64 protein-coding genes, 1 tRNA gene and 4 pseudogenes (1 of these 69 only partly in view) are annotated in these 55,686 nt (G+C 37.7%); 43 read left to right on the top strand and 26 right to left on the bottom strand.

The features are described 5' to 3' along the window. Positions 1 to 554, top strand: the 3' end of a protein-coding gene (locus H6F45_RS06980; RefSeq protein WP_190346833.1) for a glycosyltransferase. 691 nt of this gene lie to the left of the window's left edge; only the last 554 of its 1,245 coding nucleotides appear in the window; its start codon lies off the left edge, out of view; the stop codon is at positions 552 to 554. A 42-nt stretch (positions 555 to 596) separates the two neighbouring features. Here the strand turns inward: H6F45_RS06980 and H6F45_RS06975 are convergent, their stop codons facing one another. After that, positions 597 to 1,118 (bottom strand): hypothetical protein, encoded by a 522-nt coding sequence (locus H6F45_RS06975; protein WP_190346832.1) that lies wholly within the window; start codon positions 1,116 to 1,118, stop codon positions 597 to 599. 101 nt (positions 1,119 to 1,219) lie between these two features. Between H6F45_RS06975 and petN the strand changes: the two genes are divergently transcribed. Together petN and H6F45_RS06965 are read left to right on the top strand one after the other, a co-directional pair. Beyond that, the gene (gene petN / locus H6F45_RS06970) at positions 1,220 to 1,306 is read left to right on the top strand and encodes a cytochrome b6-f complex subunit PetN (RefSeq protein ID WP_013189847.1); all 87 of its coding nucleotides are present in this window, start codon (positions 1,220 to 1,222) and stop codon (positions 1,304 to 1,306) included. Positions 1,307 to 1,313: 7 nt separating this feature from the next. After that, the gene (locus H6F45_RS06965; RefSeq protein WP_096570625.1) at positions 1,314 to 1,475 is read left to right on the top strand and encodes a hypothetical protein; all 162 of its coding nucleotides are present in this window, start codon (positions 1,314 to 1,316) and stop codon (positions 1,473 to 1,475) included. A gap of 194 nt (positions 1,476 to 1,669) precedes the next feature. Here the strand turns inward: H6F45_RS06965 and H6F45_RS06960 are convergent, their stop codons facing one another. The 3 genes from H6F45_RS06960 to H6F45_RS26945 form a co-directional block, all read right to left on the bottom strand. Further along, entirely contained in the window at positions 1,670 to 2,038 is a 369-nt protein-coding gene (locus H6F45_RS06960; RefSeq protein WP_187039041.1) for a type II toxin-antitoxin system PemK/MazF family toxin, read from the bottom strand. Beyond that, the gene (locus tag H6F45_RS06955; protein WP_096570629.1) at positions 2,035 to 2,310 is read right to left on the bottom strand and encodes a ribbon-helix-helix domain-containing protein; all 276 of its coding nucleotides are present in this window, start codon (positions 2,308 to 2,310) and stop codon (positions 2,035 to 2,037) included. Before H6F45_RS06955 ends, H6F45_RS06960 begins: the two co-directional genes overlap by 4 nt. A gap of 344 nt (positions 2,311 to 2,654) precedes the next feature. Beyond that, positions 2,655 to 2,789, bottom strand: a complete 135-nt coding sequence (locus tag H6F45_RS26945) for a hypothetical protein (RefSeq protein ID WP_255427049.1) — start codon at positions 2,787 to 2,789, stop codon at positions 2,655 to 2,657. A gap of 522 nt (positions 2,790 to 3,311) precedes the next feature. On the opposite strand from H6F45_RS26945, the gene H6F45_RS06950 reads away from it, so the two are divergent. From H6F45_RS06950 to H6F45_RS06940, 3 genes are all read left to right on the top strand, one after another. Further along, complete coding sequence (locus tag H6F45_RS06950; RefSeq protein ID WP_096570631.1) at positions 3,312 to 6,521, top strand: glycoside hydrolase family 15 protein; 3,210 nt, start codon at positions 3,312 to 3,314, stop codon at positions 6,519 to 6,521. Positions 6,522 to 6,590: 69 nt separating this feature from the next. Further along, positions 6,591 to 7,658, top strand: coding sequence for a CDF family Co(II)/Ni(II) efflux transporter DmeF (dmeF, locus tag H6F45_RS06945; protein ID WP_199291089.1), 1,068 nt, complete (start codon positions 6,591 to 6,593; stop codon positions 7,656 to 7,658). A 61-nt stretch (positions 7,659 to 7,719) separates the two neighbouring features. Further along, positions 7,720 to 8,331, top strand: a complete 612-nt coding sequence (locus tag H6F45_RS06940; protein WP_190346866.1) for a Uma2 family endonuclease — start codon at positions 7,720 to 7,722, stop codon at positions 8,329 to 8,331. Positions 8,332 to 8,429: 98 nt separating this feature from the next. Here the strand turns inward: H6F45_RS06940 and H6F45_RS06935 are convergent, their stop codons facing one another. Beyond that, complete coding sequence (locus H6F45_RS06935; protein WP_096570635.1) at positions 8,430 to 9,368, bottom strand: serine hydrolase; 939 nt, start codon at positions 9,366 to 9,368, stop codon at positions 8,430 to 8,432. Positions 9,369 to 9,512: 144 nt separating this feature from the next. On the opposite strand from H6F45_RS06935, the gene H6F45_RS06930 reads away from it, so the two are divergent. The 7 genes from H6F45_RS06930 to H6F45_RS06900 all read left to right on the top strand — a co-directional run bounded on the left by H6F45_RS06930 (position 9,513) and on the right by H6F45_RS06900 (position 14,618). Next, a complete protein-coding gene (locus tag H6F45_RS06930) occupies positions 9,513 to 10,319 on the top strand; it encodes an Rpn family recombination-promoting nuclease/putative transposase (RefSeq protein ID WP_242027349.1) in 807 nt (268 codons plus the stop codon). A 123-nt stretch (positions 10,320 to 10,442) separates the two neighbouring features. Beyond that, complete coding sequence (locus tag H6F45_RS06925; RefSeq protein ID WP_199291088.1) at positions 10,443 to 10,805, top strand: hypothetical protein; 363 nt, start codon at positions 10,443 to 10,445, stop codon at positions 10,803 to 10,805. 99 nt (positions 10,806 to 10,904) lie between these two features. Beyond that, complete coding sequence (locus H6F45_RS06920) at positions 10,905 to 11,108, top strand: type II toxin-antitoxin system HicB family antitoxin (RefSeq protein WP_190346831.1); 204 nt, start codon at positions 10,905 to 10,907, stop codon at positions 11,106 to 11,108. Further along, positions 11,105 to 11,230 carry a type II toxin-antitoxin system HicA family toxin gene (locus H6F45_RS06915; RefSeq protein ID WP_190346830.1) on the top strand — a complete coding sequence of 42 codons (126 nt, stop codon included), beginning with the start codon at positions 11,105 to 11,107 and terminating at the stop codon, positions 11,228 to 11,230. Before H6F45_RS06920 ends, H6F45_RS06915 begins: the two co-directional genes overlap by 4 nt. 284 nt (positions 11,231 to 11,514) lie before the next feature. Then, a complete protein-coding gene (locus tag H6F45_RS06910; RefSeq protein WP_096570642.1) occupies positions 11,515 to 12,228 on the top strand; it encodes a C40 family peptidase in 714 nt (237 codons plus the stop codon). A gap of 99 nt (positions 12,229 to 12,327) precedes the next feature. Further along, positions 12,328 to 13,338 carry a glycosyltransferase family 2 protein gene (locus H6F45_RS06905; protein WP_096572779.1) on the top strand — a complete coding sequence of 337 codons (1,011 nt, stop codon included), beginning with the start codon at positions 12,328 to 12,330 and terminating at the stop codon, positions 13,336 to 13,338. 47 nt (positions 13,339 to 13,385) lie between these two features. Further along, positions 13,386 to 14,618 carry an MFS transporter gene (locus H6F45_RS06900; protein WP_137667636.1) on the top strand — a complete coding sequence of 411 codons (1,233 nt, stop codon included), beginning with the start codon at positions 13,386 to 13,388 and terminating at the stop codon, positions 14,616 to 14,618. 274 nt (positions 14,619 to 14,892) lie between these two features. On the opposite strand, the gene H6F45_RS06895 is transcribed toward H6F45_RS06900, so the two are convergent. After that, positions 14,893 to 14,966 (bottom strand) — tRNA-Arg (locus H6F45_RS06895). A 37-nt stretch (positions 14,967 to 15,003) separates the two neighbouring features. On the opposite strand from H6F45_RS06895, the gene moaC reads away from it, so the two are divergent. The 5 genes from moaC to H6F45_RS06870 all read left to right on the top strand — a co-directional run bounded on the left by moaC (position 15,004) and on the right by H6F45_RS06870 (position 16,969). Further along, the gene (gene moaC / locus H6F45_RS06890) at positions 15,004 to 15,525 is read left to right on the top strand and encodes a cyclic pyranopterin monophosphate synthase MoaC (RefSeq protein WP_096570646.1); all 522 of its coding nucleotides are present in this window, start codon (positions 15,004 to 15,006) and stop codon (positions 15,523 to 15,525) included. Between the two features lie 181 nt (positions 15,526 to 15,706). Next, complete coding sequence (locus H6F45_RS06885; RefSeq protein ID WP_096570648.1) at positions 15,707 to 15,964, top strand: hypothetical protein; 258 nt, start codon at positions 15,707 to 15,709, stop codon at positions 15,962 to 15,964. 129 nt (positions 15,965 to 16,093) lie between these two features. Beyond that, the gene (locus H6F45_RS06880; protein WP_096570650.1) at positions 16,094 to 16,402 is read left to right on the top strand and encodes a DUF3181 family protein; all 309 of its coding nucleotides are present in this window, start codon (positions 16,094 to 16,096) and stop codon (positions 16,400 to 16,402) included. After that, a complete protein-coding gene (locus H6F45_RS06875) occupies positions 16,368 to 16,784 on the top strand; it encodes a hypothetical protein (RefSeq protein ID WP_190346829.1) in 417 nt (138 codons plus the stop codon). Before H6F45_RS06880 ends, H6F45_RS06875 begins: the two co-directional genes overlap by 35 nt. Beyond that, the gene (locus H6F45_RS06870) at positions 16,751 to 16,969 is read left to right on the top strand and encodes an acetyltransferase (RefSeq protein ID WP_096570654.1); all 219 of its coding nucleotides are present in this window, start codon (positions 16,751 to 16,753) and stop codon (positions 16,967 to 16,969) included. The genes H6F45_RS06875 and H6F45_RS06870 overlap by 34 nt, the downstream gene beginning before the upstream one ends. Positions 16,970 to 17,050: 81 nt before the next feature. On the opposite strand, the gene H6F45_RS06865 is transcribed toward H6F45_RS06870, so the two are convergent. From H6F45_RS06865 to H6F45_RS26420, 3 genes are all read right to left on the bottom strand, one after another. Next, positions 17,051 to 17,512: an ABA4-like family protein gene (locus H6F45_RS06865; RefSeq protein ID WP_190346828.1), complete on the bottom strand. Its 462-nt coding sequence runs from the start codon at positions 17,510 to 17,512 to the stop codon at positions 17,051 to 17,053. A gap of 153 nt (positions 17,513 to 17,665) precedes the next feature. After that, entirely contained in the window at positions 17,666 to 18,718 is a 1,053-nt protein-coding gene (gene cobW / locus H6F45_RS06860) for a cobalamin biosynthesis protein CobW (protein ID WP_190346827.1), read from the bottom strand. A 192-nt stretch (positions 18,719 to 18,910) separates the two neighbouring features. Continuing rightward, a complete protein-coding gene (locus H6F45_RS26420) occupies positions 18,911 to 19,987 on the bottom strand; it encodes a pentapeptide repeat-containing protein (protein ID WP_242052563.1) in 1,077 nt (358 codons plus the stop codon). Positions 19,988 to 20,143: 156 nt separating this feature from the next. Between H6F45_RS26420 and H6F45_RS06845 the strand changes: the two genes are divergently transcribed. The 4 genes and pseudogenes from H6F45_RS06845 (at position 20,144) to H6F45_RS26415 (ending at position 22,057) form a co-directional block, all read left to right on the top strand. Continuing rightward, on the top strand, positions 20,144 to 20,599 hold the full coding sequence (locus H6F45_RS06845; protein WP_190346826.1) for a hypothetical protein: 456 nt from the start codon (positions 20,144 to 20,146) through the stop codon (positions 20,597 to 20,599). Further along, complete coding sequence (locus tag H6F45_RS06840; RefSeq protein WP_137667640.1) at positions 20,599 to 21,360, top strand: DUF1828 domain-containing protein; 762 nt, start codon at positions 20,599 to 20,601, stop codon at positions 21,358 to 21,360. Before H6F45_RS06845 ends, H6F45_RS06840 begins: the two co-directional genes overlap by 1 nt. Before the next feature lie 23 nt (positions 21,361 to 21,383). After that, complete coding sequence (locus H6F45_RS06835) at positions 21,384 to 21,704, top strand: type II toxin-antitoxin system HicB family antitoxin (RefSeq protein WP_137667641.1); 321 nt, start codon at positions 21,384 to 21,386, stop codon at positions 21,702 to 21,704. Further along, positions 21,701 to 22,057 (top strand): annotated as a pseudogene (locus tag H6F45_RS26415) (XisI protein). The gene H6F45_RS06835 and the pseudogene H6F45_RS26415 overlap by 4 nt, the downstream one beginning before the upstream one ends. On the opposite strand, the gene H6F45_RS06825 reads toward H6F45_RS26415, so the two are convergent. From H6F45_RS06825 to H6F45_RS06815, 3 genes are all read right to left on the bottom strand, one after another. Next, a complete protein-coding gene (locus H6F45_RS06825; RefSeq protein WP_137667642.1) occupies positions 22,054 to 22,317 on the bottom strand; it encodes a UPF0175 family protein in 264 nt (87 codons plus the stop codon). The pseudogene H6F45_RS26415 and the gene H6F45_RS06825 overlap by 4 nt on opposite strands. Positions 22,318 to 22,335: 18 nt before the next feature. After that, positions 22,336 to 22,596 carry a hypothetical protein gene (locus H6F45_RS06820; RefSeq protein ID WP_137667643.1) on the bottom strand — a complete coding sequence of 87 codons (261 nt, stop codon included), beginning with the start codon at positions 22,594 to 22,596 and terminating at the stop codon, positions 22,336 to 22,338. Between the two features lie 284 nt (positions 22,597 to 22,880). After that, positions 22,881 to 23,597 (bottom strand): heme oxygenase (biliverdin-producing), encoded by a 717-nt coding sequence (locus H6F45_RS06815; protein ID WP_096570668.1) that lies wholly within the window; start codon positions 23,595 to 23,597, stop codon positions 22,881 to 22,883. Positions 23,598 to 23,994: 397 nt separating this feature from the next. Between H6F45_RS06815 and glmM the strand changes: the two genes are divergently transcribed. The 4 genes and pseudogenes from glmM (at position 23,995) to H6F45_RS06800 (ending at position 27,273) form a co-directional block, all read left to right on the top strand. After that, positions 23,995 to 25,461 carry a phosphoglucosamine mutase gene (gene glmM, locus H6F45_RS06810; protein WP_137667644.1) on the top strand — a complete coding sequence of 489 codons (1,467 nt, stop codon included), beginning with the start codon at positions 23,995 to 23,997 and terminating at the stop codon, positions 25,459 to 25,461. A 160-nt stretch (positions 25,462 to 25,621) separates the two neighbouring features. Then, a pseudogene (locus H6F45_RS26410) lies at positions 25,622 to 25,801 on the top strand (glycosyl transferase group 1); the annotation flags it as partial. Positions 25,802 to 25,942: 141 nt separating this feature from the next. Next, a complete protein-coding gene (locus H6F45_RS06805) occupies positions 25,943 to 26,581 on the top strand; it encodes a peroxiredoxin (protein WP_096570672.1) in 639 nt (212 codons plus the stop codon). Between the two features lie 107 nt (positions 26,582 to 26,688). Next, complete coding sequence (locus tag H6F45_RS06800; RefSeq protein ID WP_190346825.1) at positions 26,689 to 27,273, top strand: Uma2 family endonuclease; 585 nt, start codon at positions 26,689 to 26,691, stop codon at positions 27,271 to 27,273. 48 nt (positions 27,274 to 27,321) lie between these two features. Here the strand turns inward: H6F45_RS06800 and H6F45_RS06795 are convergent, their stop codons facing one another. The 5 genes from H6F45_RS06795 to H6F45_RS06775 form a co-directional block, all read right to left on the bottom strand. Then, complete coding sequence (locus tag H6F45_RS06795) at positions 27,322 to 27,627, bottom strand: hypothetical protein (protein WP_190346824.1); 306 nt, start codon at positions 27,625 to 27,627, stop codon at positions 27,322 to 27,324. A 237-nt stretch (positions 27,628 to 27,864) separates the two neighbouring features. Next, positions 27,865 to 28,020 carry a hypothetical protein gene (locus H6F45_RS06790; protein WP_162501880.1) on the bottom strand — a complete coding sequence of 52 codons (156 nt, stop codon included), beginning with the start codon at positions 28,018 to 28,020 and terminating at the stop codon, positions 27,865 to 27,867. Then, positions 28,020 to 28,493, bottom strand: a complete 474-nt coding sequence (locus H6F45_RS06785) for a PIN domain-containing protein (RefSeq protein WP_190346823.1) — start codon at positions 28,491 to 28,493, stop codon at positions 28,020 to 28,022. The genes H6F45_RS06790 and H6F45_RS06785 overlap by 1 nt, the downstream gene beginning before the upstream one ends. Positions 28,494 to 28,745: 252 nt before the next feature. Beyond that, positions 28,746 to 29,552: a hypothetical protein gene (locus tag H6F45_RS06780; protein ID WP_190346822.1), complete on the bottom strand. Its 807-nt coding sequence runs from the start codon at positions 29,550 to 29,552 to the stop codon at positions 28,746 to 28,748. After that, positions 29,549 to 31,540: a Calx-beta domain-containing protein gene (locus H6F45_RS06775; RefSeq protein ID WP_190346821.1), complete on the bottom strand. Its 1,992-nt coding sequence runs from the start codon at positions 31,538 to 31,540 to the stop codon at positions 29,549 to 29,551. Before H6F45_RS06775 ends, H6F45_RS06780 begins: the two co-directional genes overlap by 4 nt. Positions 31,541 to 31,894: 354 nt before the next feature. Between H6F45_RS06775 and H6F45_RS06770 the strand changes: the two genes are divergently transcribed. The 4 genes from H6F45_RS06770 (at position 31,895) to H6F45_RS06755 (ending at position 34,992) form a co-directional block, all read left to right on the top strand. Continuing rightward, a complete protein-coding gene (locus H6F45_RS06770; protein ID WP_096570676.1) occupies positions 31,895 to 32,869 on the top strand; it encodes a cysteine synthase A in 975 nt (324 codons plus the stop codon). Between the two features lie 151 nt (positions 32,870 to 33,020). Continuing rightward, entirely contained in the window at positions 33,021 to 33,794 is a 774-nt protein-coding gene (locus tag H6F45_RS06765) for a peroxiredoxin-like family protein (RefSeq protein WP_190346820.1), read from the top strand. A gap of 153 nt (positions 33,795 to 33,947) precedes the next feature. Continuing rightward, positions 33,948 to 34,262, top strand: coding sequence for a (2Fe-2S) ferredoxin domain-containing protein (locus tag H6F45_RS06760; protein ID WP_137669177.1), 315 nt, complete (start codon positions 33,948 to 33,950; stop codon positions 34,260 to 34,262). Between the two features lie 55 nt (positions 34,263 to 34,317). Next, a complete protein-coding gene (locus H6F45_RS06755; protein ID WP_190346819.1) occupies positions 34,318 to 34,992 on the top strand; it encodes a DUF5331 domain-containing protein in 675 nt (224 codons plus the stop codon). Positions 34,993 to 35,324: 332 nt separating this feature from the next. Here H6F45_RS06755 and H6F45_RS06750 read toward each other — a convergent pair whose 3' ends face one another. Both H6F45_RS06750 and H6F45_RS06745 read right to left on the bottom strand, forming a co-directional pair. Then, positions 35,325 to 36,308 carry a folate-binding protein YgfZ gene (locus H6F45_RS06750; protein ID WP_096570684.1) on the bottom strand — a complete coding sequence of 328 codons (984 nt, stop codon included), beginning with the start codon at positions 36,306 to 36,308 and terminating at the stop codon, positions 35,325 to 35,327. A gap of 138 nt (positions 36,309 to 36,446) precedes the next feature. Beyond that, positions 36,447 to 36,602, bottom strand: a complete 156-nt coding sequence (locus tag H6F45_RS06745) for a hypothetical protein (RefSeq protein ID WP_190346818.1) — start codon at positions 36,600 to 36,602, stop codon at positions 36,447 to 36,449. A gap of 188 nt (positions 36,603 to 36,790) precedes the next feature. On the opposite strand from H6F45_RS06745, the gene H6F45_RS06740 reads away from it, so the two are divergent. Continuing rightward, complete coding sequence (locus H6F45_RS06740) at positions 36,791 to 37,663, top strand: S-methyl-5'-thioadenosine phosphorylase (RefSeq protein WP_137668959.1); 873 nt, start codon at positions 36,791 to 36,793, stop codon at positions 37,661 to 37,663. A 46-nt stretch (positions 37,664 to 37,709) separates the two neighbouring features. Beyond that, a complete protein-coding gene (locus H6F45_RS06735; protein ID WP_190346817.1) occupies positions 37,710 to 37,856 on the top strand; it encodes a hypothetical protein in 147 nt (48 codons plus the stop codon). Here H6F45_RS06735 and H6F45_RS06730 read toward each other — a convergent pair. Continuing rightward, positions 37,806 to 39,941, bottom strand: a complete 2,136-nt coding sequence (locus H6F45_RS06730; RefSeq protein ID WP_190346816.1) for a caspase family protein — start codon at positions 39,939 to 39,941, stop codon at positions 37,806 to 37,808. The two genes, H6F45_RS06735 and H6F45_RS06730, sit on opposite strands and share 51 nt — an antisense overlap. A 100-nt stretch (positions 39,942 to 40,041) precedes the next feature. Next, positions 40,042 to 41,226 (bottom strand): sulfate adenylyltransferase, encoded by a 1,185-nt coding sequence (sat, locus tag H6F45_RS06725; RefSeq protein ID WP_137668957.1) that lies wholly within the window; start codon positions 41,224 to 41,226, stop codon positions 40,042 to 40,044. 331 nt (positions 41,227 to 41,557) lie between these two features. Here sat and H6F45_RS06720 point away from each other — a divergent pair, with 331 nt between their 5' ends. From H6F45_RS06720 to H6F45_RS06710, 3 genes are all read left to right on the top strand, one after another. Beyond that, a complete protein-coding gene (locus H6F45_RS06720; RefSeq protein WP_190346864.1) occupies positions 41,558 to 41,782 on the top strand; it encodes a CopG family transcriptional regulator in 225 nt (74 codons plus the stop codon). A gap of 187 nt (positions 41,783 to 41,969) precedes the next feature. Continuing rightward, positions 41,970 to 42,413 (top strand): type II toxin-antitoxin system antitoxin SocA domain-containing protein, encoded by a 444-nt coding sequence (locus tag H6F45_RS06715; RefSeq protein ID WP_096570692.1) that lies wholly within the window; start codon positions 41,970 to 41,972, stop codon positions 42,411 to 42,413. After that, the gene (locus tag H6F45_RS06710) at positions 42,406 to 42,825 is read left to right on the top strand and encodes a hypothetical protein (RefSeq protein WP_199291085.1); all 420 of its coding nucleotides are present in this window, start codon (positions 42,406 to 42,408) and stop codon (positions 42,823 to 42,825) included. Before H6F45_RS06715 ends, H6F45_RS06710 begins: the two co-directional genes overlap by 8 nt. A gap of 36 nt (positions 42,826 to 42,861) precedes the next feature. Here H6F45_RS06710 and H6F45_RS06705 read toward each other — a convergent pair. Continuing rightward, positions 42,862 to 43,101: pseudogene (locus H6F45_RS06705) on the bottom strand (Uma2 family endonuclease); the annotation flags it as partial. A gap of 12 nt (positions 43,102 to 43,113) precedes the next feature. After that, complete coding sequence (gene mnmA, locus H6F45_RS06700) at positions 43,114 to 44,169, bottom strand: tRNA 2-thiouridine(34) synthase MnmA (protein WP_190346815.1); 1,056 nt, start codon at positions 44,167 to 44,169, stop codon at positions 43,114 to 43,116. Between the two features lie 222 nt (positions 44,170 to 44,391). On the opposite strand from mnmA, the gene H6F45_RS06695 reads away from it, so the two are divergent. The 4 genes from H6F45_RS06695 (at position 44,392) to H6F45_RS06680 (ending at position 47,933) form a co-directional block, all read left to right on the top strand. Further along, the gene (locus tag H6F45_RS06695) at positions 44,392 to 45,120 is read left to right on the top strand and encodes a hypothetical protein (protein ID WP_096570696.1); all 729 of its coding nucleotides are present in this window, start codon (positions 44,392 to 44,394) and stop codon (positions 45,118 to 45,120) included. 117 nt (positions 45,121 to 45,237) lie between these two features. Further along, positions 45,238 to 46,845 (top strand): NAD(P)H-hydrate dehydratase, encoded by a 1,608-nt coding sequence (locus H6F45_RS06690; protein ID WP_190346814.1) that lies wholly within the window; start codon positions 45,238 to 45,240, stop codon positions 46,843 to 46,845. A 79-nt stretch (positions 46,846 to 46,924) separates the two neighbouring features. Continuing rightward, a complete protein-coding gene (locus H6F45_RS06685) occupies positions 46,925 to 47,383 on the top strand; it encodes a DUF29 domain-containing protein (RefSeq protein WP_137668485.1) in 459 nt (152 codons plus the stop codon). Between the two features lie 76 nt (positions 47,384 to 47,459). Next, the gene (locus H6F45_RS06680) at positions 47,460 to 47,933 is read left to right on the top strand and encodes a DUF29 domain-containing protein (RefSeq protein ID WP_190346813.1); all 474 of its coding nucleotides are present in this window, start codon (positions 47,460 to 47,462) and stop codon (positions 47,931 to 47,933) included. Positions 47,934 to 47,998: 65 nt separating this feature from the next. On the opposite strand, the gene H6F45_RS06675 is transcribed toward H6F45_RS06680, so the two are convergent. Further along, a complete protein-coding gene (locus H6F45_RS06675; protein WP_190346812.1) occupies positions 47,999 to 49,096 on the bottom strand; it encodes a glycosyltransferase family 1 protein in 1,098 nt (365 codons plus the stop codon). 242 nt (positions 49,097 to 49,338) lie between these two features. Further along, the gene (gene mutL / locus H6F45_RS06670) at positions 49,339 to 50,991 is read right to left on the bottom strand and encodes a DNA mismatch repair endonuclease MutL (protein WP_190346811.1); all 1,653 of its coding nucleotides are present in this window, start codon (positions 50,989 to 50,991) and stop codon (positions 49,339 to 49,341) included. Between the two features lie 211 nt (positions 50,992 to 51,202). Between mutL and H6F45_RS06665 the strand changes: the two genes are divergently transcribed. After that, positions 51,203 to 51,529 (top strand): rhodanese-like domain-containing protein, encoded by a 327-nt coding sequence (locus H6F45_RS06665; RefSeq protein WP_096570707.1) that lies wholly within the window; start codon positions 51,203 to 51,205, stop codon positions 51,527 to 51,529. A 220-nt stretch (positions 51,530 to 51,749) separates the two neighbouring features. Here the strand turns inward: H6F45_RS06665 and H6F45_RS06660 are convergent, their stop codons facing one another. Next, the gene (locus H6F45_RS06660; RefSeq protein ID WP_190346810.1) at positions 51,750 to 52,784 is read right to left on the bottom strand and encodes an adenosine deaminase; all 1,035 of its coding nucleotides are present in this window, start codon (positions 52,782 to 52,784) and stop codon (positions 51,750 to 51,752) included. A gap of 176 nt (positions 52,785 to 52,960) precedes the next feature. Between H6F45_RS06660 and H6F45_RS06655 the strand changes: the two genes are divergently transcribed. The 3 genes and pseudogenes from H6F45_RS06655 to H6F45_RS06645 form a co-directional block, all read left to right on the top strand. Further along, entirely contained in the window at positions 52,961 to 54,289 is a 1,329-nt protein-coding gene (locus H6F45_RS06655; RefSeq protein ID WP_190346809.1) for an adenylosuccinate synthase, read from the top strand. A 64-nt stretch (positions 54,290 to 54,353) separates the two neighbouring features. Beyond that, complete coding sequence (gene rplY, locus H6F45_RS06650; RefSeq protein ID WP_096570713.1) at positions 54,354 to 54,650, top strand: 50S ribosomal protein L25; 297 nt, start codon at positions 54,354 to 54,356, stop codon at positions 54,648 to 54,650. A 490-nt stretch (positions 54,651 to 55,140) separates the two neighbouring features. Continuing rightward, positions 55,141 to 55,686, top strand: a pseudogene (locus tag H6F45_RS06645) (adenylyl-sulfate kinase); the annotation flags it as partial.

Raw genomic sequence — 55,686 nt, 5'->3', positions numbered from 1 at the left:
CTGAAGCGGGTTATGTCTTCCGCGAAAGAACAGAAGGAGAAAGTAAAGTAACGTGGAAGCAATATGTTGAGTATATTCAACATTTAATTCGTTTACGGGTATCTACTGGCAGGTTAGGTAAAATAAGTTGCAGAATAGATTTCCCCATTGGCAAATTTATCCGCTTTGGTTTAGTGGGTTTGAGTGGGGTGTTTGTAGATATGGCAGTGCTTTATTTACTCAGTGATGCTTCTACTTTGGCTTTACCTTTAACTCGCAGTAAAATAATTGCTGGTGAAATTGCCATTTTTAATAATTTCCTGTGGAATGATGCTTGGACATTTGCAGATGTGTCCATGCAGCAAAAAGGATGGAAACAACGCATTAAGAGGTTTTTAAAATTTAATGTGGTTTGTTTAGCAGGATTGGTAATTAATGTTTTGGTTTTGAATGTTGTTTATAATTTCTTGATTCCTAATCAGTATATTGCTAACTTGATTGCGATCGCAGTAGCAACAATTTGGAATTTCTGGGTTAACCTCAAATTAAGCTGGCGGGTGACAGATGTAAAATAATCAATTTGATTGGTGATTGGTGATTGGGGAGAAATTCCTTAACTATTGCCTATTCCCTATAAATGGTTTTAACCAAGTTAGAGAAATAGCAAGATCGAGAAGAGTAACTGCTAAGGCAAACCAGAAAATACTCTCTGCGGCTAAGATTAAAAAAGGTAAAATTGCATTATTGAAACTCCAACCAAATTCTATTTGAGTTAATCCGCGTACTAAACCAAAAGCAAATACCGCACCAGATTTAAGGTGACTATTTTTATCTACTCTGATGATATAGCGATAGGTGACACCAAATAGAAAACCAGAAAAACCTGCAATTACAGCACTAAGTATAAATTGTAAATTAATTGGTGAATTAATTATTTGTGAAATTTGTGAAATTTGTGAAATTTGTAAATTAATTATTTGTAAATCAATTGACGAACCTTGATGAATATTCAGTATAGGAAAATACTGCTTTAGCAACAACCCATTAACAACAGTCGTAACTAAGAAAGCAGAACCAACGGATAAACTACCAATAACACCTGCTTTGACAGATTCTAACCTTTCTTGCATGAGTTCCATAAACCTGGCCAGCCTTCTGTAAACACCAATGAACAATCTACCGCCTTTTCCCGGTATGATAAACATTAGAAACCTTTTGCAATTATTTGAAAAGTAGAACTATGATTTTGACACTAGGTTGGGTATCACTTCTGGTTGTGTTCACTTGGTCGATTTCTATGGTAGTCTGGGGACGGAACGGACTCTAGAGGAATCGTGGAAAGTCCATTACTGAGTATTTTGGCTATAGTTGCCCTAGTGCTGCTGGTAGGAGTTACAGGTGGTGTAGTCTATTTAACCTTGGCAGATTGGCGCGATCGCCGTCGTCGAGAAGACGAAACCCGTGAACTTAAACGCAGCACTGCCAAACGTCGCTGATTTTACAGCTCATACAAACACATACAAAGCTTTATGTGGGGACATGATTAAATTCGTGTCTCCACATATTTTATGGCAACAGGAGGCAGGACTTTTTTATTTTGGATTTTGGATTTTGGATTTTGGATTGTTTTTGTTATCTCCAATCTAAAATCTTCTTCACTCCCTATTTATTCCCTTCTTGCTGTCACCTGTCACCTGTCACCTGCTATATCTACTTCCCCTGGTAGATCCAAAGCGATTAATAAAGCCTGTGCTAGATGTGCCATTACTGCGTCAGAAAGTACACCTCGTAATCGCAAAAAGCGCGTTTTAGATAATACCCGCACCTGATCTGCCATTGCGATCGAGTCTTTTCTCAGTCCGCCATCTGGTGCTAAAATTAAAACTTGAGTGGGGTAAACCCGCTTGCCGGTTTGATAAGTCGTGCAAGGTACTGCCAAAACAACTGGGCTAGATAAATTAATTACGTCACGACTGACAATAATTACGGGGCGAGTTCCTCCTTGTTCTGAACCTTCAGTCATTTCTAGACGCGCATCGTACACTTCACCCCTTCTCATCGTGGAGATTCCCCTAGCTGCAACGCCTCCCATTGAGCCGTAGCAAATTCCGCCTCCATTCTTAAAACTTCTGCTTGATAATCTGGATCTCTGGTCATTTCCGCTAAAGCGGCATCAATTTCGGCTCGCCTTTGTGCTGCTAGTTCTCGCTTCAAGGCTTGCACCACAAACTCATTTCTACTTTTGGCTTTCCCCTCTAACACAGCTTTATCAGTCGCTTCTAACAATTCTTTCGGGATCGTTAACGTCGTGCGAATAGTTTCTACTTTCATGGCGCGTTCAGTCTGTGATGTCTGAAGTGATGCCTTTTATGATATCGTTTTCGGCATCCATTAGGAACTGTAAATTTGTCATTGGTAATTGGTAATTGGTGATTGGTAATTGGTGATTGGTAATTGGTGATTGGTAATTGGTGATTGGTAATTGGTGATTGGTGGGTTATTATTCTCCCCTACACCCCCAAACAAATTTAAACCCCCCAAACGGAAAATGTCAGGGGGGTTAGCAATTGCAAAAAAACAGGCTCTATATCCATAAATTAATTATTCACTTGGGAAAAATAACCTTGGGGCAATATATGATCATCGGTACTGGAATACTCTTGTTTGATTTTGATTTAAGACTTACCGCGTTTAAGCGAACCATCAGCATATAGTTCTAGGGGTACTAATTCAGTTTTGCCATTAACTTTTACTTGGGAGTAAACTACTTTGAGCAAAGGAGAGTGGTTTTCATTGTAACGTAAACACATAACATATCCTCTCTTGTCTGTTACAAATTTTTCTGGTCTTCAAGGCAGTTGATCTCTATAATAGAAAGATGTTTTTTAAGTTGTTTGTAGTTTGCATTGCCTTGATTGAGTATTTTTTTCTCTTTACTTTATAATACCAAAGAAAAGCTTAAATTTGGGAAAAATAGCGGTAAATATCATGAAGATTTGAACAAGTTAGCAAATAATGTTGTCAGTGGAAATTATTAGATATACTTACTGAAAGCACAATTTAGTTACCCAAAAAATCATATATAAATAACAACTGGTTATGATATGTAATTACCTCATGATTTGCCAGTTAATTGATTGCTTGGGAAGAGAAATTTACGTCACAGTTACAGAGTATAATTGATTTATAACTTTACTGACAAACTAAGTAAGTCGGTACAAAAAAAACAAGCAAGTACAAAAATGTAAAATTGCTAAAAACCTATTCCCTTCTGCCTCCTGCCTTCTGCCTCCTGCCTTGCCATAACGACAATTTTTAATGCCTACCTACTTATGAAAACACCCACAGAACTGCCAACTCGCTTAGATTACTACTACCAACAAATCAAAACCATTATTCTCGCTCGTCAAAATCCTATCACGGGTTTGTTACCTGCGAGTACCGCAATTACCGCTCATGGTGATTATACTGATGCTTGGGTGCGAGACAATGTTTATAGCATTTTGGCAGTTTGGGGTTTAGCACTGGCATACCGAAAAATAGATAATGATCAAGGACGTACTTACGAACTTGAATATAGTGTTGTTAAATTAATGCGTGGTTTGCTCTTCGCTATGATGCGACAGGCGCATAAAGTTGAAAAATTTAAACATACCCAATCTTTGTTAGATGGACTGCATGCCAAATACAACACAGCTACTGGTGATATTGTTGTTGGTGATGATGAATGGGGACATTTACAACTAGATGCCACATCTATATATTTGCTGATGTTGGCAGAAATGACAGCAGCAGGTTTATCAATTATTTTTACCTTGGATGAAGTTAACTTTGTCCAAAATTTAGTTTATTACATTGGTAGAGCTTACCGCACACCAGATTATGGAATTTGGGAGCGAGGTAATAAAATTAATCATGGTAAGGCAGAATTAAATGCTAGTTCTCTGGGAATGGCAAAAGCTGCACTAGAAGCTATCAATGGACTGAATTTATTTGGTGTGCATGGTAGTCAAGCATCAGTAATTCATGTTTTACCAGATGAAATTTCTAGAGCGAGAATTACTTTAGAATCTTTATTACCAAGAGAGTCTGCATCTAAAGAAGTTGATGCTGCATTATTGAGTATTATTAGCTATCCTGCTTTTGCTGTTGAAGATGCACAACTGAGGGAACGCACATATAAGGAAATTATTAATAAATTAGCTGGTAAATATGGCTGTAAACGCTTCCTCAGAGATGGACATCAAACAATTTTAGAAGATACTCATCGGTTACATTATGAACCTTGGGAACTGAAACAATTTGAGGATATTGAATGTGAATGGCCGCTATTTTTCACTTATTTAGTGCTTGATGGTATTTTTCGTCAAGACCAGGAACAAGTGCAAAAATACCAAGAATTGTTAGCAGCATTACTGGTAGAAAGAGATGGTTTCCAGTTATTACCAGAATTGTATTATGTACCAGAGGAAAAGATTGAAGCGGAGAAATTAAATCCCCATTCCCAAACAAGATTACCTAATGAAAATATCCCCTTAGTTTGGGCGCAAAGTTTGTATTTTCTGGGGCAAATGTTGAGTGAAGGTTTAATCGCAGTAGGTGATATTGATCCCTTGGGTAGACATTTGTGCGTGGGTAAAAAACGGGAAGCAATGATACAAATTGCTTTATTGGCAGAAAATGAAGAAGTGCAAGCACAATTAGAAGTATATGGCATTGAAAGTCAAACACCCAACCAAGTAGAACCCATTCAAGTGAGACAAGCTGGGGAATTATCAGAAATTTATACGCAAATTGGGCGCAATGATCAATTAGGTTTAACAGGTCGTCCGGTGCGAAGGTTGCGGAGTTTGACAACTTCCAGAATATTTAAAATTCAAAATCAAACTGTTGTATTTTTACCTGCTTTCTTAGATGCACAGCAGTTTTATTTAACGCTAGATTATCATTTTCTGTTGGATCAAATTAGAGGTGAATTGGCTTATATCCAAAAATATTGGAGTGATTTAGGTCGTCCTATTTTGACATTGATGATTACTCGCACGATGCTAGAAACAGGTTCAGATGCATTATTAGCATTAATGCAAGAACTGAAAAATGGTGTTTGCGGTGGTGTGCAGGTAAAATTAGGCAAGTTAAATCAATTAATGTTGACTGGGGCAATTCAAAGAATTGATTTTATTACAGATATAGAATTATTCTGTCCTCCAGTTAAAAATGCGAGATTACGTTGTTATTACTTGGTTTCTCAGCCTGAGAAAAATTGGCGGTTGGGACATACTCAAGAATTTCAAATGGAATGTGAAACTAACTTAGATTTGTTACTAAGTTATTTACGTTCCTCAGAAAATATCTATGAACAAATTGAATTACTGCAAACTTTAAATCGGTTAAAGGGTTTGGATTTTGATACTGGTTATGGTGAAGATGGTTATAGTGTGACAGTGGGTGATTTATTGGATGAAGTTTACACTAAAGCAGGTTATTTAGGTTTGTGGGCGGTGGTGCGTCGTGCTGCTGGTTTACGGCAAATGGTGGATATTGGTTTATCGGATGCGGTGACAAGTATTTTGGTAAGAGGTAAACAAATTGCTGTAGGTAGGGCTTATAGTGAAGCTTCGTTAATAATTGTACCAAAATCACATCATGAAATTGCCGAGAAAATTAATAATTTCTGTCGGGAAGATATCAGAGACAGGGTTTTAACTCAAGAAATTCTCATTTATTTAGGTGTGTTAATCAAAACAGAACCAGAATTATTTAAAGGACTTTTAACACTGAGGGTTGGTTATTTAATTCTGTTAATTACTAGCGAATTAGCTCAAGAATTAGGTGTGACCCAAGACGAAGCTTATGATCACCTGATGCAGCTTTCACCTTATGAAGTGAAACTGCGTTTGGAAAAAGTTTTAACAAGTTATAGTGGGGTGAGTGGTTTATTACGTCAACAAGAATCACTGCATATTAAGCAAAAAGAAAGTGATATTGCTTGGGTAGTGCAACCTGTAATTAGTGAAGATGAAATTGCCGTGACTCCAGAAAATTGGCGGAGATTTCGTCAAGCGGAAGGGGCAATAAATCGAGTTCCCAAGGACTTTTTTAAACAAGTTTGGTTGTTAATGCACCATTGTAAAGGTTTGGTGATTGGCGATAAGTTGGAAAGACGGAATCGTTTAGAAAGTGAGGTGATGATTTCGGAAATGACTGCGGGTGAAAGAAATTTTGCCTTGAGAATTGAACATTTACTCAATAAAATTGAAGCGCCAGAATATCGCCAAGTAAATGTGGAAGCGTTGATGGAGTTAGGAGCTATAGCTGCGAATAACCCTAATTTACAAATTCAAGATTATATAGTATTAGATGTGTTAATTGGTCACGCAGTGCGGTTAGCGTGGTTAGAAAAAAATCCTGAACGGGGCGATCGCTATGATGAAGATAAAGGTTTAGCATGGCCTCAATTTTACAACACTTCACCCAGAGATTGCGCTAATTATATTTTGAAAGCCTTGAAGTTCTTGACAGAATTTGCGAGGGATTTTTAAACTCAAAATTAGGACATTAATCCAAAATCATGCAACTTCTAGTTGTGGCTGGTAATTGGTAATTGGTAATTGGTAATTATCAATTACTACCCAGTCACCAGTCACCAGTCACCAGTCCCCTATTACAAGGAGTGTAAAAAATCCGTGCATATTCATACCCTTGAACAATGGCAGCATTCTCACGATTTTTCTGTAGATCAAAATCAGGCAGAAAAAAATACTAAAATTGTGATGCTGCTGACGGCATTAACAATGGTTGCGGAAATTGCCGCAGGAACGTTTTTTGGTTCGATGGCTTTGCTTGCTGATGGTTGGCACATGGCCACTCATGTTGCAGCTTTTGGAATTACGATTTTTGCTTATCAATATGCACGCAATAATGCCAATAATCCCAAGTATACTTTTGGCACAGGAAAGGTTAGTGTTTTGGGTGGTTTCGCTAGTGCTGTAGCGTTGGCAGTGATCGCTTTTGTGATGGGAATGGAATCACTGGGGCGGTTTTTTGAACCGCAAAATATTCACTTTAATGAAGCAATTGGTGTGGCTATTATTGGCTTGGTTGTGAATATCGCCAGTGCTTTTTTATTGCAAGATAATCATCATCATGAACATCATGAACATCATCATCATGAACATCATGAACATCATCATTATGAACATCATGAACATCATCATCATGAACATCAAGATCATAATTTGCGTGCTGCTTATATTCATGTTTTGGCAGATGCACTAACTTCTGTGTTTGCGATTATTGCTTTATTTGCTGGTAAATTTTTGGGTTGGGTGTGGATGGATGCAGCAATGGGATTTGTGGGTGCTGCGGTAATTGCTAAATGGTCTTATGGTTTGGTGCGTGATACGGGTTTAATTTTATTAGATGGATCAGGTGATAAACAAATCAAATTAGCTATTGTTAATGCTATAGAAGAAAATGCTGATAATAAGGTTACAGATTTGCATATTTGGTATGTGGGTCAGCATCATTTAGCTGCTACAATTTCTTTAGTTACCCATTATCCACAAACACCGGAATATTATAAAAATCTCCTCAAAGATATTCCTTCTCTTGCTCATGTTGCTGTGGAAGTTAATCATTGTCAAGGTGAACCTTGTGTAGATATTCATGCAGTCTAAAATTCTGACTGATGCTGTAAGTTATAATGGTTTCAGTTCTAATTATTCAGGAGGTGAGATGATGGTTATTGCTAATATCAACCCGCCGATTATTACCCCAGAGATCACAAAAACTCACTTTACTCCAAATGAGTATAGAGAGATGGAGGAAATCGCTAAAGAACGCCACGAATACCGCGATGGGGAGATTATTGTTATGCCTGGAGGTTCAGAAATTCATAGTGCGATCGCTAGTAATATTTTAATTTATTTGGGATTTTTGCTCAGAGATACTGATTTTCGTTTTTATGGTGGTGATTTGCGGGTTTGGATTCCTAATTTTAATCATGGAACCTATGCTGATGTTATGGTAATTAATGGTGAACCAGAGTTTAATAATAATCGCACGGATGAAATTCTCAATCCTCTCCTAATTATTGAAGTTCTTTCACCTTCAACAGAAGGTTATGATAGAGGGAATAAATTCAGAAAATATCGTTCTCTTCCTAGTTTTTGTGAATATGTACTGGTTAGTCAAGCTGAAGCTTATATTGAGCAGTATTATAAACAGGAAGAAGAAAATAACCATCTTTGGCAATTGAAAGCTAATGATCATATTGATCAGTCAGTTTTTCTGCACAGTTTAAATATAGAACTTCCCATGAAAGAAATTTATCGACGGATTAAATTTTAAATTAAATTTAAAAGCGATATTTTCACACACAACATCTGATAATATCACTCATCTATTAGAGTGCGTTAAGAACATTTAACGCACCATGTATTTCATGTTTATAAATTGCTAACTGCTTCGGCAATTTTTCCTGAAACAAAAGGTAAAATTTCCCGACTCTTAGCTTGTGCTTTTCCTTCGGTAAATACTATTAACAAATAAGGACGCTGTTCTGGTAATTCAATATAAGCCGCATCATGGCGCACAGAACTTGTCCAACCGGCTTTTGACCAGATTTGACTATTTTGGGGTAAACCACCGCCTAAAAAGCCTGTAACTTGGTCTTCTTCCACATCTTGGGGTAACTCATCAGGGTTAAGACTGCGTTTGAGTAAAGACATCATTTGTTGCGATCGCCCACTGGAAACCGCCACCCCTCCCACGATACTATGTAATAACCTGGCAGTGGCATTAGTTGTTAACATATTTCTATTTTCAAACATTTCCCCATAAAACGCCCTTTCTCTACCAAAAGGACCATCACCCCAAGTTTTTTGACAAACATTAATATTTGTCATTTCTTCCCAACCCAAAGATTGATAATAACGGTTAATAATTTGGCGTTGATATTTCCAAGTTTCAAAAGGTCCTATAGGTAATTCTGGTCCTGAAGTAGTACCGCTGAGAATATCAACTATTAAACTGGTAGCATCATTGCTGGATTCAATAATCATATCACTTAACGCCCGTTCTAATTCCTTAGAGGTGTTAGTCATGCCTTTTTCTAACCATTCATGAACAGCAACTAAATAGAATAATTTGACAACACTTGCAGGATAAATACGTTCTCCACCACGATAATTAAAACCTCTCACACCATGACCCCAAAAAGCGTCAGGAGTCAAAGCGCCACCAGTATTTACAGGAATTGGAGGATCATAAACAACCCAAGTTAAAGCAATTTGATCACGGTTTAAATTAGGAAAATTAGAAAAAGTAGATTCTAAGATTTCATTACCGAGATTTTCTAGTTGTTCGTTGTGATTGAAGAAAACCATTTGCGAATAATTCCTTGAAAATATCAAAATGTGAATTTCTTTATTTATTCTAACATTAATTGTATACTAATTATTATGTGCAACAAATTATAATTCATGCGGCGTGATTCCATTTTTTATAAACTCTTTTAACAATATCCATCGCTGTTATTTCAGCTTTTAGACAATCCACCTGCAAATGCAGACGAATATATATTTGATTCTGTAGCAGTCAAAGAACCGAAATTTGAAATTGATGGTGTATTTTTACCACCTGAAACCGAAAATCCGGGTGCTGTTTATTTCTGCGAGGTGCAATTTCAGAAAGATGAAAAACTCTATGAAAGAGTATTTGCTGAATCTGCATTATATTTCTATCGCAACCGTGATAGATTTAGTGATTGGCAAGCAGTAATAATTTACCCATCTCGTAACACAGAACAAAGCGATATTTACCCTCATCGTACACTATTGAATGGTGAACAAGTTCATCGTATATATTTAGATGAATTGGGAGATATTCAGCAATTACCTGTATGGGTAGGATTGATGGTACTGACAACCTTAGAAGAAAGTCAAGCACCAGCAGCAGCAAGGTATTTGTTAACAAGAACTAAACAAGAAATACCAACACCATCAAATCAAGTCATAATAGAAATGATCACCACGATCATCTCGTACAAATTTGAAAACTTAACCCGTAGCGAGGCTGAAGCTATGTTAGGAATAACCCTCAAAGAAACTAGACTTTATCGAGACATAAAAGAAGAAGGAAGAGAAGAAGGTGCAGAACAAGCAACAATTAATTTAGTGATCCGACTTTTGACTAAGCGGTTTGGAGAATTATCAGCAGAAAGACGTGCTGAAATTTTTGATTTACCGTTATCTGTACTAGAAGATTTGAGCGAAGCATTGTTAGATTTTACCAGTTTAGCTGATTTAGAAACTTGGTTAACAGAGGTGAAAAAATAAAGTCTAAATTCCGGGTAAAGGTTACAAGTTTACCTTTGCCCTTTTTTCGCTTAAAATTCGCTAACAACAATAAATTATCCATCTATCAAAATCAAAAAAATGAATTTTATAATGAATTTTATAATGAACTTTGAAAATTATTTACAATCCCTACAAAAAAACTTACAACGTTGTAGTGAACGCACCCATTACCCTGCTTTAAAAAGCTTACTTGATCAACCATCAGCACAAATTGAAGCCACCATAGAAGAAAAAGGTAATAAAGCCGGTATTCCTGATTTCACCATCAGAAAACGAGATTTATTAATAGGCTATGTAGAAGCGAAAGATGTAGGTGTAGATTTAGCAAACATTGAAAAAACAGAACAATTAGAACGATATCGAGAATCCCATATTGGGGCAAATTTTATTTTAACAAATTACCTAGAATTTCGCTGGTATGTTGATGGTAAAATGCGGTTAAAAACTATCACGTTCTCTGTTTGAGGTGAGCTAACGATCAAGTTTTATCATAATTTCTGTATTTGATATTCAGCAGGGAGTCGCTATTTGTTTTATGATTAAATATTCCCAGAAGGAAAAAATATGAAATGGCGTGTTATTTTAGAACCCGATCATGAAACCGGAGATTGGGCGGTTTGGTGTCCAGAATTACCTGGTTGTGTTTCCGCAGGTGAAACAGAAGCAGAAGCTTTAGAAAATATTCGTCAAGCGATCGCACTTTATCTAGAACCTGACACAATTACATTAAAACCAGGAGCAGTCATGCGAGAGGTTTTAGTAACATGACTCGTATCCGCAGAATGAATGCAGATGAAGTTGAAACTATCTTAAAAAATTACGGGTTTGAATTAGTGTCACAGAAAGGTAGTCATCACAAGTGGGTTAAAATACCGCAAAAAAGCGAATAGAAGTTTATCCTTTGATGATATTCTGCATTATCAAAAAATAGTAGTTGCTTTAACAGAAACATTAAAGATTATGACAGAAATTGATCAGATCATTCCTGAATGGCCAATTACATAAATTTGATTAAATTCTCGGAATGTTGGGTTTATCCACTTACTCTAATCTACAAATAGAATACTCTTTTTAAAACCAAACATGATATAATCCTTTAAATCCTGATTCTGATCACAAAATTCTGACTTTTGACTTTTGACTTCCCGAAAGGTGTCCTGATTCTGACAAAAATATGTCTTTAAATTTAAATTTACTAATTCCCCATTCCCCAACAAACGAATATCAATGTCTAGCTGACCTCAATTTATATGATGCTCCTGAATGCGTCCGGTTAGCAACTCAAGCTGCTGCTGGTCGCAATTTACGCATTACATCAAATCATCAAGATACAGCAGTTCAAGTTTGTTTATGCGAAGATGATTATCCGGGATGGGTTGCTGTTAATGATTTGTCATTATTACAACCTGCTACCACACCCTACGAACCTGCATTTTTTACTGAATCAGAAATTAAAAAACTACTCCCAGAGGTAATTGAATTTACTCAACAAGCAATGCAGCAAAATAATTATTATTTGTGGGGTGGAACAGTAGGACCCAATTATGATTGTTCTGGTTTAATGCAAGCTGCTTTTGTATCTGTGGGTGTGTGGTTGCCAAGAGACGCTTATCAACAAGAAGCTTTTACCCAACCGATTAATATTAATGATATCGAACCAGGGGATTTAATCTTTTTTGGAACTCCGCAAAAAGCAACTCATGTAGGTTTATATTTAGGTGATGGTTATTATATTCACAGTTCAGGAAAAGAACAAGGACACAATGGAATAGGAATTGATCAACTTTCGGAACAAGGAGATAAAGTTAGTCAGTCATACTATAAACAATTACGGGGTGCTGGTAGAGTTGTGAAAAGCTATGTTAGTCAATTGATAATTGATAATTGACAATTGATAATTATTTATAGGACTTACGCAAGATTGGACTGGGAACGAGATAAACCCAATTTTTTGTTAAAATCAACCATCAGCGATCGCCTATCAGCAATGACCAATTACCAACTACCCATCACCCATCACCCATCACCTATCACCCATCCCCAATTACCTGATGTATCCGTAGTTGTACCGATTAAGGATGAAGTAGAAAGTTTGCCTTTATTACTAGAATCCATTTCTACAACTTTAACAGCTAGTGAGTTAAGTTATGAAATTATCTGTGTAGATGATGGTTCTACGGATGGTTCACCAGAATTTCTCAAGGAACAAGCACAAATTCGCACTGATTTAAAAGCGGTGATTTTGCGGCGTAATTACGGTCAGACTGCGGCTATGTCTGCGGGTTTTAATTATGCTACGGGTAAAGCAATTATTACCTTAGATGCTGATTTACAAAATGATCCGGCTGATATCCCCATGTTATTAGCAAAATTAGATGAGGGTTATGATTTGGTGAGTGGTTGGCGCAAAAATCGTCAAGATGGGGCAATAAATCGGTTACTTCCTTCAAAAATTGCTAATTGGTTAATTCGTCGTACCACTAGCGTCTATATTCACGACTATGGTTGTTCTCTCAAAGCCTATCGTGCAGAATTAGTTGCAGATATGAACCTTTACGGAGAACTACACCGATTTTTACCAGCTTTAGCTTATATAGAAGGGGCAAGAATCACCGAAATGCCTGTGCGTCATCATGCGCGACGCTTTGGTAAAAGTAAATATGGCATTTCTCGGACTTTTCGGGTGTTGATGGATTTATTAACAATTCTTTTTATGAAAAAATTCCTCACCCGTCCTATGCACGTTTTTGGGTTGTTTGGCTTGTTGTCAATGGTTACAGGTGGCGGACTAGGAATTTATTTAACTTTCCTGAAACTGGCTTTTGGTGCAGATATTGGTAATCGTCCTTTATTAATTTTAGCGGTTTTATTGTTAGTTACTGGTGTACAGTTATTCTGCTTTGGTTTGTTAGCAGAATTATTAATGCGTACTTACCACGAATCTCAGGGAAGGCCAATATATCGAGTGCGGGAAGTAGTGGCAAAAAATGTTAAGTAACGTAACAATAGAAATATAAAATTACTAAATATTACATTGCATCTGCCGTGAAAAATTTTGAGACTATTGACGCTAATTTGCGGCGCAACCTACTAATATTATTTGCAGCAGGTTTATTATTCTGGTCGGCTTTAGCTTCTTTGTTGCCAACATTACCTTTATATATAGAATCTCTAGGGGCAACAAAACAACAAATTGGCATTGTCATGGGCTGTTTTGCCATCGGGATGTTGGTATTTCGTCCCCAATTGGGGATTTTAGCAGACCGTCAGGGTAGAAAAATTGTGTTACTGATTGGGTTGGCAGTAGCAGCGATCGCACCTTTGGGGTATTTAGCAGTAAAATCACTACCCTTATTAATGGTAATTCGTGCCTTTCATGGTATCAGTATTGCTGCCTTTGGTACTGGTTTTATTGCCTTAGTGGGAGACTTAGCACCAGAACACCGTCGGGGCGAAATCATTGGTTATATGAGTTTAGTTAATCCCATCGGTATGGCACTAGGTCCAGCTTTAGGGGGATATTTACAAGCCACAGTAGGCTACACACCTTTATTTATCGCATCTACAACTTTAGGTTTTTTGGGCTTACTCTGTCTTTTACCCGTTGTTAATCCACCTGTGATTGAAAAACCTAAAGACTTTACAGAAGATAAATTTTGGCAACTTATTACCAGTCCCCGCGTCCGTGTACCTGCTATAGTTTTGTTACTGATTGGTTTATCGTTAGGGACAATACATACCTTTATTGCCTTGTACGTGAAATCAACAGGAGTAGATTTAAATGCAGGGTTGTTTTTTACCGCCGCTGCCATATCCAGTTTTAGTGTCAGATTATTTGCAGGGCGGGCTTCTGACAAATATGGACGCGGTTTATTTGTTACTTTGAGTTTGATTTCTTTTACTATGGCACTGTTATTTATTTGGCAAGCAAACAGCGCCTTAACATTTTTAATAGGTGCAGTTGTTGAAGGTGCGGCTTCTGGAACTGCTATTCCCATGATTTCTGCAATGATGACAGATAGAGCCTTACCCCATGAAAGAGGGCGAATTTTTGGCGTGTCTTTAATGGGATTTGATGTAGGACTAGCTATAGCCGGTCCAGTTGTAGGTTCTATTGCCCAACAAATCGGCTATCGCAGTATGTTTGGTTTTGCTATGGGCTTAACTTTACTGGCTGTGCTGATTTTTATTACACAGTCGAGTAAAAGTGTTACCAAATCTTTCCGCTTTGCCCTTGGCCGTGGTGAAGATGCCTATGCTTTAAAAAGCAGGGTGTAGTTATCAATTGATAATTGATAATTGACAATTGATAATTGTTTCATTCAAGGCTTCCGCCGTGAGCGTTAGCCATACGGTTTAAAACCTCCTCTTTCATGGGGAAAAAGCCAAAAATTCCGCTTTCTCAATCCTCTTCCTTGAACGGAGAAGTAATTGTCAATTGTTCATTGTTAATTGTCCATTATTGAAACCTATTCCCCAGTCACCAATCACTAGTCACCTAAAAAAATTGCACAAACCCACTTACCGAGTTTGTGCGATGATTGTTATTTAACGGGCGAGGAGGGATTCGAACCCCCGACACCGTGGTCCGTAGCCACGTGCTCTAGTCCACTGAGCTACACGCCCTTAACCAATGAATCTTATAATAACACACACTTCCCAAATGACGCAAGAGGTTTTTTCAAATTCTTCCCATAATTCTCAAAATATTTCTCAACTTTCTCATCTCACCCCCCAGGGAGAGGCGCAAATGGTTGATGTGTCTGGGAAAGTCGCCACTGTGCGGGAAGCTGTGGCTACTGCTAAAGTGCGAATGCTCCCAGAAACGTTAGCAGCTATTGAAGCGGGGAATACTCCTAAAGGGGATGTTGTGGCAACTGCTAGGTTAGCGGGTATTATGGCTGCTAAACAAACAGCTAATTTAATTCCCCTTTGTCATCCCTTACCTTTGCAAAAGATTACTGTTGATATCACACCAGATGCACAACTACCCGGTTATCAAATTTATGCCACAGTCAAAACCAAGGCGGAAACTGGTGTAGAAATGGAAGCTTTAACAGCGGTTTCTGTTGCTGCTCTTACCTTATATGATATGGCTAAAGCTCTGGAAAAGTCGATTCAAATTGAATCTATTAGTTTAGTCAGTAAGACAGGTGGAAAATCTGGAAATTATCAGCAATTTTAGATTTTGGATTTTAAATTTTGGATTGGGTAATTGGTAATTGCTAATTGCTAATTGGAAAAAATAACATAGATTACCCAGTCACCAGTCACCAGTCACCAGTACCCAATCACCAGTCACCAATAATAACGAGAATGTGTTAACATCTGTAACAAATTCACAAATTCACAAATATTAATTATTTATGCCTCCTCGTTGGCCACGCAAACCAGATCGTAAAGATCCAGAGTTCCGTAAGTTAGATGATCGGATGAATTTTGCTTTTCATGTAGCTGTTGCTGCTACTGTTAATTCTGGGTTGTGGTTTTTCCACATCTTGAAATCTACATCCTGGGAATGGTTGACACCATTAACTCTAGGTTGGGTAGGGGTAATATTGCTGCATTTCATTTATATTAGTGCGATCGCTAATTACTCAGAAACTCCACCCTCATCAACCTGAAGACTGACTGCTAATGCTGGGGCGTTGTCACCGATGGTAGTAGATACAGTCTAGCTAATTGCGCCATAATATGAAATAAGCTGAAATCAACTAAAAATCTGCGCCCTTGTTTTGTAATGAGGTTATTTTATGGCTACAACTCCTACCACAGAAATACTAGAAGCCCTAGCAGCAGAAATAGGCGAAAATGTCTATATAGATATTGCTAAATGGCATCTTTACCTATCTGATGCCAAACTTCATACCGTCGTTGCTGAAAAATTATATCCTTTAATTGTTGATAGAAATGTCAATGAAGACAGAGTTTTACAATTATTAGCATCCATCCCTGTGAAAATTGGTGGTGGGAGAAAAGAACTACCTTTGATTGATTTATTGCCGCTGCAATGTCAAGTAAGCTTGGTTGATATATTGGAAAAATATCAACGGGAAGTTTAAGTTATTCAGGAGTCAGGAGTCAGGAGTCTTAATGGCGAAGCATTCGGCCGATAAATTATCAATTTTTATCACAGGTTATTTTCCTGTAATGGCGAAGCATTCGGCCGATAAATTATCAATTTTTATCACAGGTTATTTTCCTGTAAGGGCGAAGCATTCGGCCGATAAATTATCAATTTTTATCACAGGTTATTTTCCGAATGCTTCGCCCCTACTTCGCCCCTACTTCGCCCGTACAGGAGTCAGAAGTAAAATTGACTTGATTTACCTGTTAATTGACGTTATTATCGGTTGTAAATTCACACATCCTTCAATACTAAATAACATAATTAAAGGAGGATTTTTGGTATGTTTTTACAAATCAAAAATAGTCGGGATTTAGTCAAAATTGTTGATTTTCAAGAATTAATTGATCCTAATAGTGAGATTGTACACGCTAAAGATCAAGAAGGACAAGAAGAACAGGAAACAGACACCTATCAAAAGGAAGATTTGGTTTTCCCATCAGGGGAAAAATTACCACGTTGTTGGTTAGATGCTAATTACCAAACAGCGCACGCTGCATAGTAGAATTAAATATCATGGTAGATATTGTAGGGGTTTAGCAATGCTAAACCCCTACATTTTTATCAATTCTCAATTTTGCATCTAATTAACAGCAGCTTTTTCTTCTACTGTCACACTTTCACCTTTAGAAAAAGCTTTAAAAATCCAAGCTGTGAAAATATGAGAAAGTACACCCATTGGACCTGCAAATAAACACAAAGCTAAAGAGTGAATTGTCCAAACTCCGGTTTTTTGACCTTCCCAATAAATCCATCTTCCTACAAATAAATCCATCACCAGAAAATGAATCCAACCTGTAGCAGCAGCTTTTTCATCTGCAAAAAATTTGGCTATATCTGCTAACTGAGGATTTGATAAAGCAGCAGCATTTTCTGGGGTAATACTACTGACAAATAAATACACATAAGCAGCGGCTAAAACCACAAAAGGTAGATAAGATTCCATTACCTTGCGGGTGACTTTCCAGTTAGGTAACAAAATCATTACAGCCCAAAAGGGTAAAACAAACAAATTGGCGATATTGAATAAATCGGTGATATTCATATATTAGGGAATGGGGAATGGGGAATGGGGAATTGGGAATTGGGAATTGGGAATTGGGAATTGGGAATTGGGAATTGGGAATTGGGAATGGGTGATTAAAAACCTACAGACTCCTTGATTTCCTGACTCCTGACTCCTGAATCCTTCTATATCTTACAAAGCTACTAATTGAGATTCTATTTCTGATGATTGTAAATCACGACCGATAAAAACTAAACGGGTTTGTTTTGCTTCTTCTGGTTTCCAAGGACGATCATAAAATTTTTCAAATCTTGTTCCTACACCTTGCATCACTAACCGCATGGGTTTATTAGCAACTGCGACAAATCCTTTAATTCTGTAAATTTCTTGTTGTTCTGCAAGTTTCTTTAATGTTTCTTGCAGTTTTTCCGGGTCAAAGGTACGATTTAAAATGACGTGAGTTGAATTTATTTCATCATCGTGATCATGGTCTTCTTCTGTGTCGTGATGACTAGGACGAGAATCTAAATTATCTTCAACTGCGGATTCAAATCCTAATAATATAGATGGGTCAAGTTTACCATAATCACTAGAAACTATTTTCACTTCTCTAGGTAATTCATTTTTGACTAATTCTACTACTTGGGATTTTTGCTGATCATCAACTAAATCGGTTTTATTCAAAATCACTAAATCTGCACAAGCAAGCTGATCTTCAAACAATTCTTGTAACGGTGTTTCATGTTCTAGACTATCATCTTCTTGTCTTTGTGCGGCGATCGCTTCTAAATCACTTGCAAAAGTTCCCGCAGCAACAGCAGCACAATCTACCACTGTAATTACTGCATCTACTGTAGCAGCATTGCGGATTTCTTGCCAACGAAAGGCTTTAACTAAGGGTTTTGGTAATGCTAAACCAGAGGTTTCAATAACAATACAATCAATACTATCACGGCGTTTGATTAATTCCCGCATTGTGGGGTAAAATTCCTCTTGCACGGTGCAGCATAAACAGCCGTTTGTCAGTTCAAATATATTAGTATTTTCTGGATTTTCTTGTATTTCATCTTCGGGGCAAATTTGGCAGGATTTTAATAATTCTCCATCTATTCCAAGTTCGCCAAATTCGTTAACTAATACTGCTATGCGTCGTCCTTCGTTGTTTTGCAGTAGGTGACGGATGAGGCTGGTTTTACCGCTTCCTAAAAAGCCTGTGATGACTGTAACGGGGATTTTTGTTGCCATGTTTGGTGTGTTGTTTTGTTATTTGATTTTACCATATATCGCCAGACCCAGATCCCCGACTTCTTTTTTCAACTTGTCAATAAATTGTCAATTAATCTCAGAAGTCGGGGATCTTATTTTATGATCTTATTTTATTGAACCACGAAGGCACGAAGGACACGAAGGAAGAAGAGAAGAAGGAAGAAGGAAGTATTAAGAATATCCAATTTCTATCATCTTGAAAAATTCCTGCACTACTTCATCAGGATTGTTATAACATCTTTGGGCATCAAATCTTTCTACAACTTTGATACCGTTTTTCTTGAAAATGCGTTCTCTTTCTTGTTCTTCTACTCTGCGTTCTGCGGTGTGAAATTGTCCATCAACTTCTAAAACTCCCCATTTACCGTTATAACAAATAAGAAAATCAGCTTCTTTATTTTCTCTACCTTTGGATGTGGTGAGTCTTGCTAATGAGTTGGGGACAAATAAAACTCCAGTTCTGTCTAATGCTTCAGCAATTTTGATTTCTGTTTTTGAGCGGAAACGTAGGTTTTCCCAAGTGTGAATTGTTGAGTTTGAATAAAATTTAACTCCTTGGTTATTAGAAGTATTATCTACATCAATATTTTTTTCTGGCTTATTAACAGTATTCTCAATTTCGGTAGTTTTGCTTAAAATTAAATCTGTAGTTTCTATAATCTTTTTATATAAACTGGCAAATTCTCCAGGTGCATAATTACCATTTATGGGTCGTTTTTGTGTTTGTCTATAGAATGAAGTATTACTAAGATAAACATATTCGCAAATTACTTTATCTAAGTTTGTTTTACTGCTAATTAGCCAATCTTTGATAGAACAACCTGTTAAAGTTGCATTATCAAAATTTGTACCAATTACTTGAGAATTGGCTAAATTAGCCCCACCCAGATTAGCCCCACTCAGATTAGCCCTACTTAGGTCGGAAGTATCTAATCTAGCACCTCTCAGATCAGCCCCACTCAGATTAGCCCCACTTAGGTCAGCATATTGCACCTTAGCCCTTATTAGGTTGGCATTAACTAGGTCTGCGTTACTTAGGTCTGCGTTACTTAGTGTAGCTTGACATAGGTTAGCGTCTCTCAGGTTAGCATCTCTCAGGTTAGCGTCTCTCAGGTCAGCATCTCTCAGGTTAGCTTGACAAAGGTCAGCACTACTTAGGTCAGGTATTACATCCTGATTTTCCTCTATCCACTTATTCCAAACCCCTATCCCTTGCTTCAGTATTGCTAAATGCTCTGGATTTGCCATAATCTAGTTTTTATACCTAAAATTGCCAATATTGGAATTTTAAACTAATTTTATTAAGCTGAGAATGTAATCAAAATAGCGATCGCATTTGGAGTTAACTAGGTTTTTTAGTGTTTTATATGACACAATAACTTATGTTGTGTTTTTCAGCTACTGATGTTGACTCAAGCAGAATTTGAGGAATTTATAAATGATACAACAAAACAAATTGATGGTGATATTTTATGGATTGAAGATGAAGACCATTCTCCTACCGTAGAATTTCGTGTTGAGCTTACCTCAAATCCTGGTTATCCCATTTTTATTAAAGGTAGTTATAACCCGCTAACAGAAAAACTGACCTACGCACTCATCCATCGGGCTGCTGGTAGAATATATGCTTTGGATTTAGGACAAGATCATAAAAATCCTCATGGAAACCTAGTAGGAGAAAAACACAAGCATCGCTGGAAAGAGTCGTATCGAGATAAAGAAGCTTATGTTCCACCGGATATAACTGCTCCTGTCACTGATCCAGTCAAAGTATGGCAACAGTTTTGTCTAGAGTCAAAAATAAAGCATAATGGAATTATGCAAGATCCACCGCCATTACAGCTAGATTTATTCCTTTAATGTTAACCCCTTGTCAAGAAATTGCCAGAACGATTGGAGAGTTGTTTACCTGTTCAACGGTCAACGACTATATCCGTATACGTACCCCATTACTTTATCCTGATGGTGACGTTATTGATATATATCTAAAGGAAAAAAAGGGTCAATATATCTTGACAGATTTAGGTGAAACTTTACGCTGGCTACGGATGCAAACTATATCTGAGAAAAGGTCAGAAAAGCAAGAAACGCTAATTCAAGATACACTATTAACTCATGGTGTTGAAAAATACAAAGGAATGTTAATAATTAGGATACAAGGAAATGAAAACTTAGCTTCTGCTGTCACAACTTTATCGCAAGCAGCATTTAGAATTTCTGATATTTGGTTTACATTTAAGACTAGAGCTTTTGAGTCAATTCTAGAAGAAGTCGCAGAATTTTTAACAGACAAACAAATACCTTTTGAACAAAATAAGAAATTTGCAGGACGTTCTGGGCGTTCCCGAAAAGTAGATTTTTGCACCGAATATCGCCAACACACATCATTAATTGATGTACTAAGTACAGCAAGTGTGACAGCAGGTAATAGTAGGGCTGATAATGTTTTTACTGTTTGGTCAGACCTTAGCTACCTTCAAGAAAGAAATTACAAATTTATTTCATTATTTGACGATACTATAGACATTTGGAAACTTGAAAATATTACTCTTCTAGAACAAGTGTCTAATGTAGCATACTGGTCGCGCAAAGCTGAATTTCAAGAAATGCTCCTCATATAATATCATTTTTCATAAGTAAATTAATGAAATTTGTAAAACAATCTTTAGAATACTATTTAAACCTTAAATATTCTGTCACTCTTTACCCTGACGCAGAACAAGGTGGATATGTAGCAGAAATCAAAGACTTACCCGGATGTCTCACTCAAGGAGAAACCCTAGAAGAGATAATAACAAATATCAATGAAGCGCGGGAATTATGGATTGAAACAGCTTATGAAGCGGGTGATAATATTCCTTTACCCAGTGAAAAAAATATCATAAATGATCCACTAGCTGAGTTTATTGGAGTAGTAGAAAATGGGAGCTTAGCGCAAAATATAGATCAAGAATTATATGAATGAATAGTCAATTACTTATGGATACAAAATTAAAATATCAAGACATCATCAAAAGCATATTAACAGAAATCGCCGAATATCGTGCTTCTATACCTGATGGTTATAACTCCCAAGTTTTATTTGATGATGAACATGGACTTTATCTAGTATTAGATATTGGTTGGAATGATGATTAATATCTACATACCACACCTATTCATGTAGATTTGATTGATCATAAAATTTGGATTCAATATGATGATACAGAAGAAGGTATTGCTAATGATTTTATAGCAGCAGGTGTTCCTACACAGGATATTGTGCTTGGTTTTCGTCATCCTCAAATCAGACAATATACAAACTTTGCTATTAGTTAATATTTCATTTTTGCCTGATTTACTTCTGCCTGAAATTCCTCTAAACTCATACTATCATCAAAAATAGATATCTCATATTGAGACATTAATTCAATCACATCTAATCGAGATATTCCTAATAATTGACCTGCTTTACCACTGCTAATTTCTCCATGTTTCAGCAGCGTCATCACATAAGCTTCCTTAGCTTTAATCTCTGCTTCTTGTCTGATAGTATCTGTAACTGCATGGATGGGAATGGTAAATTCTACTTTAGTCATAAGATTGCGTAATTTATCTTAGTTTAATTGAATATTTCCCCTGCGAACTTCTCGCACAACTTCACAAATTTCTTCTGTTGTTAATGGGTTAGGATCATTTACTGCTTCTCTTCTCTTTCTTAATTCCTGCCAATCTATTTTAGGAGCTTTTTTAAAGAAAATACCATCTTCTGTGAAGCTAACTGCATATTTTTCACCATTAACAAATTGTTCTCGAATTTCTGGAGGAAGTTCTAAATTTCCTTCTGGTGTGAAAGTAATAGTAATTGTTTTTTCCATAATTACCTCATTACAGCAGGAGTCAGGAGTCAGAAGTCAGGAGTCAGAAGTAAAAGTGAGGTGAATTGAACTGACTTTATTTTACAGGACTGACGCACAATCTCTCTAGTGCGTAAGTCCTAATATAGATGATTTTAAAATTTAGGGGTAACTTCCCTCCGCTTGCTTTCATCCACAGAAAACAATCACAGGGAAATTACCCCTAATTCAATGGTTGTTAATTATAGACGAGACAATGAAAGGCTTTTAATACTGTCACCTGTCACCTGTCACCTGTCACCTAATTACTCAGCAGTCACCAATTCTGTACTACCTTTTGTCCGCTTACGAGTCAAGGTGTTATAAACCATGATACCGATCGCCTTGATCAAATTACCTTCTAACTCTTTGAACATCTTCATGTTTACACCAAAAGCGTCGTTAGCTTCTTCGACAATGCGATCGCCTGTAGCATCATCAATGGGCATTTCATCCAAATTTTGCCGATATTTGGCTTTAAATCCCTTCTCATCGCTAATATCTGCAAATTCATAAAAAGCTGTACCTTCAGCTTCACCCAGGTTCATCGCAGTTACAGCAATGTTTTTAAGAATTTGTCCACCAGACAAGTCACCCAAATAACGAGTATAGGAATGTGCAACCAACAATTCGGGTGCTGTAGCGGAAATTTCCCGAATGCGGTTTACATAAGTCTCACCAGCAGGGGATAATTTGATCTGCTCCCGCCAGTTATAACCATAGTAGTAAGCTAAATCCTGCTCTAAAGAATGCTTGCGGTTCAGTTCAGGAAAATAAATTTTACCCACAACAGGGTGATTTTTGTGCTTTTCCATCTCCTCTTCCATTGCTGAGTAGATGAAATAAAAGTTAGCAACCAGTTTCCGGTATGAATTTTTTTCTACCACTCCTTTTAAAAAGCACTTGACAAAACCAACGTTTTCTGCCATCGTATGCGCTTTTTTTGTACCTACTCGTAACTTGGAGGCTAAATTACTGCTCATGCTAAATTTCTCTACTTTAAAAAGTCAACTGTTGGGATTTTTGACAAATGGCGAAAAAATGCCACTAAAAGGTTACATTAGAACTATTTGATGAGAATTTATATTAAAATTCATTAAGTTACAGTGTTTTAGTATTTATTTATACCTTAATTCTGGCAATAGACATTTATTAGGTTATAAATACAAAGCTAATTGCTTGATTTAGCCAACAATGAGGATTTTTTATAGTAAACAATTAATAAGCACCTGTAATGTTACTTAACATAAAATCGTTAAAGTTCATAGTCATTCAGGAAAAATTACAGGTGTACTGTTTGTTAATAATTCCTCAGAATTGTTGAACAGGGATTAAAGTGTTATTCTCCGAAATGTTTAATGGTGTGGAGTGTTGAAAAATATGGTTTCTTCTATAACTCGGACTCAAAGCAGTATATCTGATGGTTATGTGGCCAGTCTTGCAAGTAATTTTGTTCCTAGTTTGCTATCCTTGCCAAAAACGCCGTTATTTGGTACAGATGGCATTCGGGGAAAAGTGGGAGAATTGTTAAATGCTCCTTTGGCTTTACAGGTTGGTTTTTGGGCGGGTATTGTTTTACGTGATCATGCTGCAAATAATGGTTTAGCAAAAAATGGACCGATAATTTTAGGTCAAGACTCCAGAAATTCTAGTGATATGCTGGCAATGGCGTTAAGTGCAGGTTTAACCGCCGCAGGGCTAGAAGTTTGGTATTTGGGTTTATGTCCCACTCCTTGCGTTGCTTATCTTACCAGCATCACAGAAGCTATCGGTGGTGTAATGATATCTGCCAGCCATAACCCACCAGAAGATAATGGTATTAAAATCTTTGGGGCAAATGGTACAAAGCTGTCAAAAGAATTACAAGGGCAAATAGAAGCGGGTTTGCGGGGTAAACTGGCAACTGTTAGCAGTGTAAGCAACTGTGGAAAGCATTATTTAAGAACAGAATTAATTGGAGATTACGGACAGGCACTGCAACAACCATTACAGCCACAAGTAAATCTGCAAGGAATGAAAATTGTCTTAGATGTGGCTTGGGGTGCGGCTGTGGGGTTAGCATCGACCGTATTTACTCAGATGGGCGCGGATGTAATTTGCTTGCATAACCAAGCGGATGGCGATCGCATTAACGTCAATTGCGGTTCTACCCATTTAGATATTTTAGCTGACGCAGTGAAAGAGTATAAAGCCGATATGGGTTTTGCCTTTGATGGCGATGCAGATCGAGTATTAGCTGTAGATAATACTGGTAGACAAGTAAACGGTGATTACATTCTTTACCTTTGGGGTTGTCATTTGCAAGAGCAACAAAAATTACCAGATAACTTGATTATTTCCACAGTCATGGCTAACCTGGGATTTGAGAAAGCTTGGGAAAAGCAGGGTGGTAAATTAATTCGTACCGCCGTCGGGGATCAGTACGTACAAGCAGAAATGTTAAAAACTGGGGGAATGTTAGGGGGAGAACAATCAGGACATATCCTATGTCGTCATTATGGCATGACTGGAGATGGTTTATTAACAGGATTACATTTAGCCGCAGTGGTGAAAGCAGCAGGAGTTTCCTTAGCAGAAATGGTAGATCAAAGTTTTCAAACCTATCCGCAACTATTACAAAACGTGAGAGTAGAAGACAGAGAAAAACGCTTAGGTTGGGAAAAATGCGAACCAGTACAGAGAGCGATCGCCAAAGCCGAAGCCGCAATGGGTGATAATGGACGGATATTAGTCCGTGCATCTGGCACAGAACCAGTAATTAGAGTTATGGTAGAAGCTGCGGATACGGAATTGGTAAACTATTGGACAAAGGAATTAGTTTCACAAGTTCAAGAACACATAGCGTAAACAGTTACAGCACTTTCCTTTGTAATGAGGTACACGATTGGTGGGCAAGACTTGTACTGAGCTTGTCGAAGTATGCCCACCCCACAAGAGTTTCATAATTATGATTTGTACCTCATAATAATGAAATCTGCTGTATGTTCAAAACCAAGAAAAAAACCAAGTTGAATCAATTTTTGAGTTATTAAAAACAGCTTTATCAAATATCCAAGAATGTCAACGACGGGGGTTAAATGCTAAAGAATATGCGTTAAATAATTTTAGCTGCGATGCGATCGCACAACAAGTAATTCAAGCATATCAAGAAATTATGGCAGGAGCCAGGAGTCAGGAGTCAGAATAAAGAATTAATGGGATTGATATCCTCAGAGTTAAGAAACTTAAAATTTTGTTGCAATCTGCAAAATGTCCATAGGATAATAGTTGATTTGTGTCATACTGTCAAAGTAAAATAACTATCTTTTCTAATTACAGGGAATCTAGCATGGCTCTCCGTCTTGGTGATACAGTACCTAACTTTACACAAGCGTCTACACACGGCGACATCAATTTTTATGAATGGGCGGGTGATAGCTGGGTAGTATTATTTTCTCACCCTGCTGACTATACACCTGTTTGCACCACAGAATTAGGTACAGTTGCAAAGTTAAAACCCGAATTTGACAAACGCAACGTGAAAGCGATCGCTCTCAGTGTTGATGATGTAGAATCTCATAACGGTTGGGTAGGTGATATCGAAGAAACCCAAAACACCGCCCTCAACTACCCAATTTTGGCAGATGCAGACAAAAAGGTTTCTGACCTTTATGATATGATTCATCCTAACGCGGCTGCAAACATCACAGTGCGTTCTGTATTCATTATCGATCCCAACAAAAAATTACGTCTTTCTTTCACCTACCCCCCCAGCACTGGACGCAATTTTGATGAATTATTGCGGGTAATTGACTCTTTACAATTGACAGATAACTACAGTGTTGCTACACCAGCAGACTGGAAAGATGGTGATGATTGTGTAATTGTTCCATCCTTAAAAGATCCCGAAGTTCTCAAAGAGAAATTCCCCAAAGGTTATCAAGAAATTAAACCTTATTTACGCATGACTCCCCAACCTAATAAATAGTTTTCATTACCATAAATATTCATTCGTAGGGTGGGTTAAAGATTTTATAACCCACCGTTTTTTTATATAATACAATAAGTTAGATCAGCAAAGTAGGATTAAAGATAATGCTATCATCACCTATAGTTTTTCAATTACCATCATCAGTTAAAATGACAGATGAACAATTTTTTGATTTCTGTCAAATTAACCGTAACTTACGCATTGAGAGAAATAAATTTGGAGAAATATCAATTATGTCACCAGCAGGATCAGAAACCGGAAACAGAGAGATTAATATTCTAGGACAGTTGTGGGTATGGACAGAAAAAGATGGTACGGGTATTGCTTTTTCTTCCAGTACAGGTTTTAAACTTTCCACAAGTGCAGAACGTTCTCCCGATGCTTCCTGGATAAAATTAGAAAGATGGAATACTTTGACACCAGAACAACAGAAAAAGTTTGCTCCTATTTGTCCAGATTTTATCATTGAATTAAGGTCAGCTTCCGATAATTTGCAACCATTAAAAGAGAAAATGATGGAATACATGGAAGAACCCGGAATACAATTAGGATTATTAATTGATCGTAAACATCGCCGAGTTTATATTTATCGTCCTGGACAACCAGTGGAATGTTTAGAAAATCCTGAAACCGTAAATTGTGATCCTATTTTACCAGGGTTTGTTTTGAATATGGCGAAAATTTGGTGATTGTGATTGTTGGTTTAATGGAAAATATTAATATTCATCCAACAAATTTTATTTCATCTTTGGTAATTTTGATTCTAGAAATAGTTTATAAACAAAAAAAGCTAAAGCAGCAATTACAACAATTCTTGCTATAAATAATAATATCTGCACGACAACCACGGCAGCAACAGCAAGTCCCGAAAATTTAGCCGCAAAAATTACTGTTTTTTTCGCTGGTTTTTGAGAATTGTCTGGTTGATATTTTTGTGTTGGATAAAAAGGCGCTTCATGAGAATTTATGAGATTATCTATTTCTTGCAGTCGCTTATCTACTCGGCGTTGTAGTTTTCTATTATGTTCATCTTGTGATGTCATTTGTATTCACTCCAGATAGTGAGTTATGTTGTATTATAGCTCACATTCAAATTAGCGATCGCCATTTCTAAAGTCATCATTTATTTGTTTCTCCTCTAACTTTAAGTTACTTCTATTTTAGCAAGCGATCGCACATCCCCCAAATCTCAATAGAAAGGCGATCGCTCTCCTTCATCCCAAAAAATCGCATTTCACCCTCCCATCAGCAAAGCGATCATTATTAAACAATAAGTAAGGTTATTGACTGTTTAATTTATTTTTTCTTTGTTTATATTGTTGTTGTAATTCTATATAATACTGAATTAATTTCTGTGGATCATGCTGATTATTTTGAGAAATTTGATGACGAATTTCTCGGATTTGTTGCAGTACAGAATCATCTAGAGTAATCATTATTCATTATCCATTAATTCTAAGGGAGTTACCAAGGCAGGAACATACAAACCTAGCATAACATTAACTCGCCTAATATGCCCAAACTTGTTAGCGTTAGCTAAGTGACGACAATTCCAAGTTAGCAGGAAATCACATTTATGATAGGATGCTATGGCAAGATGGAGAGCATCACCTAAAGGATCATTAGGCATAACCTGATTTTGAATATAGGTTTGTACAATTTCCACAATTTCTGGTTCAATATCTATCAAAGGAATATCATTCAGAAGTTCAATGACTTCTTCTTTATTGGGGAAATTGCCTTTATTAAGTTCATCTAAAACCGCAATACTTGTCACAACTTCATATTGCTGCCTTACTGTATTCCACCAAAAACGAGTCCATTCTTTACGCGCTATCATATCCGGTTCAGTCCGAATTTCATAGTAAAAGCTAGGAATACTGGTTTCAATGTAAATTTTTGATTTCACAATCTTGAATTTATAAATTTCTGATTTTAACACGGAAAGGGTGATATCTACTTTAGTTTTACCATGATCGCAGTTACCACCTCCCCAACAGCGTTAGCGTAGCTCACCGCAGGTATCGCTCTCTCGCATCCCCACACAAGCGATCGCACATCCCCCAAATCTCAATAGAAAGGCGATCGCTTTCCCATCGTCACTGTAGCAGAATAGCAGTTTTAGGTATCAATATTTTATTATTTCAACCCAAGCTATTGACTAGATCACAGTAAACTGAGTGGGAAAACCCAACAGTTGAAGATCAGCAAGATAAAGAGATTTGCGATTACCTACAGCATCTCTAAGAGAAAAATAATCAAGTGTCCAAATTCCTGCTTCACTAAATTGAGGAACAGTTAGTCTATCACTATCAATACCATTTTGTGCTGTTCCAGATGTACGATCAGAAGAATCCAAAAGCACAGAAACAGATTGTTGTCCTGAAGGACTTTGGAAACGTGCTATTGCATAACTATTAGATGAAACTAAACCACTCATATCATCAGTAATCTGGGCTGTAACTGTTATAGATTGAGCAGATATAGATGTATTTACTGAAGTTGTTGATAATGAAAAACTTCCTAAAGATGGTGCTGTTGTATCAGGACTACCAACCACAGTAAACTGAGTGGGAAAACCCAACAGTTGAAGATCAGCAAGATAAAGAGATTTGCGATTACCTACAGCATCTCTAAGAGAAAAATAATCAAGTGTCCAAATTCCTGCTTCACTAAATTGAGGAACAGTTAGTCTATCACTATAAATACCATTTTGCGCTGTTCCAGATGTACGATCAGAAGAATCCAAAAGCACAGAAACAGATTGTTGTCCTGAAGGACTTTGGAAACGTGCTATTGCATAACTATTAGATGAAACTAAACCACTCATATCATCAGTAATCTGGGCTGTAACTGTTATAGATTGAGCAGATATAGATGTATTTACTGAAGTTGTTGATAATGAAAAACTTCCTAAAGATGGTGCTGTTGTATCTGTGGTGGATTGATCATTATCTGCAATTGTCACAGTCCTATAACCGTCTCATCACCCTCAAAACCTGTATCATCAACAGGTGTCACATTCACTACCGCTGTGGATGCACCAGCCGCAAAACTAACATTTCCCGGTAAACTCGTATAATCTGTACCATTAACCGCTGTCCCCACAACTGTATAATTAACAGTTAAAGCTGAAGCTAAATTACCAATTCTCGTTAAAGTAAATCTACCAGGATTTGCAGTTTGTCCTGTGATAGTTTCCCCAGCAGTCGCATCTGTAGCAGCAATAGTAATCACAGGGATATCATTATCTGCAATATTCACAGTCGCAGTTTTCGTAGTTCCCAAACTGTAACCTGTTCCCGTTGCTAGGTTGAGTGTCACTGTTTCTGTTGCTTCCGAAGTTGTATCATCAACAGGTGTCACATTCACTACCGCTGTGGATGCACCAGCCGCAAAACTAACATTTCCCGGTAAACTCGTATAATCTGTACCATTAACCGCTGTCCCCACAACTGTATAATTAACAGTTAAAGCCGAAGCTAAATTACCAATTCTCGTTAAAGTAAATCTACCAGGATTTGCAGTTTGTCCTGTGATAGTTTCCCCAGCAGTCGCATATGTAGCAGCAATAGTAATCACAGGGATATCATTATCTGCAATATTCACAGTCGCAGTTTTCGTAGTTCCCAAACTGTAACCTGTTCCCGTTGCTAGGTTGAGTGTCACTGTTTCTGTTGCTTCCGAAGTTGTATTATCAATCGGTGTCACATTCACTACCGCTGTGGATGCACCAGCCGCAAAGCTAACATTTCCCGGTAAACTCGTATAATCTGTACCATTAACTGCTGTCCCCACCACTGTATAATTAACAGTTAAAGCCGAAGCTAAATTCCCAATTCTCGTTAAAGTAAATCTACCAGGATTTGCAGTTTGTCCTGTGATAGTTTCCCCAGCAGTCGCATATGTAGCAGCAATAGTAATCACAGGGATATCATTATCTGCAATATTCACAGTCGCAGTTTTCGTAGTTCCCAAACTGTAACCTGTTCCCGTTGCTAGGTTGAGTGTCACTGTTTCTGTTGCTTCCGAAGTTGTATTATCAATCGGTGTCACATTCACTACCGCTGTGGATGCACCAGCCGCAAAGCTAACATTTCCCGGTAAACTCGTATAATCTGTACCATTAACTGCTGTCCCCACCACTGTATAATTAACAGTTAAAGCCGAAGTGAGATCCCCAGCACGGCTAAGTGTAAATCTACCAGGATTGGTAGTTTGTCCTGTTACCGTTTCTGCTGCACTTGCATCACTAGCAGTAATAGTAATTGTTGGTACAGTTGATTGTTCAACGATTAAAGATTTACCATCTACAAAAATTGTAGTTGTATCATCTTGATTTTTAATATCTGCAATTTGACTAGGATTAAGCTGTTTACCTGTCACAAATGCTGCCAATAATTCTCCCTCATCACCAGGGGTATCAGTAGAATTAATTTCTTTGTCTAACCAATGTCCAGTTTCTTCTATAATTGCTTCTTTAATTAATTCAGTATTTCCACCGCTAAGTAATTCTTCGTTAAGATAAATTTTATTGGTTTCTCCAGAAAACGCGCCTAATGTACCTGTGGGAAATACGGATGAGTTTAAGACTTCTATCTGTGGTAACGCAGTCAAATTACCAACTAACCACTGAGAATGGATGTCTTGTAATCTCCCTGCGTTGAAATTATCTCCAAAAACCAAGTGTATTTGTGATTGAAAATCTGGAGATTGTGCAAACTCTTGCAGAGTAACCGCAGGTTGCCAACCAAGTATATTATCCCATGATAGGGGTGTTGCTACTATATTATGTAGGGCTTGAGATGTTTCAACTGTAGATAATAAAGATGTATTACAACTAAAGTCAGTTACATCAAGATAATGGAAAATATTAATAGATGCAGAAATATTGTTTTCCTGTCCAGGAAGTAGAAGGGATAAATCCTGGCTGCTATTTAGTATTAGTTCACTCATGGTAATGCACCTTATTGAAGGACTGACTTGATTAATATTTTATTTTGCTCTTATAGCTATAAGATATAGTATTATTACTGAATCAAGTATAAATTAATGATAAAATTAATTGACCAATCACTCCTACAAAACTTCTGTTTCCGCTGTTTTGCAGACCATTACACCAACAAACAGCTATTACTAACAGCAATTTATACAAACTACTTATTCTTTCTTCAGTTAGTTGTGCGTAATTCTTCTGAAATTGAAACTTACCCATCTAGCTGAATGATCTAGCGCAAGTTATCTAGGGACATCTAAGATAGATTCAACAATACGGCAAAATTTGAGAGGAAAGAACTCAACTCAATTAACATGGATATAAAACAAGGATTTGTAGGTACTATTGGTAACACACCACTGATTCGTTTAAACAGCTTTAGTGAAGAAACTGGTTGCGAAATTTTAGCCAAAGCAGAATTTCTCAATCCCGGAGGTTCTGTCAAAGATCGTGCAGCATTGTACATTATTGAAGATGCAGAAAAAAAAGGTTTACTCAAACCCGGTGGTACAGTAGTGGAAGGAACTGCGGGTAATACGGGAATCGGATTAGCGCATATCTGTAATGCTAAAGGTTATAAATGTCTGATTATTATTCCCAATACCCAATCTCAAGAAAAAATAGACGCGCTGACAACCTTGGGTGCGGAAGTTCGTCCTGTTCCGGCTGTACCCTACAAAGACCCTAATAATTACGTTAAATTATCTGGTAGAATTGCCACCGAGATGGAAAACGCCATTTGGGCGAATCAATTTGATAATTTAGCAAATCGTCAAGCCCATTACGAAACCACCGGTGAGGAAATTTGGCGACAAACAGAGGGTAAAATTGATGGTTGGGTAGCTGCAACCGGTACAGGTGGAACTTTTGCAGGTGTGGCAATGTGTTTGAAAGAAAAGAACCCCAATGTTAAATGTGTTGTTGCCGATCCGATGGGTAGCGGTTTATATAGCTATGTGAAAACCGGCGAAATCAAAATCGAAGGTAGTTCTATTACTGAAGGTATTGGTAACAGTAGAATTACCGCTAATATGGAAGGCGTACCCATTGATGATGCCATTCAAATTGATGATCAAGAAGCTTTACGAGTGGTTTATCAACTATTAAGAAAAGATGGTTTATTAATGGGTGGTTCAACAGGAATTAATGTTGGTGCTGCGGTGGCTTTAGCGAAACAATTGGGACCCGGACATACTATTGTGACTATTCTTTGTGACAGCGGATCTCGCTATCAATCACGGATATTTAACAAAGAATGGTTAGCTAGTAAAGGGTTGTCTGTTAGTTAAAGGGTTGATAAGATCCCCGACTTCTTTGATGATCGTGTCAATAAATTGTGAATTTATCGCAGAAGTCGGGGATCTGGGGATGATATTTTTGAAAGTTGATTTACTTAAAACTGATGAAATCCAAAATCCAAAATCTAAAATCTAAAATCCTATGAATCCCTACATTATTTTTTCTCAAACCAAACTTCAATGTGTGAGTGATGGCACTATAAAACCGTTGTTAGAAAATTGCGAAAGTGCTGCAAAAATCCTAGTTTTAGTATTGCCACAACTGGGAGATTTTGATAGTTTAGAATATGCCTGGTGGTTACAGCGAGAAGCGCAAAATTTAGCAAATCAAAAAATTGCTATTCGTGCAGTAGGTATTGGGAATCTCACTTCTGGAAGAAAATTCTGTGAATATACAGGATTTCCCCAAGAAAATTTATTTGTTGATGAAAATGCCGAATTACATCAAAAACTGAATCTTTATCCAGGTTTAAAAGTTTCTGTTCCTGGACTTTCTCTAGGTCAGAAATCTTGGTTAAATTTAATGTTAATGTGTGCAGGTATTGGTAGTCCTGGAACATTAAAAGAAGTTTTTAGAGGATATAAAGGAGATAAACAAGCACCCCAACTTATAGCAGATGATGAAATGATTGAAGGTACTCCTTTACCAGCTTTTAAAGGTTCGTTTTTTAAACTAGCTGGAGGTAGTGGTTTTCAACGTCCTTTTGAATTAGCTACTCTGCGACTGAAAAATATGGTAGAAGTATTAAAAAATTGGTCAACTTATGTACCATCATCTGCTTATTTAACTCAACGTGGTGGAACATTTTTATTTAATAATCAAGGTGAATTACTTTATGAACATCGAGATCCAGGAATTTTAGGTTTTGCTGCTAACATGAGTCAACCTCTATCATTTTTACCAATTGATAATTGAAAATTGACAATTGATAATTGTTTTATTCAAGATATCGCAGATTGCAGATTGATGAGGTACAGCATTTAAGTTTAAAGCCACTCACCAAGCCAGTTTTCCTCCTGCCTCCTGCCTCCTGCCTCCTGCTATAATTCAAAATTTAGGTTATTCGTAATGTTAAATCTACCAACAGAAGATCAAGTAGAATCTACTAAATGTGTGCAGGTGTGTCAACATCGTAGCTGTATCAAACAAGGTGCAAAAGAAGTATTAGCAGCTTTTCAAGCTTCATCCGTTCCTGATGTGACAGTTACAGCTAGTGGCTGCTTGGGTCAGTGTGGTAATGGTCCAATGGTGCTAGTGTTACCTGAGATGGTGTGGTATTGTCGGGTTTTACCTCTGGAAGTACACCTAGTGGTGGAAAAACATTTAATAGGTGGTCAAAGAGTCCGCAGAATGCTATATCATCGTTTTCATCCTCAGAGATAATGCTGATGAAAAAATATCCGAAAACAGCATCTTGTTCACGGAAGCGAGAAAACTGATGGACATTAAGCAGCTACGCCAAGTTTTAAAATTAAAGTGGTTAACTTACTATCAAGAAAATATTTCTTGGTTAACAAAAATGCAAATTTGGCGCACCTATGATGGTGTGAGACGACCTTCATCTGGTTATATTTTAGCCACTCTCTCGGTTTTAGAACCGCGGTTACAGCACATACTTCCTTTTATTCTGGAGTTAAATAATAATCCTGATCAAATAGTCACTGCTTTAGGTTTGAATTTTAATCCTGATGAGGAGTTGCGTTTATTAGAATTAGAAAAATCTTTAGCTAAAAACCAAATTGTTCACAAAAATTCTGTGACTTGTTCTCATACAGATACACAGATAAAACAAGATTTTCAGTCTAGGGTTGAACCGAAAAAAAAACAGGTATTGTTAAGAATTGTTCCCAGTGTTGAACACAAACAGCAATCTGTTTCTGCGGTGACAATTAGCAAACCAGTAGATCATCATTTTACCGCAGCTAGGGAAGAAATATCTCAGAAAACCCATAGATTAGGAATTGGGCGATTACCAAATATCACAGAACCAATTCCTATCAAATATCAATTTACAGGTCTTCCCGTCAAAGAAATTTCTTATATTTCTGCTACTACTAACGCCCGCAGTTTACCCGCTTGGATGGATGAATTTTGTCCAGGGGTGAATAGGTGACTGGGGACTGGGGACCTCACAGGGGTAGGTTTTTAATATAATCTGTGAAGGCAAGACCAGGAAGACAAGGAAGGCTTGTCCTGAGCGTAGTCGAAGGGATGGACAAGGAAGATTTTATACGGACAATGGTTTTTTGACGGACTATTTTTGTGACTAAGAATACAGACTTTGTACTGTTTTCCTCCCTTGTCACCTTGTCCACCTTGTCCACCAAGTCTTGCCCTGACGACAATGTAAAATACCTACCCTTGTGAGGGACTGGGGACTGGTAAGAAAGCAGGGGGGTAGGGTGCAAGGGGAAGTTAATAACCCAATCACCAATCACCAATCACCTATAATGGATATTCATGAGAAACAAAGGGGATGGAAACAACTTCTCCTTCACTGTTTCCTACTTGCACTTTTAACCCTACACCACCAGCTTTAGAACGAATGTAACCTAGTCCAAAATGACCTTCAGGGGTTTCTGTGTAACTGGTAAGTTTACCGACTTTTTCATCTCCTATGGTAATCACGCTTCCTGGTGCTGCGGGAGCGTTAAGACTAATTCCCCATAAATATTGTTTTACACCTTTATAGGTGTTTAATCTAGCAATGGTTTCTTGACCGATGTAACAACCTTTATTAAAAGATACAGTTTGCCACAAACCGATCTCCAAGGGATTATACTCATCAGTGATTTCTGCATCGGGTACAGGACGACCTTGTAATATTCGCAAAGTTTCCCAATGGCGATCGCTCAATTCTACCGCATCATATTCTAATATTTTCTCCCACAGTTTTTGTTTTTCCGCTACAGGGAAAATGAGAGTATATCCAGGGATAGCTAACCCACTACCCACGGCAAAAATCATATTATCAACCACAATGTGACTATTATTGGGTTTACCAATCAGTGAACCAGCCCCCAATTTTTCTACAATAGCATCGCTTTGGGGTCCGATGAGGCTAAAAGTTGCAGTTTCATCAGTGATATCGGTTAACGTTACCTTGTCTGCAAAAAATATGTAACGATCTAACCATGACATCAAAAATTCTCGCCGATGGGGTGAAACTAAAAGTAACACTGCATCATCGAGAACATAACCAGTTACTAAATCTATAGTTCTGGCTGTGGATGTAACCATTACAGTATCACAACCTTCACCTGGTTTGAGGCGTTGAAAATCATTGGTGCTTTGGTTGTGTAAAAACCGCAGACTGTCATCACTAGAAACACGGATGCGTCCCCAATGGGAGCGATCGCACACAGCAACTTTTTCTTTAGCTGCATGAATAGCTGCTGCATTTTTATTATCAATTGCAGATGTTGGCATAGTAATCAAGACTTACCCTATTTTCAGGTTTTTTACATCACAAATATTAACAAATATAGATACCTGCTTACCAGTGATGTTGATAATAAAACACCTGAGATTTATAGAGTTAATCCAAAATCTAAAATTTCAAATTTCTTAATCTACAACTCTAATTAAGCCTTTTTTTAAACCATCAAATACTTGATTGATTTGCATAATATGTTGAACTTGGCGCGTAATTCGGCGATTGGTAAATATGCGTTGCAAGATTGATTCTAAATTGCTGGGATCTGAATTAGCTATAAATTGCATATTTCCACCTCGCAGTTTATTTATTTTCGATGCTAATCTATTCTAAAATATCAACTTTTGATAAAGTTTACATTCGTAGCCCTACGGAAACGCACAAAATTTAATCTAATTGCAAATTTGTAGCTTTAGGTTATTCATTTTTTCGGTAAAATAACTTAGATGTTTAAAAGTTCACAGGTTTATAAAATATGACATTAGCGGAAATTGGAATTATTGGTGGCAGTGGTTTATACAAAATGGAATCTCTGAAGGATGTAGAAGAAATAGAAATAGAAACACCTTTTGGCTCACCATCAGATGCGGTAATTATCGGCACTTTAGCAGATACAAAAGTTGCCTTTTTGGCTCGTCATGGTCGTAATCATACGTTATTACCTTCTGAATTGCCGTTCTGTGCCAATATCTATGCTATGAAGCAATTAGGAGTAAAATACTTAATTTCTGCTAGTGCAGTTGGTTCGTTGAAAGCAGAGGTAAAACCATTAGATATGGTAGTTCCAGATCAGTTTATTGACAGAACTAAAAACCGTATTTCCACGTTTTTTGGTGAAGGAATTGTAGCGCATATTGCATTTGGTGATCCAATTTGTAAAAATTTGGCGGCTGTTTTAGCTGATGCGATCGCTTCTCTAAATTTACCTGATCTCACTCTTCACCGTGAAGGTACTTATGTCTGTATGGAGGGTCCTGCATTTTCTACCAAAGCTGAATCAAATCTTTATCGCAGTTGGGGTGCAACAATTATTGGCATGACCAATTTACCAGAAGCAAAGTTAGCCAGAGAAGCGGAAATTGCTTATGCAACTTTGGCTTTAGTTACAGATTATGATTGTTGGCATCCAGATCATGATAATGTCACAGTAGAGATGGTGATTGGCAATTTACAACGCAATGGAGTAAATGCCCAAAAAGTAATTCAAGAAACTGTAAAGCGGTTAAGTGAAAACCCCCCTCAAAGTGATGCCCATTCTGCTTTGAAATATGCAATTTTGACAAATTTAGCAAATGCACCAGCCGCAACTAAGGAGAAGTTAAGTTTGTTGTTGGAGAAGTATTTATAGGGCATTGGGCATTGGGAATTGGGAATTGGGAATCGGGAATTGGGAATTGGGTTATTCATCCTCCCAGTCACCAGTCACCAGTCCCCAGTCCCCAGTCACCAGTCACCAGTCCCCAGTCCCCAGTCCCCAGTCCCCAGTCCCCTCACACTACCTTAAAACTAAAATTCAGACTTGCCCAGTTATTCACATTTAATACATAAGAATCAGTAGTAGTTCCATTGATTTCCGCTTTAGCTTTAGTACCATTATGTAAATCTTGCAGTAAAGCCTGGGCAACTTCTAAGGTATTAACTAACTGACTAATGGGCTGTTGATCAGCGGTGGGATACCTAGCCGTTACCAAGGCTGCTAAAGTTTCCGTAAAAGGAGATGTACTCAATATTAGTTGATGTTCACAAAACAATGCTCGTGTAGGCAACAACCAGCCAAAGGTAGTATCATTTTGGGGGAATTTGAGGATTTGTCCTGGGGGAATGATTATTTCTTGCAGATCGGGTTTGGTGTCAGAAGCACTTGCTTCTGGGGACATTTGCCAAGGGTAAAAAGCTATGGCACTTCTAGTATTATTTAACCCCACCAGCATTACATAAATTGGGCGATCGCTCAAATTTTCTACCCGGTACTGCATCCTACTACCCACGGGAACTGTAGGAACAACTGTTCCTGGGGTGGTAAATGCTTTGTTAGTTGTAGTTTCCCCACTCAGATTGCGCCATGTTTGTCGCTGCATCACTACACGAGGCGAGATTTTGTTCATCATCTCTAAACTCGCTTTCACCGGTAAACGAGAAGAACCTTCATTTTCTGTCAGTCGCCATAACTTGGCGGCTAACAAGGTGGAAAATTTGGGTGTTAATCTTTGTACTGCAACTTTAACTGCTTCTCCAATTTCTCCAGAAGTATTATTTATTAGCTCACCACTGAGAGAAAAAAGACCATAACGACTAGGAACATTTTCCACTTTACCAAATACGTAATCAGCGCCCTGATCTGCTGAGGCAATATTTATCATGCGGGTAATGGCTGCAAAGGCACTGGTAGCGTCTACACGCTCAATTCTTTCCAGTCCCGAATCTAAGGCTACTGTTAAATTAATATTCCGGGGTAACATACGTACAGATTCCTGTACCAGTTGCCCAACTTGTAGAGATTTGCTATGTTCTTGACTAGATATCTGTGCTTTTGCAGTTAAGCCACTGCGGGACTTTAATATTAACTGTTCTCCAGTCGGCAAAGTCAATCTCGAATTAACACCATAGTATTGCCAAACGTGCGGGGGGATTCCTCCTAACCATAATTGTACTGTTTTACCATCGTCATCCTTAGCTTTCACTACTCCTTCTGCTGTAGTGCTTTCTATGGGAAAATTCTCATTAATTAAAACACTTTGAGGATTTTTCTTCTCACTGAGTAACCCTGGTTGCTGTTCACTACCCAGTTTGTACATAGAACTACTAGCATGAGATAGCAGAACTTGAATTGTTGTGGCTGGGGTTGCTTCCCATAGATATTGAGTCAGAACGTAGGTAAATAAACCCGCACTGAAACCAGAAAACAATAATTCTCCTGCTGTTTGCTCTGGTTGTGAAGTTGCTTTTATCACCATGACATTGTTAGCAACTGAGTTCTGTGTTTGCAGGTGGTTGAACAGATCCAGTTCTTTGAGTGCTAACTTTGCTGTTGATGGTTCTGGACGGGCGCGAAATCGCAAACCGGCAGGATGTAATGTACTTTTAGCATAGTAGCTAGTATCTAATACTGCTGTTACTCGGTCTGTGGGGAGCGATCGCAATAATCCTAAAAGATTTTCTTCTAATAAATAGTTGACAAAATTTATATTCTGTGAATTTTCGTCAACTGGGATCAGGGCATTCTGCAAATTTTCTGGGAAAGTACCCAACTTGACACGACTACCATAGCCGCTAAAGTGGAAAATCACAACATCATCGGCTTTTGCTTGTTTACCCAAGTGATCTAAAATAGCTGCCTCAATAAATTCTCGACTGGCTTGTTCCTCAGTTAAAGTAAGAATATCTGAAGTTGCAAAGCCAAAACGGTGAATCAAAAGTTCTTTTTGCAATTCCACATCTGTCAGACAACCACCAAGGGCGGGACTTTGTGGATATTGATTTATACCTATTAGCAATGCCAACTTGCGGCTATTGGGTGCTGCTAAAGCTTGATAATAGTGATTTCCCAAAGTCAACCACTCAGCTTGAGTTAAACCCAATAGTGCCAGTATAGAGCCAATTCTTCCTAAAAACGCACGCCGTTTCATAAATTAGCTGTTAACCCTCAGTCGATAAGGTACAGCTTAAAGGGCTGAGGGCTAAAGAGTAAAGTTTGAAATTAGACTTTTTGCTACTTTTTCAGTCTCTTTAAACCAAAGCTGGTTGTTGGATAGACATTGCTCTGGCTAACTCGGCTGCCACTTCTGGACGAGAAAATTCTGGTGGGGGTAACTCACCACGACGCAACATTTCTCTAACTTTTGTTCCCGATAGGTGAACCCGTTCCTCTGGTTTGCTAGGACTGGTTTTAGTGGTGGCCATTTGTTTGGTGCGTGTGCAGTAGAAAGCGTGTTCAAACTTCATTGGCACAATGCCCAGTTCTTCTGGCGCAAACTCATCAAATATATATTGAGCGTCATAAGTGCCGTAGTAGTCACCTACTCCCGCATGATCTCGCCCAACTATAAAATGTGTACAGCCGTAATTTTTACGCACTAGAGCATGGAAAATAGCTTCTCTGGGTCCTGCATAACGCATTGCCGCTGGGTTAATTGCCAGAATTACTCGATCTAAGGGGTAATAATGATCCATTAATATTTCATAACAACGCATCCGTACATCCGCAGCGATGTCGTCTTCTTTGGTTGCACCGACTAATGGGTGTAAAAATAGACCATCAACTGTTTCCAAGGCGCACTTTTGAATGTACTCATGGGCGCGGTGGATGGGGTTGCGGGTTTGGAAACCAACGATAGTTTTCCAACCTTTTTCTCTAAACATTTGCCGGGAAGCAGCGGGATCTATTTGGTAGGCGGGAAACTGGGGATGAGGATCACGTTGCAGTAACCAGATATCCCCAGCCAGATTCACAGAACCTTGGTTATATACTACCTGTACTCCAGGGTGTTTGGCTTCATCTGTGCGATATACATTTACAGCTTCGCGTTTTTTGTCGTAAGTATATTTTTCGCTTAGTTCCAAAACCCCAATGTACTCGCCATTGGGGTTATCCAGACGCACTAAACCACCTACTTGGAGAGGGGCGGCAACTTCTTCTGTGACAGATAGTGTAATGGGAATTGACCAAACAGTACCGTTAGCCAATCGCATTTCTGCGACTACGCGATTATAGTCGGCTTGGTTCATGAAACCAGTCAGCGGACTAAAACCACCGATCGCAATCATTTCTAGATCGGAAACGGCTCGCTCATCAAGGGTTACTCGTTGTAAAAATTCTGCTTTGGAAAGAAATAATTCTCTTTGTTCAGTTGAAGCAATTCTGTTAATTAATTCTCCGCCGTGGGGGGCGATCGCATCTGGTTGGTAACTCAACGTGATTCCTTCCGTAATTTATAAATATTGTTATTGTTGCAATCTATGTACTAAGTTATCAAATTGTGGGTACTTTGTGTTACAAGTTCACAAAAAAAATTTTCTATTGCCGGTCGGAAAGGGTGTGATTGGGGATTGGTGACTGGGGATTGGTGACTGGGGACTGGGGATTGGTTACTGGGAAAAATCTTTCCTCCTCTACTCCCCTACTTCCCCTACCTCTTGAACTCCTGACTCCTGACTCCTATCCCCTAACGAAAAGACTTTCAAAAGCATTCCCTAATTATGCTACCTTTGAGTAAGAAATATGAGATTGCCAAATGGTAATACTATGCAAACGGGAAAAATATCTATTTCCTTGCCAACAGCTTCATTGCAGTTTGTGGAGAACTACAAAATTACCAAAGGTTGTAAATCTCGTTCTCAAGTAATTGAGTTAGCGTTAGATTTATTGAGATTTCAAGAGTTAGAGCAAGCATATCGGGAAGCATCAGCAGAAATTGACCCAGAATGGGAATTAACCCTAGAGGATGGGTTGAAAGATGAAACGTGGTGAAATTTATTTTGCTAACCTCAGTCCCGCAGTAGGGTCAGAAATGGATACCTGAACGGTTGCTTTAATTAATATTGTGTAGTACAATAGCATTTTAGAAATATATATTATTCGCTCGAAGGAAAAAATTTAAGATACTTTTTATTACTAAGAATAGTTGCTGGAATTATCAAAATCGAAGGAAACAAGTATGCTCAGTTGTCATGATGTTGCAAAGTATTTTCTATCTCAAGCTGATGAAGATGCTGGGGATTTAATTTCTAATCTGAAACTACAAAAATTACTTTACTACGCACAAGGTTTTCATTTAGCACTGTATAACGAACCTTTGTTTCCTGAGCCTGTTGAAGCTTGGATTCATGGACCAGTTGTACCGGAAGTTTATCATGAGTATAAAAACTTTGCTTCTAGTGCAATTCCCATTCCTGAAGATATTGATTTTTCGATATACGATGAAAAAACTGTTGATTTACTAGATGAAGTTTATAGCGTATATGGTCAATTTTCAGCTTGGAAATTGAGAAATATGACTCATAATGAAGAACCTTGGAAAGACACAGATGTAAGTGATGTTATTACTCATGAATGTCTAAAAAAATATTTTAAAACTCAGCTTTTAGATGAAGATGAGTAAGAAAAAAATTAAACAACCCCAAAAAGATAGGGGTAATAAACTAACAACTCCAAATGATCAAAAAGAAATTTCTCCAGAAAAAGCTCCACCTGTATTTTCTCTACGTTACCTAGAGGGTGAATATTGTTTAACTAAGTGTGAGAAAGATGATCAGGTTGCATTTGCTTTAAAATTGCATAGACTGAGTAAATTAACCTGGAGTCAAATACACTCGCAAGGTAGACACCAACTTGGGTATGAAAAAATTTCTAGGGATGCTATTAAAGCACCAATTCCCAAATTTATTACAGAAGATGTCAATTTTATTGCTTTTCGCTTTTCCGGTATAAAAGCAATGGTAGGCTATAGAGATGGTGCTATATTTTATGTTATTTGGTTAGATAGAAATTTTACTCTTTACAATCATGGTTAATTGCTGTTTGCAGATAGTACATTTTTCATCTAACAATTACACTGTAAAGATTTGTTGTGCTGTTAATTGCAAGTTAGGAAAGATGGAAGAAACAAGTTGATCGTTATTTTGAAACAATTGCTTTTCATATTCATCACCAACTAAGGTACAAATAGTAATTGTTGGTTGTTTGGGTTTACCAATATATTCTCTTCCTCCAATTCCCAAATAATCTACAATCAAATATTCAGGTACACCTAATAAAGCGTAATCTTCGACTTTACGGGCGTAGTCGTTTATTTACACTACTTAACTAAACTGTTCAATTATTCCCCCACCTAATACCTTTTCCCCTTCATACCAAACCGCAGCTTGTCCTGGGGTAATGCTGAACTGAGGTTCATCAAAAACTAACCGCACTCTGTCATTTTCTAAAGGCATCACCGTCACCGCTACAGGTTGGGAACGATAACGAATTTGCACTTCTGCACGGATGGGGGTTGCAGGTTCAGCAATAGACACCCAGTTTACCCGGTTGACTGTGCATTCTCCTTGAGTTCCTTTGGTGCGATCGCCCACTACCACACGATTATTAACTGCATCTAATTCAATCACATACAAAGGTTCAGCAGCAGCAATTCCTAAACCTTTACGCTGACCAATTGTGTAATGATGGACACCATCATGTTTACCCAAAACCTTACCAGTGGTATCCACAATATCACCTGGTTTTGGTGCTAAATATTTATCTAAAAATGCCCGCATTGAACCGTTACTTTCTACCAAGCATAAATCTTGACTTTCTGGTTTATCGGCGGTTTTTAACCCATATTCGGCAGCTATTTTGCGGGTATCGCTTTTATTTAATTCTCCCAAAGGAAAGATCGAAGCCCCAAGTAAATCTTGAGACAAATCATATAGGAAATAAGATTGATCCTTGTTGCGGTCAACGGCGCGTAATAATTGATAACGTCCAGTGGTTTCATCATAAGTAATTCGCGCATAATGACCGGTAGCTATGTAATTACTTTCTAACTTCTCCCGTGCATATTCCACCATTGGTCCAAACTTCACCGTCTTGTTACATTGAGAACAAGGCAGGGGCGTAATTCCCACACTATAACCAGAGACTAAATAATCAACAATATTCGCTTGAAAGACATCCCGAATATCGACAATTTCGTGGGGAACACCCAATTGTTCACAAATACTAGCCGCGTCGATCATTCCTTCAGAGCAACATTGACCCTTACCTTTCATTAACCAAAGGGTCAAACCAATTACATCATAGCCCTGATTGTGTAAAATAGCGGCAGCTACAGAACTGTCAACGCCACCAGAAAGACCAACGACAACTTTTTTCATAATTTACACTTTTAACAGTGCTTGCTACTGTTCATCTATAATAAGGGTTTTTGATTTTAGCACAAGGCAAACACTCTCCCATAGTAGCATAAGTAGGGCTTTAGCAAAGCTAAACCCTGACAAAATTCTTTCGTTTTGGGGTTTCACCCATCTCCGTAATTTTTTATTATCCTGATTAAAATAATGGCTAGTAGAAAATTTTGAGAAACCCTGGTTACAAATATGTCTCATTTAATAACACGTCAAATTACCACTGTACCCGTAATTTCTTTACTTGTGGGTGGATGCTTGATGCTCACTTGCGAAGATAGTCTAGCACAGACCAGATTACCAGAATTGCAACCAGCAGTAGAGTTTTATCAAAATAATCAAAACTATCAAACTTCTCAACCTACACAAATTAGTCAATATGGACAAAACTTTGAAAGATATGTTGTCTATGTTGATAGCGATAACTCCCAAATTCTACAACAAGTGCGTCAAATTGAAAGTAGTGCTTATATTCGTCCGTTTAATGGACGTAATATTATTCAGTCAGGTGTTTTTAGCAAACCATCTAACGCCCAACAGCGTGTGAGAGAATTAGAATTAAATGGTATTAGTGGCGCTCGCATTCTCAGCTTTTCTAACCCAGAACAAATCTCCTATTTCTCTGGTAGAGAAGTACCTTATTCTACTGGAGATAATTTTCGCAATGTAAGTCCTAGCGTTCAACGAGAACAGAGTAGATATTACTACGTTATCATTCCCACCAGCAGTAATAACTTACCCTTGCTTGGTAGAGAAATTCGACAAAAAATAGATGGTAATACTAATGTTTTTATGAGAACTCAACCACGAGGAGCGCATATAGCTGTAGGAGGTTTTAGAGAACGCCAAGAAGCAGAACAATGGAATAATTATTTGCGAAATTTAGGTTATGCTAATGCTAGGGTTTATTATGGAAGATAGGTGACAGGTGACAGGTGATTGGTGATTGGTGATTGGTGATAGAAAAGAATAACTAATGACTAATCACTAATAACTAATCACTAATGACTAATAACTAATCACTAATGACTAATACTAATGACTAAAGAACAATTTGTAGTCACTGCTGCTCAAATGCGTGACATTGAAGGACGAATATTTGCTGCGGGAATGCCGGTTGCAGCTTTGATGGAAAAAGTAGGGAGATTAATTAGCGATAGCTTCGCTCGCCACTGGCAACGCCTACAATCTATCATACCTCTTAGCCACCCTTTTAAAAGCTCCTCGTTTAAAAGTCCCTCTTTTCAAGGGGGATCTAATGTAGGAATTTTAGCAGGTCCAGGACACAATGGAGGTGATGCTTTAGTTGTAGCCAGAGAGTTACATTTTCAAGGTTATCAAGTTTGGATTTATCAACCTTTTGCTAAACTCAAAGAATTAACTTCTCAACATTTACAATATGCCCAAAATTTGGGGATTCCTTGTTTTACAGAACTGGCAGAATTACCAAGTTGTGATTTTTTAATTGATGGGTTATTTGGCTTTGGTTTAGAAAGAGAAATTACCGGGAATATTGCAGAAGCAATTAACCATTTTAATGATTGGAATAAACCGATTTTTAGTATTGACTTACCTTCTGGTTTACACACAGATACAGGGGAAGTTTTAGGTACTGCTATTCGTGCAACTCATACCTTTTGTTTAGGTTTATGGAAACAGGGTTTATTGCAAGAACAAGCATTAGAATATATTGGACAAGCAGAATTAATTGATTTTGATATTCCCTTAGCTGATATTCATGCGATTTTAGGTGAAGTTACCAAAATTAAACGCATTACCAAAACCACAGTATTTGATACCTTATCTTTACCTCTTTCCCCTACAACCCACAAATATAAATCTGGACATTTACTATTAATTTCTGGCTCAAAACGTTATGCAGGGGGCGCAATTTTAACGGGTTTAGGTGCGCGTGCTTCGGGTGTAGGAATGTTATCAATTGCCGTACCTGAAAGTATTAAACCGCTTTTAATTTCCCATTTACCAGAAGCGTTAATTATCGGATGTCCTGAAACGGAAACCGGGGCAATTTCTCATTTACAATTACCTCCAAATACAGATTTGAGTTCATTTAATGCTATTGCTTGTGGACCAGGTTTAACTACAGATGCTACCCCAATTATTGAACAGGTAATTAATAGTGATGTGCCGTTAATTTTGGATGCCGATGGTTTAAATATCTTGGCACAATTAGGGACTATTTCCACTTTAAAAAAACGCCAAAATACAACAATTCTCACACCCCACACAGGTGAATTTCATCGTTTATTTCCTGATATTAATTATCAAGATAGGGTGAAAGCAGTACAAACAGCAGCATCACAAACAGGGGCTGTAGTGCTGTTAAAAGGGGCAAGAACCGCCATTTCTAACCCTGAAGGTGTCGTTTGGATCAATGCGGAAAGTACGCCAGCTTTAGCTCGTGGTGGTAGTGGTGATGTCTTAACTGGTTTAATGGGCGGAATTTTGGCGCGGGTTGTTAATAAACAAGTTAATATTGAAGATGTGGTAGCTGCTGCGGCTTGGTGGCATGCTCAAGGGGGTATTTTAGCAGTAAAAGAAAGGACAGAATTAGGGGTTGATGCGTTTACTTTGACGCAATATTTAATCAGGGTTTTAAAGTTAAGTATTGAAGATATTTTGTAGGTATTAGATTATCTGAGTTTATCTGCATTCAATGGAAAATATTGTATAATATTGATAAGTACCCACAGGAGGTAAAAAAATGGCAACACCTCAGCTAAAAAGTACCACAAAAACTAATCTTTATGAACAAGATTTTTACTTATGGATAGAAACAACCGCCCAACATTTAAGAAAAGGAGATTTTACAGAAGTTGATTTAGGAAATTTAATAGAAGAAATCGAAAGCATGGGAAGAAGTGAAAAACGAGAGTTAAAAAGCCGTTTAATTGTGCTACTAATGCACTTATTAAAATGGCATTATCAACCTGAAAAACGTAGTGCAAGTTGGCAGAGTACAATTACTGAACAAAGAATTTGTCTTGAAGAATTATTAGAAGACAGTCCAAGTTTACAACCTTTATTCACAGAATTATTTGCAGATTGTTATAATAAAGCTCGTCTGAAAGCATCTCAAGAAACAGGAATTAAACTAAATTTCTTTCCTCAAGAGTCTCCTTTTAGTTTAGATGAAGTTATGAATAGTGGTTTAGATATGTAGAATAGTTAAATTTGTTCTCCCTGAAATATAAAACCAAATCTAACTTATTTTGATCAACAACCACAGGAGGCTAAAAATGACAACACCTCAGCTAAAAAGTACCACAAAAACTAATCTTTATGAACAAGATTTTTACCTATGGATAGAAACAACCGCCAAACAATTAAAAGCAGGGAAATTTGCAGAAATTGATTTAGAAAATCTGATTGAAGAAATTGAAAGCATGGGAAGAATTGAAAAAAGAACATTAGAAAGTAATTTAGTAGTGCTTTTAATGCACTTATTAAAATATAAATGTCAGCCAGAAAAACGCTCTAAAAGCTGCCTTTCGACTATCTTTGAACATCGCCGGAGATTAAATAAACATTTCCAAGATAGTCCTAGTTTAAAAACTAGTTTAAAAAATTTTTTTTTAGAAACATTTGTCGAATGTTATCAAGATGCACGTCAGCAAGCGTCTATAGAAACAGGTTTGTTACTTGATATTTTTCCTGTAGAATCTCCTTTTAATACCGATGAATGTTTAAATCAAGACTTTTTAACTGATTAAATGTATGATTATTTTATAAATATTAGCCCCCCTTTTTAAGGGGGTTGGGGAGATATAAAATCAAACTAGGGTGGATCTAAATTAACCCCAGAATTTACAAAAAGTTCCCTATTCAACTTTTCAATTACATAATTTGCAACCACAGTTTCAGAACATTTATTTTGCCAAAAAATTAATGATTTATAGTGCATTTCTTCCATCAGTTCTTTATTTTCCAACAGATTTTTTAACACCTTTGGTAATTCTTGCCAATTCTTGATTTTAATCACCGGCGCACCTTCTAAATACCATCGAGAAGGTAAAGCTTCTGTGACTAAAACACAACCATATTTCATCCCCTCAAATAACCGAGTGGTTTCAAAAGATGTACCTCTAGGAACAAGACAGATTTTTGTATCCATCATGATTTCACAATAGCTGCGTTCATCCGCTTGAGTTCTATTGTGATAACCACCAGTAATTGATAATTCAACGTTAAATTCAGGATGTTTTTCTTGGAAACTTTTTAAAGTTGATAACATCAATTTTCTAGATAATGCTTTAGGAGTTCCTAACCAAGATTTAAAAGACCAGATAGGATATTGTCTGTGGACAACACTCCCGGAAAAATAAGTATCATAAAGCCGATCTGCGATATTTTTGATGGGTAAATCCTTGGAGTTATTGTAACCCAAGGGAAGATCATAGATAGGAGGAATTAGACCTTTACCTAATACCAAACTTTTGAATTTATGCCAATAATAATTAACCCGGCCTGGTACACCAACTAATAAAATTCTTAAAAACTGAATTAGTGTCAGTAAGTTTAACAATGAAGGTTGTACAATAGGGTTACATCCGAGAATGGAATTTGTACCTACACACTTAAATACCGCCCTGACTTTGTGAGCATATTTGGGTATACGATACCATTCATCACCCAATACAAAAACTACCACATTTTCCCCATAAGATGGTAGTTCATCAATTTCATTCCAAGTGACATAAAAGACTAAACCACTGATAAGAGAACTTTTTTCTATTGCTTGAAATACTTTACCGAAATAAGTAGTTAAAGCAAAGTCAATGGGTGGTTTAGGATCGTATATATCCCAAGCAACAGGTTTTTGATCTTTGCGGATATAGAGATAATACTGATTAGCAAGAGCAGTAATTACAGCCATATAATGTGGGAAGGATTTGTGAGAATTTACCCAAGTTTTTGAGATAAAAAAAACACTAAGACATAAAACCCCAAACTCTCAAATTAAGTTGGATGTCTAAGTATTAGCTGTTTATTTCTCAGCGGCCTTTTCTAAAATAGCCTTGCTTCAGTTTTTCTATACTTTCTCGTGTAGACAAGACAGTTATACAAAATCATCATGGAAAATTCATAATTCTTTCGTAATTAATTTCTCCTGACTCCTTAGATACCATGACTTTTACCAACCACCCAATGACGACGGAAAAAGCGAGATAAAGCAGACTCTTCCAAAGATAAATAAATTGGTCTACCATGTGGGCAGGTCTGGGGGTTGCGGGTGCGTTGCCAATCATCTAATAATTGCTGCATTTCTGGTAAAGTCATTGGTGTACCATTGCGGATAGCACTGCGACAAGCAACCGCAACCTGGGCGGTTTGTAAGTCTCCTCCTAAACTTAATTCTAATAATGCTTCGGCGCAATCTTCCCGTGTTTTTAACATTGCGGGAACTGTACGTACAGCCCAAAGTTTTTCCCCAAAAGTTTCAATATCTAAGTTAATTCTTTGTAATTGGGCAACCTGAGAAGGTAATAATTGATAAAGAATAATTGGTGTTTCTACAGGCACTATTTCCCATTCATCACAGATTTTTTCATATAAAACTCTTTCATGGGCAATGTGTTGTTCTACTAACCACATTCCTCCTGGATGTTCAGCAACAATATACATATTGCTCACTTGGGCAACGGCTTTTAAGTAATTCTGTGTTTTTGTATCTGCATTTTTAGAACTAAAGTTATAACTACCTTTTTTTTCTGCAACTTTAAGTAAGTTACTTACTCGAGTTGTGTGAACTGAATCTTTTAAATTAGCTTCAGAAATATAGAATGCTTGATTAATCGTTTCGCTAATTTTTTCTTGCCAAGCATTAATTTCATTTAAATAAATTTCTGTTTTGGCAGGGTGGCGATTCCAGTTAATTTGATCAGGGGAAATGGTAAGATGTAAAAAACAAACCGGATAGCGATCGCGTGGTAAGGTTTTATGAAATGCTGCAAAAATTGTTTGTTCTAATTCTGGTGATTTAATGATTCTGCCATTAATGGCTACTTTTACCCAGTCAGGTTTATGACGGTGACATCTATCTGGTAAACCTATTACTAAGTTAATTGTAGATTGCGGATTGGGTATTTCTATTTTTAATTCTTTTAAATCACCTGGTTTAATTTGGGTGAGAATTTGCGGAATTAATTTACCTGGACTTGCAGTTTGACAAATAGTGAACCATTCCCGATCATTTTGCCAAACTTGATAAGTAATATGAGGATGACATAAAGCAATTTGTTGAATGATTGTTTGTACAGCTTTCATTTGCTGTGTGGTGTTCGGTAAACCTTGACGACGTGCGGGATAATTAGCAAATAAATTATCAACAGTAACAACAGTACCAGAAGCGATCGCTACTACTTCTGTTTTAATAACTTCCCCATCATTGCCATAAACAACCCGCCATCCTTCATTTCCTCCCACCGGACGGCTAAAAATTTCTAAATCTGCTAAAGTTGCTAAACTATGTAACGCTTCTCCACGAAAACCTAAACTTTTAATTTTCCACAAATCATCTGAAGAATGAATTTTACTGGTAGTATGTGCTGTTGCCGCTTGTTGTAAATCATCTAAATTCATACCACAACCATTATCAGCTACCCGCACTCGCCATTGCTGTGACCATAGAGAAACTACAATGCGCGTTGCACCAGCATCTAAGGAATTTTCTACTAATTCCCGAACCACAGAAGCAAAACTATCTATTACTTCTCCTGCTGTAATCAGATATACGACTTCTGTAGGTAAAGATTGTATTGTAGATGCCATGTTCCAGAATTGAAAATTAAAAATTAAAGATTAAAAATTGTCGGGATGTACAGATAATTAGTTTACAATATTTAGGTTTATTTTAGGCTTATAAACTGTAATCATAATTTTAGTTAACATCTCTAAAGAATTTTAGATAAATTGTCAAAAAAACCGAATTTTCAAAGTATTTTTGATAGATTGCTGGTAAAGTCTTAAACTAAAAACGCCAATGAGTAATTTAGTTGCTGATGTTAATGAATTAATATCGCGTCTAGAATGGGGTCAACCCGCCTTTACAATTATTGATGTACGCGATCGCCTTACCTACAACCACGGCCATATCACAGGTGCTATTTCCATTCCCCTCAACGACTTAGCCGACCGTGCAAAAACCAGCTTGCATAAACAACGCCAAATCTACGTTTATGGCGACCATGATACCCATGCTAATCTGGCAGTTAGTATTTTAGGCGCTGCCGGGTTTAGAGATGTCTGTGTTATTCAAGGTGGCCTAGACGCTTGGAAAACAGTGGGTGGCGCGACAGAAGGCGTTTAACAGTTAATGAAGGCAACAGGCAAAAGGCAACAGGCAAAAGTTGATAAAAATTAATCAACTTTTATCAACTTTTATCAATTTTATCTTGTGTTCTCTGCCTTTGCTTCTTCCTCAATATTGTCTATGAGAAGTGACGCAAGATTGGACTAAAAACCTCATTATTGCGTAGGGGTAATTCATGAATTACCCCTACTTTTGTTCTGTTTTGCTTAATTCCTGTCTATATCAAAACCTTAGCTGGTTCAGGTTTCAATAAACCACTTAACAAAGATGCAGGACGTTGATCATGAGGCCAAGCGAAAGCATGGCGAAAAGCGGCATCTTGACAGGCTTGAAGTTGTTGGAAATTAATAATGTCGTAAGTTAGCAGATTTTCATATTCAAAAGGTAAACGGACATTATGTAAACCTGCGTTATCAGTACAGATGGCAATATCAACCCCAGTTTCAAAACATCGATCAAAAACCAATTTTAACTGCCGGATATCCTGTAAAGTTCCTGTTTTTAAGTAAGTCGTGGGACAAACTTCTAAACATTGTCCTCTTCTGGCTAAATCTGGCAATAATTGAGGATAAAGTAAAGGAATTTGGATACCGTGACCAATTCGCATTAAATAAGGTAAAAGTTCGGGATAACAACCATCTTTGGTTTCATAAAGATGTCCGGTAGTCTTCAAACCCAAAGAACGGGCATAGTTATATAAACTAATCCATTCTGGCATTCTTTCCCCATAAATGCGATCGCCACCTGCCACATCCACCGCACAAACATATTCTCTATTTTGTGCTGCTAAATCCACAATAGCCTTATTTACCTCAAAAGGTAAACGAGAGTGCATACAGAGAATTTGACTATTAACAATGGGATATTCCAAAGAATGACTCGCTTTACCCACAATTTCCACAATTTCCGCCATCTTATCAATTCTGGCGTTTTGATTTAGATGTTCAGGAGTGCGTAAATAGGGAGTATAACGCAATTCTAAATAAGCCAAATTTTCAAAGATATACGCACCACGCAACAAACGATAGATAAAGTAAGGTAAAGTTTCCACAGTTTGCACACTTTCCACTAAAGTATGCAATTCTAAATACTCATCTAAAGTATTGCGGGGACGGGTGTAAAAATCCTCAAATTCAGAATATTCAGCAAACCGAGAAATTAAATCTGTAGCATGGCGCTGAAAATACCGCCACAACACACGGGGGACGACGGAACCCCCCAGGTGTCTATGTAACTCAGCGTATAAGGCCATAATGGTAACTTTTAGATAAAAATTTTATTAATTGTAACAAAATTTATAAATAAAAAATATATTAATAATTTTATCAACCACCAGTACCCAGTCATCAGTCACAAAGTTATTGACAAAAGCTAAAAAAACTGCTAATAATTGATATTTGTGGAAACTTTACCCTTTAATATAATCTCTTGGCTAACGTCATTGTCATAGGCGCTCAATGGGGCGATGAAGGAAAAGGTAAAATAACTGACTTACTCAGCCGCTCCGCAGATGTGGTGGTACGTTACCAGGGAGGAGTTAACGCTGGACACACAATAGTAGTCCAAGGTCAGACATTTAAACTGCACTTAATTCCCTCTGGTATATTGTATCCAGATACCGAATGTATCATCGGCTGTGGGACAGTTATTGATCCACAGGTTTTGATACAAGAACTTGAACAACTTGAACACCTAAATATTTCTACTGCTAATCTGCTGATATCAGAGACGGCTCATGTTACCATGCCTTACCATCGGTTAATTGATAAGGCATCAGAAGAACGCCGGGGAACGCATAAAATCGGCACGACTGGTAGAGGTATAGGTCCTACCTACGCGGATAAATCCGAGCGGACTGGCATCAGGATGTTAGACTTGATGGATCCGGTTGGATTACGTGAGCAGTTGGAATGGACAATAAATTATAAAAACACAATTTTAGAAAAGCTGTATGATATTCCTCCTCTTGACCCCCAAGAAGTGATTGAGGAGTATTTGGGCTATGCAGAAAGGTTGCGTCCTTTTGTGGTGGACACATCAATAAAAATATATGATGCGGTGCAAAAACGACGTAACATTTTGTTTGAAGGCGCACAAGGAACTCTACTGGATTTAGATCATGGGACCTATCCTTATGTCACCTCTTCTAATCCTGTAGCTGGGGGTGCTTGCGTGGGTACTGGTCTAGGACCGACAATGATAGATCGGGTAATAGGGGTATCCAAAGCATATACCACTAGAGTCGGCGAAGGACCATTCCCCACAGAATTAGATGGGGAAATTGGTGATTTATTGGGCGATCGCGGTGCAGAATTTGGCACAACCACAGGTAGAAAACGCCGTTGTGGTTGGTTTGATGCCGTGATTGGACGTTATGCAGTCCGTATTAATGGCATGGATTGTATGGCACTAACTAAGTTAGATGTGCTAGATGAGTTAGAGGAAATCAAAGTTTGCGTGGCTTATGAAATAGATGGCCAACGCTGTGATCACTTCCCCACCAGCGCCCGTCAGTTTGCCCGTTGTCGTCCGATTTATAAAACCTTACCAGGATGGCAAGTACCAACCACTGAATGCCGTAGCTTGGAAGACTTGCCAAAGCAAGCATTGGACTATCTTAAATTCTTAGCAGAATTGATGGAAGTCCCGATCGCGATCGTCTCCTTAGGAGCAAGTCGTGATCAAACTATCATTGTGGAAGATCCAATTCACGGACCAAAACGCGCACTGTTGCACGCAGATGGTACACCAGTTTAATAATTGACAATTGACAATTGACAATTGACAACTAACAACCAACCACTAAAACATTAAGAGTAGTATGGCGATCGCATTAGAATCTCACAAACGTCCAGAAGGTAGCAAGCCCAATGCTTTGCGACGTTCTGGTTTAATCCCCGCGAATTTGTACGGACACAACGGTGCGGAATCAATTTCTTTAGTAGTTGATGCAAAAACCGTTGAACGCTTGCTCAAACAAGCTGCTCCCAACAAAACCGAAATTGAACTCAATATTCCTGAACTTCAGTGGACTGGTAAAACCGTACTCCGCGAAGTTCAAATTCACCCAGCCAAGGGTACACCTTACCATCTCAGTTTTTTTGCTGCTAAAGCCTAAAAGATGGTGTGCATTTTATCTTCAATAGCACTTAAATAGCACTTAAATTTTGTCATAATTGCTGAATGAACCAGGGTTAAACCCCTGGTTTTTTTTGTTAAGCTATCAGGGTTAATATAGCAGGAGTCAGGAGTCGTAGGGGCGAAGTAGGGGCGAAGCATTCGGAAAATAACCTTTTCATAAAATTGATAATTTATCGCCTGAATGCTTCGCCCTTACAGGAAAATAGCCTTTTCATAAAATTGATAATTGGTCGCCCGAATGCTGATGCTTCCAGCACGCTTCGCGAACGCCCGTACAGGAGTCAGGAGTAAAACCCTTATTATCACTAGCTTTTAGCTTTTGAGAATGTCCTAACTACTCTGTCTACAGCTATATCTTATAAAATTATTTCCGCTGATACTTGTATGGGTTGACCTGTGTTTATCTGCGGCTAAAAATCCAACTTCCAAAAATCCAACTTCCAACATCCAACACTGGTATAAATATTATGACACAAGCTAATCTTCCAGCTTTAATTGAACAAATGTTACAACCAGGATTTTATCCTCATGGGGTAACAGAACCAATTCAACTGATTCAAACTCATGCTTCTTATGTGTTACTCACTGGAGAATATGTCTATAAACTGAAAAAACCTATAAATTTTGGCTTTTTAGATTATTCCACATTAGAAAAGCGGTTACATTGTTGCCAGGAAGAGTTACGTTTAAATCAGCGAGGCGCAGGTGAACTGTATTTGCAAGTATTACCTATTACCTGCACAGGAGAACAATACCATTTAGCGGGAACGGGGGAAGTTGTAGAATATGCGCTAAAAATGCGTCAATTTCCCCAAGATGCCTTATTTAGTGAACTTTTTTCCCAGGGTAAGTTAAATGAAATGCACTTGCAGGAATTAGGACGGGTAGTATCTGAATACCATGCAAAGTCCCAGACAAATGATTACATTCGCAGTTTTGGGCAAATCTCAGAAGTGCGGTTGACTATTAATGAGAATTATAACCAAACTTTAAAGTATATTGGTGGTCCCCAA

The organism is Sphaerospermopsis sp. FACHB-1194, assembly GCF_014696235.1.
In the GTDB taxonomy this organism is placed as follows: domain Bacteria; phylum Cyanobacteriota; class Cyanobacteriia; order Cyanobacteriales; family Nostocaceae; genus Sphaerospermopsis; species Sphaerospermopsis kisseleviana.
This window is presented reverse-complemented; position numbering and strand designations above follow the sequence as displayed.

What these genes read in the sequence shown, in the direction of transcription:
- H6F45_RS06975 (WP_190346832.1), bottom strand. Translation starts at nt 1,118, where the DNA reads ATGGAACTCATGCAAGAAAGGTTAGAATCTGTCAAAGCAGGTGTTATT.
- petN (WP_013189847.1), top strand. Translation starts at nt 1,220, where the DNA reads ATGATTTTGACACTAGGTTGGGTATCACTTCTGGTTGTGTTCACTTGG.
- H6F45_RS06960 (WP_187039041.1), bottom strand. Translation starts at nt 2,038, where the DNA reads ATGAGAAGGGGTGAAGTGTACGATGCGCGTCTAGAAATGACTGAAGGT.
- H6F45_RS06955 (WP_096570629.1), bottom strand. Translation starts at nt 2,310, where the DNA reads ATGAAAGTAGAAACTATTCGCACGACGTTAACGATCCCGAAAGAATTG.
- H6F45_RS26945 (WP_255427049.1), bottom strand. Translation starts at nt 2,789, where the DNA reads ATGTGTTTACGTTACAATGAAAACCACTCTCCTTTGCTCAAAGTAGTT.
- H6F45_RS06950 (WP_096570631.1), top strand. Translation starts at nt 3,312, where the DNA reads ATGAAAACACCCACAGAACTGCCAACTCGCTTAGATTACTACTACCAA.
- H6F45_RS06940 (WP_190346866.1), top strand. Translation starts at nt 7,720, where the DNA reads ATGGTTATTGCTAATATCAACCCGCCGATTATTACCCCAGAGATCACA.
- H6F45_RS06935 (WP_096570635.1), bottom strand. Translation starts at nt 9,368, where the DNA reads ATGGTTTTCTTCAATCACAACGAACAACTAGAAAATCTCGGTAATGAA.
- H6F45_RS06925 (WP_199291088.1), top strand. Translation starts at nt 10,443, where the DNA reads ATGAACTTTGAAAATTATTTACAATCCCTACAAAAAAACTTACAACGT.
- H6F45_RS06920 (WP_190346831.1), top strand. Translation starts at nt 10,905, where the DNA reads ATGAAATGGCGTGTTATTTTAGAACCCGATCATGAAACCGGAGATTGG.
- H6F45_RS06915 (WP_190346830.1), top strand. Translation starts at nt 11,105, where the DNA reads ATGACTCGTATCCGCAGAATGAATGCAGATGAAGTTGAAACTATCTTA.
- H6F45_RS06910 (WP_096570642.1), top strand. Translation starts at nt 11,515, where the DNA reads ATGTCTTTAAATTTAAATTTACTAATTCCCCATTCCCCAACAAACGAA.
- H6F45_RS06905 (WP_096572779.1), top strand. Translation starts at nt 12,328, where the DNA reads ATGACCAATTACCAACTACCCATCACCCATCACCCATCACCTATCACC.
- moaC (WP_096570646.1), top strand. Translation starts at nt 15,004, where the DNA reads ATGACGCAAGAGGTTTTTTCAAATTCTTCCCATAATTCTCAAAATATT.
- H6F45_RS06885 (WP_096570648.1), top strand. Translation starts at nt 15,707, where the DNA reads ATGCCTCCTCGTTGGCCACGCAAACCAGATCGTAAAGATCCAGAGTTC.
- H6F45_RS06880 (WP_096570650.1), top strand. Translation starts at nt 16,094, where the DNA reads ATGGCTACAACTCCTACCACAGAAATACTAGAAGCCCTAGCAGCAGAA.
- H6F45_RS06870 (WP_096570654.1), top strand. Translation starts at nt 16,751, where the DNA reads ATGTTTTTACAAATCAAAAATAGTCGGGATTTAGTCAAAATTGTTGAT.
- H6F45_RS06865 (WP_190346828.1), bottom strand. Translation starts at nt 17,512, where the DNA reads ATGAATATCACCGATTTATTCAATATCGCCAATTTGTTTGTTTTACCC.
- cobW (WP_190346827.1), bottom strand. Translation starts at nt 18,718, where the DNA reads ATGGCAACAAAAATCCCCGTTACAGTCATCACAGGCTTTTTAGGAAGC.
- H6F45_RS26420 (WP_242052563.1), bottom strand. Translation starts at nt 19,987, where the DNA reads ATGGCAAATCCAGAGCATTTAGCAATACTGAAGCAAGGGATAGGGGTT.
- H6F45_RS06845 (WP_190346826.1), top strand. Translation starts at nt 20,144, where the DNA reads ATGTTGACTCAAGCAGAATTTGAGGAATTTATAAATGATACAACAAAA.
- H6F45_RS06840 (WP_137667640.1), top strand. Translation starts at nt 20,599, where the DNA reads ATGTTAACCCCTTGTCAAGAAATTGCCAGAACGATTGGAGAGTTGTTT.
- H6F45_RS06835 (WP_137667641.1), top strand. Translation starts at nt 21,384, where the DNA reads ATGAAATTTGTAAAACAATCTTTAGAATACTATTTAAACCTTAAATAT.
- H6F45_RS06825 (WP_137667642.1), bottom strand. Translation starts at nt 22,317, where the DNA reads ATGACTAAAGTAGAATTTACCATTCCCATCCATGCAGTTACAGATACT.
- H6F45_RS06820 (WP_137667643.1), bottom strand. Translation starts at nt 22,596, where the DNA reads ATGGAAAAAACAATTACTATTACTTTCACACCAGAAGGAAATTTAGAA.
- H6F45_RS06815 (WP_096570668.1), bottom strand. Translation starts at nt 23,597, where the DNA reads ATGAGCAGTAATTTAGCCTCCAAGTTACGAGTAGGTACAAAAAAAGCG.
- glmM (WP_137667644.1), top strand. Translation starts at nt 23,995, where the DNA reads ATGGTTTCTTCTATAACTCGGACTCAAAGCAGTATATCTGATGGTTAT.
- H6F45_RS06805 (WP_096570672.1), top strand. Translation starts at nt 25,943, where the DNA reads ATGGCTCTCCGTCTTGGTGATACAGTACCTAACTTTACACAAGCGTCT.
- H6F45_RS06800 (WP_190346825.1), top strand. Translation starts at nt 26,689, where the DNA reads ATGCTATCATCACCTATAGTTTTTCAATTACCATCATCAGTTAAAATG.
- H6F45_RS06795 (WP_190346824.1), bottom strand. Translation starts at nt 27,627, where the DNA reads ATGACATCACAAGATGAACATAATAGAAAACTACAACGCCGAGTAGAT.
- H6F45_RS06790 (WP_162501880.1), bottom strand. Translation starts at nt 28,020, where the DNA reads ATGATTACTCTAGATGATTCTGTACTGCAACAAATCCGAGAAATTCGT.
- H6F45_RS06775 (WP_190346821.1), bottom strand. Translation starts at nt 31,540, where the DNA reads ATGAGTGAACTAATACTAAATAGCAGCCAGGATTTATCCCTTCTACTT.
- H6F45_RS06770 (WP_096570676.1), top strand. Translation starts at nt 31,895, where the DNA reads ATGGATATAAAACAAGGATTTGTAGGTACTATTGGTAACACACCACTG.
- H6F45_RS06765 (WP_190346820.1), top strand. Translation starts at nt 33,021, where the DNA reads ATGAATCCCTACATTATTTTTTCTCAAACCAAACTTCAATGTGTGAGT.
- H6F45_RS06760 (WP_137669177.1), top strand. Translation starts at nt 33,948, where the DNA reads ATGTTAAATCTACCAACAGAAGATCAAGTAGAATCTACTAAATGTGTG.
- H6F45_RS06755 (WP_190346819.1), top strand. Translation starts at nt 34,318, where the DNA reads ATGGACATTAAGCAGCTACGCCAAGTTTTAAAATTAAAGTGGTTAACT.
- H6F45_RS06750 (WP_096570684.1), bottom strand. Translation starts at nt 36,308, where the DNA reads ATGCCAACATCTGCAATTGATAATAAAAATGCAGCAGCTATTCATGCA.
- H6F45_RS06745 (WP_190346818.1), bottom strand. Translation starts at nt 36,602, where the DNA reads ATGCAATTTATAGCTAATTCAGATCCCAGCAATTTAGAATCAATCTTG.
- H6F45_RS06740 (WP_137668959.1), top strand. Translation starts at nt 36,791, where the DNA reads ATGACATTAGCGGAAATTGGAATTATTGGTGGCAGTGGTTTATACAAA.
- H6F45_RS06730 (WP_190346816.1), bottom strand. Translation starts at nt 39,941, where the DNA reads ATGAAACGGCGTGCGTTTTTAGGAAGAATTGGCTCTATACTGGCACTA.
- H6F45_RS06720 (WP_190346864.1), top strand. Translation starts at nt 41,558, where the DNA reads ATGCAAACGGGAAAAATATCTATTTCCTTGCCAACAGCTTCATTGCAG.
- H6F45_RS06715 (WP_096570692.1), top strand. Translation starts at nt 41,970, where the DNA reads ATGCTCAGTTGTCATGATGTTGCAAAGTATTTTCTATCTCAAGCTGAT.
- H6F45_RS06710 (WP_199291085.1), top strand. Translation starts at nt 42,406, where the DNA reads ATGAGTAAGAAAAAAATTAAACAACCCCAAAAAGATAGGGGTAATAAA.
- mnmA (WP_190346815.1), bottom strand. Translation starts at nt 44,169, where the DNA reads ATGAAAAAAGTTGTCGTTGGTCTTTCTGGTGGCGTTGACAGTTCTGTA.
- H6F45_RS06695 (WP_096570696.1), top strand. Translation starts at nt 44,392, where the DNA reads ATGTCTCATTTAATAACACGTCAAATTACCACTGTACCCGTAATTTCT.
- H6F45_RS06690 (WP_190346814.1), top strand. Translation starts at nt 45,238, where the DNA reads ATGACTAAAGAACAATTTGTAGTCACTGCTGCTCAAATGCGTGACATT.
- H6F45_RS06685 (WP_137668485.1), top strand. Translation starts at nt 46,925, where the DNA reads ATGGCAACACCTCAGCTAAAAAGTACCACAAAAACTAATCTTTATGAA.
- H6F45_RS06680 (WP_190346813.1), top strand. Translation starts at nt 47,460, where the DNA reads ATGACAACACCTCAGCTAAAAAGTACCACAAAAACTAATCTTTATGAA.
- H6F45_RS06675 (WP_190346812.1), bottom strand. Translation starts at nt 49,096, where the DNA reads ATGGCTGTAATTACTGCTCTTGCTAATCAGTATTATCTCTATATCCGC.
- mutL (WP_190346811.1), bottom strand. Translation starts at nt 50,991, where the DNA reads ATGGCATCTACAATACAATCTTTACCTACAGAAGTCGTATATCTGATT.
- H6F45_RS06665 (WP_096570707.1), top strand. Translation starts at nt 51,203, where the DNA reads ATGAGTAATTTAGTTGCTGATGTTAATGAATTAATATCGCGTCTAGAA.
- H6F45_RS06660 (WP_190346810.1), bottom strand. Translation starts at nt 52,784, where the DNA reads ATGGCCTTATACGCTGAGTTACATAGACACCTGGGGGGTTCCGTCGTC.
- rplY (WP_096570713.1), top strand. Translation starts at nt 54,354, where the DNA reads ATGGCGATCGCATTAGAATCTCACAAACGTCCAGAAGGTAGCAAGCCC.